Genomic DNA, 57,671 nt, shown 5'->3' on the forward strand with positions numbered 1-57,671 from the left:
CGCCGGCTCCATCACACCGCGCACCGTCCCGGCGGACCAGGAAGAACGACAGGAAGAACGTCAACTGCCTACGCCGCCGCGAACGTCACCAGGGACGGCTGTGCAGTGCCACGTGCACGGTGTCCACTGCCTGCACCAGCGCGGCCCGGGCGGTGCTGGTGGGACAGACCGCGTCGAGGAGGAGGAAGCCGTGCACGGCGCCCTGGTACCGCGTCGACACCACCTGGACACCCGCCTCCCGGAGCCGGGCCGCATAGGCCTCGCCCTCGTCCCGCAGCACGTCGGCCTCCGCGGTGACCACCAATGCCGGTGGGAGCCCGGCCAGCTGGTCGAGCGTGGCCCGCAACGGCGCGGCGGTGGCCTCCAGGCGCAGCCGCTCGTCGGGCAGGTACTGGTCCCAGAACCGGCGCATGTGGTCGCGTTGGAGGAAGTACCCCGTCGCGAAGCGGTGGTAGGACGGGGTGTCGAAGTCCGCATCCGTCACCGGGCACAGCAGCACCTGGTGCACCAGCCGGACGTCCCCTCGCTGCTGCGCGAGCAAGGTCAGCGCCGCCACCAGGTTGCCCCCGGCGGAGTCCCCCACGGCCGCGATCCGCTCCCCGGCCAGGCCGATCTCGTGGCCGTGCGCATGGATCCAGCGGGCCGCGGCGTAGCACTGCTCGACGGCCGTCGGGTAGCGGGCCCCGGGCGCCCGGGCGTAGTCCACGTACACCACGGCCGCGTCGGTGCCCAGCGCGAACTCCCGGATCAGTCGCCCGTAGGAGGCGGTGCCACCGGACGCCCAGCCGAGGCCGGCCAGGAACAGCACCACGGGGGTCGGCTCGTCGGACCCGACGGGTCTGGTCACCCGGACGTGCACCCGTCCGGTCGGTCCGCAGGGCAGGGCGAGCCACTCCGTCGTGGTCCCGTAGGGATCGTCCGGCGCATCGGCATCCCACGCGTCCTCCGCGGCGCTCTCGAGGAAGGAGAGGTCGGGGAGATCCGTCTCCGCCCTGCCGGCCTGGGCTTCCAGGAACCGCTGGAGCCTCAGGTCGAGCACCGGTCGCGGACCGGGCGTGGGGGTGGTGTCGGACAACGCTTCGCTCCTGGCGTGATCGGAAGGGCACTGACGCGCGCCTGGTGTTCGCCGGCGCGACCGGGCGAAGAGCGCCTGCACGCGGTGGACAAGCCCGACCGTACTGTGGAGGGATCGGCCTCGGTGGTCTGACCGTGCACGGATCACGATATCGGCGGGCGACGTGGCGGTGAGTCAGTCGGCCGCGCTCTGAAGCACCCACCACTCACGCGGCGAAACCCCGTAGGCGGCCCGGAAGGCCCTGCTGAAGTGCGCCGGGTTGACGAAACCCCAGCGCTGGGCGACCGCCGACACCGTCGGCGCGGTGCGGCTGCGGCGGGCCAGTTCGCGAGCGCATTCGTCCAGTCGGCGCTGCTGGATGAGCCGGCTCACCGTCACCTCCTCGCCCTCGAAGAGCCGGTGCAGGTACCGGACGGAGATGTTGTGGGCCCGCGCGATCGTCTCGGGCGACATCTCCGGATCGCCCAGGTGCCGATCGATGTGCTCCCTCACCCGCCGGACCAGGTGGTCGCTCGGAGCGTGGAGGCCGTCGGCGGCGTCGGCCGCCCGCACCGCGGCCAGCTGCGCGACGAGCGTGCTGATCAGGTCGGCGACGCTGCCCGCCAGCCGGTCACCGACCGGAGTGGAGTACGCGTGCGCGGACGCGGCGACGGTTTCGAGGAAGGGCAGCAGCACAGCCCCGCACCCCTCGGTCGGGGCGACGGCCGTCGCCGCCACCTGCCGCAACTCCCGCTCCGGCACGCCGAGCAGCCGGCGCGGCAGGTGGAAGAGATGGGTGCGGAAGCGCTCCGGGAAGTCGACGGAGAACGGCCGGCCGGTGTCGTACAGGACGAGCTCGCCCTCGGACACCTCCGCCCGCCGCCCGTCCTGCGCCAGCACGGCCCGGCCGGACACCTGCACCCCGACCCCCACCTGGGGCTCGCTCCGCGGGGCGCGTGCGATCAGTCCCGCCGTGCGGGAGACCCGTGCCGCATCCGCCTCCAGCGTCGAGATCCGGACGTAGCCGAGCCGCTGGGACACCAGGCGTCCGTCGAACGGCGTCCCGGCGAGCGGGACCACCTCCACCGGCACCAGGGTCCGCGACATCGCGCCGCCCCAGAACGCCGCCTTCTCGTCGTCCGGAACCGCCGCGGTCGTCACCTGCAAAGCCACGTGTCTGCCCTCCTCCGAAGTCCTTCGACGAGCTTGCTCCGCGGATCGGCGGGCACGCATACGTCATCTGACTGGTGTGCGGCCGCTGTGCGCCGGCAGAACCGAGCCGGTGCACGCTGAGCACACCAGAGGGCTCGAGTCCTCGACGAGGACGTGGCCGGGCTCGGCCGGTCGAGCGGAGAGTGCGTCTTCCGTCCACCGGAGATCTCCACCGGCCCGGAGGAGGGACTGGCAGGTCAGCGGGAAGCCGGCGGGTTGACGCCTTGCTGGCCTCTTCCCGTGGTGCGGTCAGGGCTGAGCACCCGCATGGCCCGGGGTGGCGCTCGCGTCCTCCTGCACCGACGGCGTGCACTCCAGTGCACGCGCCTGCATGTCGTCGGCACGGGCGTTCCCGATCGCGCTCAGCAGCCCGGCGGCCCGCAGCCAGCTGTCACGTGCCGCCTGAGCGTCTCCCAGGTCCCGTTGGGCCCGGGCCAGGTGGTCGAGCACCTCCGCCTGGTTGTACCGGTCGAGGACTTCTTCGTACAGCCGCAGCGACATCTCGAAGTGCCGGACGGCTTCGGGCAGCTCGCCCAGCTGGTGAAGCGCGTAGCCGATGCTGTCCCAGGTCGCGGCCTCGCTGAAGCGGTTGCCCGACTCCTGGAGCAGGATCAGCGCCTCGCGACAGCAGGCCAGTGCCTCGCGGTGCCTGCCCAGGAGCGTCAGGTACCAGCCCACGGCGTTGAGCTCACGTGCGATCAGGTTGCGGTCCCTCAGGGTCCGGTAGATCGCCAGCGCGGCGCGGGCGTGGTCCACGGCTTCGCCGTACCGCCGCTGGCGGCCGCGCACCCACCCGATGCTGCGCCGTGCGTGGGCTCGGTGGAGCTCGGGAAGCCGGTGGAGCTGGCCCTCGATGTGACCGAGTGCGAGATCGGCCTCCTCGCTCTGCCCGGTTTCGGCGAGGGCACGGGCCAGGCTGCCGGCGACTTTCGAGATGCCCGACGGGTCGTCGAGCAGGAGCGCGGCATCCAGGGCCAGCCGGTGCATCGCGATCTCGTCGGCCCACTGCCCCTGGGCGGAGAGGTAGGGGGTCCAGTCGTGCGCGACGGCGACCCGGAAGTGGAGCAGCCTGGGGTCCTCCGCCTTCTGCAGGGCGGCCAGGACGGTGCGCTCTTCCCGCTGGAACCAGGCGACGGCCTGCTCGCGGTTGTCGAAGGCCAGCAGGACCGCCCCGGCCGCAGGAGCCTGGTCCAGTTCCTGGACGGGACGCGTCTCCAGAGCCCGGACCGCTCCCCGCGCGTTGTGGCGCAGGTAGTCGAGCACGCGCAGTTCGGCGGCGTACCGGTCGTCCTGCGCCCGGTCGAGGAGGTCGCCGGCGTACTCCCGGACGAGGTCGTGCAGGACGAAGTTGCCCTCCGCGTCGCGGGACAGGAGGCTGGCAGCGGCCAGTGAACGCAGCAGGCGGCGGGCCGTCGCCATCGGCTCGCCCGCGGTGGAGGCTGCTGCCTCGGTGGAGAACACCGGGCTGGGGAGCACGGCCAGATGGCGGAAGAAGCGGGCGGCGGACGGGTCGAGTGCCTGGTAGGACCAGGAGAAGACCGCGCGGACGTCCGTGTGGGGGTCGTCCGTGGCAAGGACGTCCAGGCGGGAGCGGGCCTCGGCCAGTTCGTCGACCGCGACCCGCAGCGCGAGGGCGGGCTCGGCGGCGACATGGGCGGCGAGGATGGCCACCGCCAGGGGCAGGTGCCCGCACATCCGCACCAGCTCGGCCGCGCTCACGGGGTCGGCAGGAACGCGTTCCGGGCCGATCCGTGCGGCGAGGGCGTCGAGCGCCTCCGCGGGCGTCCACAGGTCGAGGTCGATCAGGTGGGCCTCGTCGGTGGTGGCGAGCCCGGTCAGATGGGTGCGGGAGGTGATGACGGTCAAGCAGTTCGCCGACCTCGGCAGGAGCGGTCGCACCTGCTGGGAGTCGCGGGCGTTGTCCAGGACCACGATCATCCGGCGCAGCGACACCTGCTCGCGGAACAGGGCGCTGCGCTGCTCGGCACCGTCGGGGATCGACGCGCCCGGAACGCCGAGCGCGGTGAGGAACCCGCCCAGGGCGTCGGCCGGATCCAGGCAGCTGCCGGAGGGGTCGAAGCCGCGCAGGTTCACGTAGAGCTGGCCGTCCGGGAACCGGTCCGCGACCCGGTGGGCCCAGTGGACGGCCAGGCTGGTCTTCCCGACCCCGGCCAGCCCGCCCACCGCGACGACCGGAGCGTGCCCGTCCGGTGCGGCGAGGCCGTCGGTGAGCCGCTGGATGTCGGCCATCACCTCCGCCCGCCCGCGGAACGCACGCAGGTCCGGCGGCAGCTGCCGAGGGACCTGCCGGGCAGCGCCCGAACCGTCGTGGCGTCCCTTGCGCTGGGCAGCACCCACCAGCGCCTGGCGCTCGGACTCGTCGAGGGCCAGGGCGTCCAGCAACTCGTTGAGCGTGCTCTGCCGGGGCGTGCTGCGGCCGCGCTCCAGGTCGCCGATGGCGCGCGCGCTGACGCCCGACGCCTGGGCCAGGCCCTCGAGCGTGAGCCCGGCGCGCTCACGCACCTCACGCAGCACCGCGCCGAACCGCTGTTCCACTCGCACTCCCTGAACCCCGACCACTCCATGATGATCATCGCATCGACGCGAAGCCGCTGCCGTGTCGCCCCGGACGCCCGCACATCACGCGGGGCGGCGGGGCGACTGCGGGAGGCGATGATGGCCAGGTACCCCTCGTTTGGCAGAGAAAGGCCCGGCAACTGCCGGCCGGGCCGCCCCGATCAGCGGTGCTTGAACCAACTCATGACGCTGGTAGGCAGGTTGTTGTAGTCGAACATCGCCTGGTTCTCCCAGGCGTCGCCGGAGGTGGGATCGGTCGGGTCCCAGCCGTTGCCGGCGACGGCCGTCCAGGTCGGCTCCCAGTAGAAGGCTCCGAGGCCGCGGCCGTTCGGGACCGCCTCCACGACGTTCAGCACATCGCGGAAGTTGGCCGCCTGCCCGGCCTGGGTGGCGGGGTAGCCGGCCATCAGCTGGGAACTGGTGGCGATGTTGTTGGTCAGTGCGTCGTTGTTGGCCAGCGTGAAGGGGTAGGCCGTCTCGGCGACGAAGACCGGCTTGCCGTAGCGGGCCGCCAGGTCGTCGAGGGTGGTCTGCAGATCGCTCAGCGGGCCGTGCCAGTAGCCGTAGTAGGAGAGACCGATCAGGTCGAACGGCACGCCGTTCGCCACCGCGTTGTCGAAGAAGGTCCGAGCCCCGGCGTCGTCACCGCCTTTGGCGAGGTGCAGCGCGACCCGGGTCGAACTGCTCACGTCCTTGGCCGCCCTGGCGCCCTGGCCGAGCAGGCCGCTCAGGTTCGACCAGTTGCTGGTGGACCCCTCGGACCAGAGGATGCCGGCGTTGATCTCGTTGCCGATCTGCACCATGTCGGCCGTGGTGCCCTGCTGCTTCAGGGAATTGAGGACGTCGTAGGTGTGGCTGTAGACGGCGGAGTCCAGCTGGGCCAGCGTGTAGCCGGACCAGGCGGCGGGCTTGGTCTGCTTGCCGGGGTCGGCCCAGGAGTCGGAGTAGTGGAAGTCGACCAGCAGGCCCATACCGAGCGCCTTCACCCGCTTGGCCATCGCCAGCACCTGGGGCTTGTTGTTGTAGCCGTCGGCCGGGTTGACCCAGACCTTGAGCCGCACGTAGTTCATCCCTGCCGAGTTGAGGATGGTCAGCGCGTCTCCCGTGCTGCCGCTGGGGGTGCGGTAGACGCCACCCTTGTCCTCGCTCTTCTTGAGCGAGGAGACGTCGGCGCCGCGGATCGAGAGCCCGGTGCTGCCGGCGGTGAAGGAGAGGTCGTCGATGTTCAGCCAGTTCCCGGCGTTGGCGTCGGAGTCGATGCTGATGGTGCACTGGTTGTTGGTCACCGCTATGGAGGTGACCAGCCGTATCCAGGCGCCGTTCGGCGTCGGCGGCAGGTCGGTGCGCTGTTCGGCGCTGCCGCAGTTGCGCAGCGCGAGGTAGGCGGAGTTCTGCCCACCGCTGGAGCGGACCCAGGCGGTGAGCGTGTAGTTTCCGTTGCTGAGGCCCGGGAGGTACTGGTAGGTCTCGACCTTGTACGCGGCGGCGGCCCACTGGGTCAGCCGGTACGAACCGGTGTGCCCGCCCGCCTCGGTGAAGGAGGCGCTGTTCTGGCCGGCGGCGGAGTAGGTGCTCCAACCGGTGGGGGTGGCGGTGCCCTTGCCGTCGGATTCGAAGCCGGGGTTGGTCAGGGTGCCGGCGGCCTGGGCTTGCGACGCGGGCAGGGCTACGGCCGCGGCCGTGCCGAGCAGCATCGCGACGGCCAGGGCGAGCGGGCGGGGGAACCTGTGGACGTGCTGCATCTTCGTCATCGTCGTCCTTGACAATGCGTAGGGGTGGGGGAAGGCCTTACAGGGGAAGCGCAGCGGGTGGGACGCCTCTCGACGGGGGCAGTGGCGTCCCACCCGGCCGACCAGGTCCGACCCTCGGCGGGCCCGGTCGGAACCCGTCGCCCTGCGGCGACGGGTGGTCCATGGGGGGTGAGGGCACTCAGCGCGGCAGCTGAACGACCCGGGTACTGTTCGCCGGGACCGTGACGCTGCCGTCGGTCGGCACACCGGTGAGCAGTTCGGCGCCCGGGCCCGCGAGCGGGAGCACGGCGTCGGCGCTGGTGTGGTTGATCGCGAAGAGGTACCGGCCGTGCTCGCCGACCCGCTCCACCACCTCGACATCACAAGGGATCTGACGCTCCGCCAGCCCGGCATCGGCGCAGGCGCGGGCCAGCACGGGGTCGAGCTGGGCACCGGTCAGGCGACTGGAGACGTACCAGGCGGCGCCGTCGCCGAGCGAGTGCCGGGTGACGGCCGGGTGCCCGGCGGCCGGGCCGTCGAGGTAGGACCAGACCGGCTCCGCGCCGGCCGGGACGACGAACTCCGACCAGACGTCACCGGTCAGTTCGCAGCCCCCGCCGTCCCTCAGTCGGACCGTCTCGCCGGCCCGCAGCGGGGCGAACTCCTCGACCGTCAGGCCGAGTACGTCCCGCAGCGCGCCGGGGTGCGGCCCGGCCGGGACGGTGTCGTTCTCATCGACGATGCCGGAGAAGTAGGAGACGGCCAGCGTGCCGCCGCCCGCCACGTACTCACGCAGGTTGCGCGAGGCGGCCTCGGTCATCAGGTAGAGCGCGGGGACGACCACCAGCGGGTAGCCGGAGAGGTCGGCCTCCGGGTGGGCGAAGTCGACGGTGAGATGGCGGTCGTAGAGCGCGGCGTACCAGGAGTCGGCCCGCTCGCGCGCGTCGTGGTCCATCGTGGGGCGCCACTCCAGTTTCTGCGCCCACCAGGACTGCCAGTCCCACAGGACGGCCGCGTCGGCGACGACTCGGCTGCCGCGCACGGCCCGCAGTGAGCCGAGATCGGCGCCGAGAGCGACCACCTCGCGCCAGATCCGGCTCTCGGTGCCCGCGTGCGGCAGCATCGTGGAGTGGAACTTCTCCGCGCCGTAGCGCGAGGCGCGCCACTGGAAGAACATCGCGCCCTCCGAACCGCGGGCCACGTGCGCGAGACTGTTGCGGGCGAGCTCGCCGGGGACCTTGGCGATGTTGCGCGGCTGCCAGTTGACCGCGCCGGTGGAGTGCTCCAGCAGCAGCCAGGGCCGCCCGCCGGCCACCGAGCGGGTGAGGTCGGCGGACATCGCCAGGTTGATGTGGTTCCGGTCCGCCTCGGCGATCAGGTAGTGGTCGTTGGTGACCAGGTCCACCTCGCGTCCCCAGGCCCAGTAGTCCAGCGACTCGCACTGGCTGAGAGCGGTCATGAAGTTGGTGGTGACCGGGACGCCTGGCGAGAGCCGGTGCAGCAGGTCGCGTTCGCGCTTGAAGTTCTCCAGGATCGCGTCGCTGGTGAACCGCGCGAAGTCCAGCTGCTGAGCGGGGTTGCAGGCGGTCGGGGTGGCCCGGGGCGGCTGGATGTCGCCCCAGCGGTTGTACCGCTGGCCCCAGAACGTCGTCCCCCAGGCCTCGTTGAGCTCCTTGACGGTGCCGTAGCGGTCGGCCAGCCAGCGTCGGAAGTGCTCGGCGGAGGCGTCGCAGTAGCACGCGCTGACCGGCACGCCGTACTCGTTGTGCACGTGCCAGAGCGCGACGGCCGGGTGTCGGCCGTAGCGGCGGCCGAGCTGCTCGGTGATGCTCGCGGCGGCCTGCTGGTAGGCGGGAGAGCTGTGGCAGATCGCGCCGCGTCCGCCGAACTCGTAGCGCACGCCCTCGCGGGAGACCGGCAGGGCCTCGGGGTGCTCGCGGTAGAACCAGGCCGGTGGGACGACGGTGGGAGTGCCGAGGTCGACCCGGATGCCGTTCTCGTGCAGCAGGTCCAGCAGCCGGTCCAGCCAGCCGAAGTCGTACTCGCCGCGCTCGGTCTCCAGCAGGGCCCAGGAGAAGATTCCGACGCTGACCATGCTGACCCCGGCCTCGCGCATCAGCCGGACGTCCTGCTCCCAGATCTCCTCCGGCCACTGCTCGGGGTTGTAGTCCCCGCCGTACGCGAGCCGGTCCAACCCGAGCGGCCAGGACGCCGGCGTGGGGCTGTCTTCGCTGCTCAGCGGGTGCTCCATTGATGCTCCATCGGCTATGTGCTGTGAACGTGCACAGCCGTCGGGCTCGTGCATCTCGCCCAGATAACCTTATGGTCGCGGTGATTGACAAGTGTCGCGTGCGTTTCCGTACTGTGAACGTGCACAGCCGAGCCAGGGGGCAGGCCGGTGCACTCCCTCGCCTGCTTGACCGCTTCTCCCACCCGCTCGACCTGATGATCCCCGGGAGGATCAATGCACCGCCGTATCGCCATGGCCGCCTCCGCCGCACTGGCCGCAGCCCTCGCCCTGACCGCCTGCAGCAGCTCCGGCTCCGCCGCCCCCAAGGCCGCCGCGGGACCGGTGAACCTGACCTTCTGGTCCTGGACCCCCAACATGGACAAGGTCGCCGCCCTCTGGAACGCGGCCCACCCCGACATCCAGGTCAGCGTGCAGAAGCAGGCCTCCGGCGACGACCTGGTCACCAAGACCATCACCGCCGCCAAGGCCGGCAACGCCCCCGACCTGGTGCAGGCCGAGTACCAGGCGCTGCCCACCCTGGTCAGCAACGACGTGCTGGCCGACATCTCCAAGCAGACCGTCGACGCGAAGAGCAAGTTCGCCGCCGGCGTCTGGCAGCAGGTGACCCTCGGCTCGGCCGCGACGTACGCGGTTCCGGAGGACACCGCCCCGCTCGCCCTCTACTACCGCGCCGACCTCTTCCAGCAGTACGGCCTCACCGTGCCCACCACGTGGGACGAGTTCGCCGCCGACGCCCGCCTGCTCAAGCAGAAGGACCCGAGCAAGGCGCTGACCACCTTCTCCTCCAACGACTCCGGCCTCTTCGCCGGCCTCGCCCAGCAGGCCGGCGCCAAGTGGTGGACCAGCTCCGGCGACACCTGGAAGGTCGGCATCGCGGACACCGCCACCAAGAAGGTCGCGGACTTCTGGGGCGGCCTGGTCAAGGAGGGCGCGATCGACAACCAGCCGATGTACACCCCGGCCTGGGCCAAGGCGTTGAACGACGGCACCCAGATCGCCTGGGTCAGCGCCGTCTGGGCGCCCGGCGTCTTCACCAGCTCCGCGCCGGACACCAAGGGCAAGTGGCAGATGGCCGCCCTCCCGCAGTGGAACGCCGGCGACAACACCACCGGCAGCTGGGGCGGCTCGGCCACCGGCGTCACCACCGGCGCGCAGAAGGCCGGGCACGCGGACGCCGCCGCGCAGTTCGCCACCTGGCTGAACACCGACCCGGCGGCCGTGGCCGCGCTGGTCAAGGAGGCCAACATCTACCCCGCGGCGACCTCCGCCCAGACCGGCGGCGCGCTGGCCACCGCCCCGGACTTCTTCGCCAACCAGCCGGACTTCTACACCAAGGCCGCCGAGATCGCGCAGAACACCGCCCCCGCCGCCTGGGGTCCGAACGTCAACGTCGCGTACTCCACCTTCAAGGACGCCTTCGGCAAGGCCGCGCAGGACAAGAGCGACTTCTCGGCCGCGCTGACGGCGATGCAGGACGCCACCCTCGCGGACCTGAAGAAGAACGGCTTCAAGGCCGAGGGCTGAGCCACTCCCGTGCCCACCCCCGGGGGCCGCGCCATCCGGCCCCCGGGACCCCTCGACCAGAAATGAGCACCGTCACATGGCCGCGACGACGCCTCCCCCGCGCAGGTCGCCCGCCCGCCTCGCCCCCTACGGGTTCCTGGCGCCCGCCATCGTCCTGTTCGTCCTCTTCTTCGCGCTCCCGATCGGCTACGCGATCTTCCTGAGCCTGCGCAAGGTGCACATCACGGGCCTGGGGCTGGGCCCGCACGCCCGCACCGAGGTCTGGGCGGGGCTGGCGAACTACAGCTCCGCGCTGGGCGATCCGGAGCTGCTCGCGAGTGCGGGCCGGACCTTGGTCTACGGCGCCCTGCTGGTACCCGCCATGCTCGGCGCGGCGCTGCTCTTCGCGCTCCTGCTGGACACCCCGCGGGTGCGCCTCGGCACCTTCTCCAAGCTGGCGATCTTCCTCCCCTACGCCGTCCCCGGCATCATCGCCTCACTGCTCTGGGGCTTCCTCTACCTGCCGATCGTCAGCCCTGGCTACTTCCTGCTCACCAAGGCGGGGATGTCCGGGCCCGACCTGCTGCACGGCAACGGGCTCTTCCTCGCGCTGGCCAACATCGCGGTCTGGGGCGGCACCGGGTTCAACATGATCGTCATCTACACCTCCCTGCGTGCGATCCCCGCCGAGCTCTACGAGGCCGCGCGCATCGACGGCTGCTCGGAGCTGCAGATCGCGCTGCGGATCAAACTCCCCATGGTGGCGCCCTCGCTGGTACTGACCTTCTTCTTCTCGATGATCGCCACCCTGCAGGTGTTCAGCGAGCCGATGACCATCAAGCCGCTGACCAACTCCATGAGCTTCAGCTGGAGTCCGATGATGAAGGTCTACCGGGACGCTTTCGTGCAGGGAAACCTCTACTCCGCCTCCGCCACCTCGGTGGTGATCGCCGCTGCGACCCTCGTCCTGTCCTTCGGCTTCCTGAAGCTGGTCAACAAGCGCGCCAACGGAGGCGACTGATGAGCACCGCCCTGACCACCCGGTCCGCTCCCCCCGCCACCCGGCCCGGCGGGGCGGCCAAGGCGGCCAAACCTCGTACCAGCGGCTGGATCCCGACCCTGATCCTGCTGCTCGGCGCCGTCTACTGCCTGATCCCGGTGCTCTGGGTGCTGATGGCCTCCACCAAGAGCGGCTCGGAACTCTTCTCCACCTTCACCTTCTCCCCCGGCACCGGCTTCCTGCAGAACCTCGAGGACCTGTCCGCCTACCGCGGCGGGGTCTTCTGGCAGTGGCTGGCCAACTCGGCGCTGTACGCGGGCGTCGGCGCGCTGCTCTCGGCCTCGCTCTCCGGACTGACCGGCTACGCGCTCGCCAAGTTCCGCTTCCGGGGCCGCACCGCGCTCTTCAACATCCTGCTCGCCGGCGTGCTGATGCCGCCGATCACCCTCGCCGTCCCGCAGTACCTGCTGATGGCCAAGGCCGGGCTGGCCGACAGCTACTGGTCGGTGCTGCTGCCCAGCATCGTCAGCCCGTACGGGATCTACCTGTCCCGGATCTACGCGGCCGCCGCCATCCCGGACGAGGTGGTCGAGGCCGGACGGCTCGACGGGGCCCGCGAGTTCCGGCTCTTCCGCAGCATCGCGCTACCCATGATGGTGCCCGGACTGGTCACGGTCTTCCTCTTCCAGTTCGTGGCGATCTGGAACAACTTCCTGCTGCCCTACATCATGCTGGGCGACGACAAGAAGTTCCCGGTCACCGTGGGGTTGTACTCGCTGCTCGCGCAGGGCGCCAACCAGCCCGCCCTCTACACCCTGGTGATCACCGGCGCGCTGCTGTCGGTCCTGCCGCTGATCGCGTTGTTCCTGGGACTCCAGCGCTACTGGCGCGTCGATCTGCTCTCCGGAGCCGTAAAGTCCTGACCGACCAGTCGTCATGCACCGCCGACCCTTCGATTGAGGAACGACCCACCCGATGACGGAACCCGAGCCCCGCTCAAGGCCGGCCGGAAAGGCGAAGCGACCGCCGACCATCCACGACGTCGCCGCGCGGGCCGGCGTGTCCCGCGGCACCGTGTCGCGCGTGCTGCAGGGCGGACACAACGTCAGCCCGGCCGCGCTGGAGGCCGTGAACAGCGCCATCCAGAAGCTCGGCTATGTCGTCAACCGCCACGCCCGCAGCCTGGTCACCCAGCGCTCGGACTCGGTCGCCTTCCTGCTGTCCGAGCCTCAGGAGCGCTTCTTCGAGGACCCGAACTTCATCACGCTGCTGCGCGGCTGCACCGCGGCGCTGGCCGAGCACGACATCCCGCTGCTGCTGATGACCGCCGGCACCGAGCCCGAACGGCGCCGTGTCACCCGCTATCTGGCGTCCGGTCACGTGGACGGCGTGCTGCTGGTCTCCTCGCACGCCGGCAATCCGATGCTGGACCACCTGCGCGAGGCCGGGCTGCCGGTGGTCTCCTGCGGCAAGCCGCCCGGCTACCGCGGCCCGCTGGCCTACGTCGCGGCCGATGACCGCGAAGGCGCCCGGGAGATGGTCCGCCACCTGATCGACTCCGGTCGACGCACCGTCGCCACCATCGCCGGCCCGCAGGACACACCCGGCGGCGTGGAGCGGCTGGCGGGCTACCGTGAGGTGCTGGCCGAGTACGGACTCCCCTACCAGGAACGGCTGGTGACGGTGGGTGACTACAGCCGGGCGAGCGGGGAGGCGGCCATCACGCGGCTGCTGGCACAGGCCCCGGAGCTGGACGCGGTCTTCGTCGCCTCCGACCTGATGGCCGACGGTGCCCTGACCGCCCTCGAACAGGCCGGGCGCACGGTGCCCGGCGACGTCGCGATCGGCGGCTTCGACGACTCCGCGATCGCCAGCACCGCCCGGACCCCGCTGACGACGATAAGGCAGCCGTGGGACCGGATCAGCGAGGAGATGGTCCGCCTGCTGCTCGCGCAGATCGCGGGCGCCGAGCCGGCCACGGTGATCCTGCCGACCGAGCTGATCACGCGTGCGTCGGGCTGAGCCGATGACCACCACCGACACCGGACGCGGCCCGGCGCTCCTCACCCGGCAGCGCCGGGACCACATCCTGGCCGACCTGCGCGCGCACGGCGCCGTGCGCACCGGCGAGTTGAGCCGGCGCTGGGTGGTCTCCCCGATGACGATCCGGCGCGACCTGGCCGTCCTGGAGGCGGGCGGCGGCGCCGTCCGGGTGCACGGCGGGGCGGTCAGTGCGCTCGGGCCCGAGCCCGGGGCCGGGGCCGGGGCCGGGGCCGGGGCCGACGGCGCCGTTCCCGGGGACGCCGCCGTACGTGCGCTCGCCGCCGCTGCAGCCCGCACTGTCCAGCCCGGCGCGGCGATCGGCCTCTCGGGCGGCCGGGCCGTCGAAGCGCTCGCCGAGGAGCTGACGCAGCACGAGAACCTCACCGTGGTGACCAACTCGCTCCGGGTCGCCGCCATCCTTGACGGCACCGCGCGCAGGTCGCCGACCGTCATCCTGACGGGCGGTCACCTGAGCCACAGCGGCCTGCTGGTCGGGCCGCTCGCGGTGGCCTCGCTGCGCACCATGCGGGTGAACCTCGCCTTCGTCGACTGCGAGGGTGCGGACCTCACCGGCGGCCTGACCGTCGGCGACCTGGCCGACGCCGAACTGCGCGCCCGCATGCTCCACACCGCCACTCGGCGAATCCTGCTTGCCGAGCCGACCGTCTTCGGCGCCCGCGCACTCGCGCCGTTCGCCACCCTGCGCGAGATCGACACCGTCCTCACCGCCCCGTCGCCGGACGGCAGCGGCAGCGCGGCCCGCGAGGAGGTCCTGCGCGCGATCAGGGGGCCGCTGGCAGAAGCACTGCCCGAGGGGCGGTAATCCGTCAGTTCGCCCAGAAGCTCCGAGGCCGAGCCCCGGCACGCTCGGAATCGACTCGGCGACTGTAGCGGCCTCGGCTCTGCCGTCGGTCAGCACCGCGAAGAGCCGACCGCGGCGAGCCGGAGCTGGCCGGCCCCTTGCTGTCCGGGGCCGGCCATGCGGGTGCGGGGTGGGTCAGTGGGGTGCGTCGTGTGCGGGTGCGTGGCCGACGGCCGGGGTGGGGGCGGCGGCTGCCGCGCTGCCCGCGGTGGTGCAGGTGGTGCCGTTGAGGGTGAAGGTGCTGGGGGCTGTGTTGGTGCCGGAGTAGGAGCCGTTGAAGCCGATCGTGGTGGAAGCCCCGGAGGGCAGCGACGCGTTCCAGCCGGCGTCCTTGACGGTGACCGCGGCGCCGGTTTGCGACCAGGAGCCGCTCCAGCCCTGGGTGACCTGCTGGTTGCCGGCGAAGGTGAATCCGAGGTTCCAGCCGTTGACCGGTGCCGCCTGGTTGGTGATCGTCACGCTCGCGGTGAAACCGACGCCCCAGTCACTGCTGAGCCGGTAGGCGACGGTGCAGCCGCTCGTGGCGGCCGGACCGGTGGTGACCTGCAGCGGAGCCGACGGGGGCGAGCTGCGGCCCGCAGTGTCGGTGGCCACCACACGGAAGGTGTAGGCGGTGGCCGGGGTCAGGCCGGTGACGGTGGCTGTGGTGGTCGAGGCGGGGACGGTGGCCAGCGGCGCGGTGGTGGCCGGGTCGCCGGCGTATACGCGGTAGTCCGCCAGGGGCGAGGTCCCGGGTGTGGCGGCCGGCCAGGTCAGCGTCACGCGGTCGGCGCCCGTCGCGGAGGCCGTGGGAGCGCCGGGCGCCGAGGGCGGGGTGACCTGGGCCGAGCCGGCGGGAATGACGTACTCGGTGATGGAGTACGCCGGGAAGGTCGCGGTGAAGGAGCCGCCGCCCAGCGGCTGGTCGGCCGGGTGCTGGATCGCGGTGGAGTCGGCCTGACCGTAGCGGTAGACCTGCGCCGCCGCCGGGAGCGCGGTGCCGCCGGTCACGGAGACGGGTGCGGTCAGGTCGCCGGTGGTCTTGTTGATCACCATCACCGTGGTGGCATGGTCGCTGCTGCGCTCGGCCGCGTACACCGACAGCTTGTCCTGGTCGGCACTCGCGGCCCGGACGGAGGTGTCGCCGAAGGTGCCGCCCTGACCGTCGTAGTTCAGGAACATGCGGAAGGCGTACGCTCCGGGGTCGGTCGCTTTCGGCGGTGACCACAAGGTGGCCAGGTCCAGCCCCTCACGTCCGAAGATCCCCAGCACGTCGGCCTCGGCCAGGCCGCCGTCGACGTGGTCCAGCGCGCCCCAATTGTACTCGGAGACGGCCAGCTTCGTCCCCGGGTAGTTCTGGTCGACCAGCGAGCGCATCCGGGGGACGAACTGGATCGGCTGGTTGATCCAGCTCTCGTCGACGTAGGAGGGGTCCCACAACTGCCGGGTGGAACGCAGTCGCAGGGCCTGCGTGGCCGCGTCGTCCGCACCGCCGGACACACCGGACTGCTGCGGGTAGAGGTGCTCGTCGAAGTAGTCCAGGATTCGGCGCCCGTGCGCCTGCTCGTACGCCTTCATCTGCTGCAGGTACCACGGGGCGAACTGCACGCCGCCGTGCGCGGCGGCGTCCGGCGGGTTCGACCAGCAACTGCCCCCCTGCTGGCCGCACACCTGCTGGTCCAGGCCGGAGTAGATCAGCGAGTTGAAGCCCCAGCCGACCGGGCCGAGGGTCTGCGCGGCCGGGTCGGCCGCCTTGACCGCCGCGGCGGTGGCGTAGGTGCTGTCGCGCATCTCGTCGTAACCCGCACCGGTCGGGTGGACGTCGCGGTGCGTGCTGGACCACAGGTCCGGTTCGTTGTCCAGGTCGTAGAAACCCACCCCGCCACTGCCCGCGGTGCCGTACGTGCTGTCGAGGTACTGCACCCAGCCCTTGACGAAGTCCGGGCCCGCGGGCGTGCTGGTCTCGGCAGGGTCGTTGCCCGTGATCAGGGTGCCGTCCGGCTTCTTGCCGTTGCCGCAGTCCGGCCGCCACTGTGCGTCGGTGTCCTGCTGGGGACCGTACTTGGCGACGCTGAACCCGCAGCCGGCGTCGCGGCCGGCCGCCGTCCAGCCGATCATCGGCACGGTCATCAGCGTGTCCGTGCCCGTCCGGTGGTTCTGGTCGACGAACTTGTCGGCCTGCGATCCGGCGGGCAGGGCCGCGGTGTCGTTGCTGTAGTGCAGGTCCTCGAAGTACCAGTCGGCCCCGGCGTTGTAGGAGTCGAGCATGTAGTTGTAACGGCTGGTGGCGTTGCCGCCCCAGCGGCCGATCGGTAGGCGCAAGTCCTTGGCCAGTGCCTCGTCGGGGAAGTTCATGCCGTAGATGTGGGGGTCGATGGCGTGCCGCCCGCTGGTGGCGTCCACGGTGATCGCCGGGCCCGCGGTGGCATCGGCCGCCCGCGCCGATCGCGCGGGCCCGGTGCCGGCGGCCTGCGCCGCCCCGGCGCCGGCCAGCAACACCGCGACCGCCGCCACGGCGACCGCCTTGTGTGTCGTACGCATGGTCTCCTTCTCAACGGCCGGCAGCACGGGCGGGACGGCCCGCCACGCACGGAGCGGGCGATCGGCACGTACCGTCAGCAGCGCCGCGGCCTCGGGGTGGGGGATGGAAACGACCGCGCTGCGGGAACCCGCCTCCCACCGGCCCGTCGGTCGGTGGGAGGCAGGACGACGCGGCCGGCGATGGCGTTGCCCGGCCGACGGCGCTACTCCTCAACTCGCCTTGAACCAAGGCGAGTCCAGAGTGGGAGCGCTCCCACTTGGGAGTGTGGAGCGCCCGGACCGGAGTGTCAACAGCCCGAACGCCGCCACGCCGTACCCAGCCGCGACCCACCACGCGCAGTCCGCAGGAGCTGCGCCGGATCCTGCACCTGAGAGCCGGCAGACCATCCGCCGGCCCCGCAGCTCCTCGGCCCGGCGGGTCGGAACGCACCACTGTTGTTAGCGTTCACACGGCTGCTGTTCATGTGCCCCACGCGGTCCCGTCACGGGTCTGCCGCAGACTCCGATCGCCCAGCGCGGCACGCTCCCGTGCCGCGCTCCTCTGTCACGGTCGACTGGCGCGGAGAGACGAACATGGATACGCAGCTGAACAGCATGCCCCGGCGCGGTTTCCTCCGGAGCGCGACCGGCGCCACGGTCGGTGCGCTCGCCTTCGGCGTGCTGACGGAGCCTCAGCAGGCTGCCGCGGCAGACGGAGCGCCCGCGTTCGTCGACTCCTACGCGACCAACAGCATGGCCGACCTCACCCCGCAGGGCAACGCGGCCGTGCGCATCCTCTCGGGGATGGGGAAGATCTGGAAGACCGGACCGGACTGGAACACCGGCTCGCCGCTGATGGCCGACATCCTGCGCGCCAACATGCGCTACTGCGCGCGCGTCACCGGGCAGCGGACCGACGCGCAGGCCCGTGAGGCCTTCATCTACGACCGGCAGGACCAGAGCTACGCCATGATCGCCGGGCTGGGTCCGCTCGCCGACCTGTACCGGACCGGCGCCAAGGCCGTCACGGGCATCACCTCCGCGCCCGACGGCACTCCGCCCGCGCCCGTCAGCGACACCGTCCCGCCCGGTGCGCCGGCCGGTTCCGCGCTCGGCGCCGGGGCCGTCGACTCCGCGCTCGGCCAGGTGGTCACCCTGGTCAACACGCTGCGCGGCCCGCACGCCTCGGGCAACCCCAGCAAGTTCGCCTACGAGTACCCGCGCCCCTGGCGGATGACCGAGGAGAGCACGGTCGTCGACACCGGGACCACGGACGGCCTCGGCTACCCCGTCTACAGGTCCGACGTGGTCGTCGCTCCGCAGCTGCTGCGCCAGCGCAGCACCACCCCCGCCAGTGACGGCGGATTCCCCAGCGGGCACACCAACGCCTTCCACCTGGCCGGGCTCGCGCTCGCCTACGCCGTCCCCGAGCGGTTCCAGGAGCTGGTGACGCGGGCGATGGAGCTCAGCCACACCAGGATCCTCGCCGGCATGCACTCGCCCGTCGACGTCATCGGCGGCCGCATCCTGGCGACCGCGCTGGCCGCCGCCGCCCTGGCCGACCCGGCGAACGCCGCGATCAAGGCCGCCGCGCGCGCCCAGGCCGCCGCCTACTTCCAGGCACAGACCGGCAGTTCGGCGGATTCGCTGAACGCCTTCGCGCACTCGGCGGGGCCCGGCACCGACCCGTACGCCGACCGCGAGGCCAACGCGGCTCTCGTCACCCCGCGGTTGACCTACGTGCTGCAGCGGCACGGCCGCTGCCTCGACATGACCGTGCCCAAGGGTGCCGAGGTGCTGCTGGAGACCCGGCTGCCGTACCTGGACGCGGCCCAGCGGCGCGAGGTGCTGCGGACCACCGCGCTGCCCTCGGGGTACGTCCTGCTGGACGGCGACGAGCAGTGGGGGCGGCTGAACCTGTTCGCGGCGGCCGACGGGTTCGGGCGCTTCGACACGGACGTCCGGGTCGTCATGAACGCCGCCGACGGCGGCTTCAGCGCGGCCGACGCCTGGCGGGGCGACATCGACGGCTGCGGCGGCCTGACGAAGCAGGGCTCCGGCACGCTGACGCTGTCGGGCCACAACCGCTACAGCGGGGGCACCACCGTGGCGGCGGGCACGCTGGTCGCGGCCTCCCGCGAGGCCCTCGGCCACGGCGGCGTCCGGCTGACCGGCGGCATCCTGCGGCTGGACCCGGCCGGCGGCAGCGCCAGGTGCCAGGGCGACTACACGCAGAGCGCCGGCGCCACGCTGGAGGTGGTGCTCCGGCACGGCGCCACCCCGGGGCTCGACGTCGCCGGACGCGTGGTGCTCGACCGCGACAGCGTGCTCGTGCTGCGGCCCGACGGCACCGAGCGGCTGCACCACCTCACCGTTCCGGTCCTGCGGGCCCGTTCCCTGCAGGGCCAGTTCGGCACGATCAGGGTCGACGCGGACGGCTACCAGGCCGTCCCCGTCTACACGCACGATGGTCTCTCGGTCCGTCTCACCCTGCGCTGATTCCCCCGCTCGAATCCCGAAGGAGTCCGGCATGCCCCTGTCCGCCACGCACCGACCGCTCCGCCCCGCCGTCCTCGCGCTGTCCGCGCTCGCGCTGGCCTTCGCCGCGCCGGCCGCACCGGTCCACGCCGACGGCCTCGACTCGCAGACCCTGGCCGGCGCCACCTCGGTCGGCCTGCACAACACCTACAACGACAAGGCGCAGTACACCTACCTCGCCAACGCGCTCGACAGCGGGGCCTCGCTGATCGAACTGGACGCCTGGGCCAACGTCTTCACCCACAAGTGGAACGTCAGCCACAGCAACCCGATCGGCAGCGACAACAACTGCGTGCAGGCCGCCGGCCCCGCCGACCTCTACACCGGCAACCGCAACCAGAACCTGGACAGTTGCCTGGACGACATCCGGATCTGGATGCAGGCCCACCCCGCGCACGGCCCGATCATGGTCAAGCTGGAGCTGAAGAACGGCTTCAACTCCTCGATCGGCCTGGACGCCACCGAGTTGGACGGCTACGTCAAGGCGCACCTGGGCGACCTCGTCTACACCCCGGCCGACCTGCTCACCAAGCCGGACGGCAGCCGCTACCCCGACCTGGACACCGCGGCCCGGGCGAACAACTGGGCCACCCGCTCCGCGCTCGCCGGCAAGGTGGTCGTCGAGGCCATCCCCGGCACCGTCGAGCAGGCCGTCAGCCCCGCCTCCGGCTGGACGGACGCGGTCGAGGCCGCCCACCTCGAGAGCCTGGCGGCGGGCGGGAACATCGCCGACGCGCAGATCTTCCCGAGCGTCCTCGGCGCGCAGGGCGGCGACCCGCGCAGCCGCTACGGGGACGCCTCGCTGCGCCCGTGGTTCGTGGTCTTCGACGGCGACGCCGGGGCCTGGGTGGGTGACGGCGGTACCGAGTGGTACAACGCCAACCACTACCTCACCGTGGTCACCGACGCCTACGACGTCGCGCCCGCGCTCAGCTCCACGGCGCCGAGCCTCGCCGACGCGCAGGCCCGGATCGCGCTGCTCGCCGCCGACGGGGCGTCGTTCGTCTCGACGGACTGGTACTCCTCGCCCGCCGACGCGGTGCTGGGCGAGGTGCTCCCCCGTGGCTGACCTCCGGGTGGTACGACTGTTGACCGCCGCCGTCCTCGGCTTCTCGCTGGCGGCGCTGCCCGCGCACGCCGCCACCGCCGCTCCCGCCGCTCCCGCCGCCGGCGCGGTGGCGGACCCGGCCGCGCTGGTGAACCCCTTCGTCGGCACGGCGTCCAACAGCGACTTCAGCGCGGGCAACACCTTCCCCGGCGCCGATGTCCCGCACGGGATGCTGCAGTGGAGCCCTGACACCTCGTCACGGCCGAACGGCGGCGGCTACGGGTACGGCGACTCCGGCATCTCCGGCTTCAGCCTCACGCACGTCTCCGGCGTGGGCTGCTCGGCGGCCGGGGACGTGCCGTTCATGCCCGTGAGCGGCGCGGTCGGCTCCTCGCCGGACTCGACCACGGCGTCCTTCTCGCACTCGGCCGAGACGGCCTCGCCGGGCCTCTACTCGGTGACCCTGGACAACGGGATCAGCACCGCGCTGACCACGACCACCCGGGCGGGCATCGCCCGGTTCGGCTACCCGGCCGGTGCGCCGGCCAACCTGGTCCTCAAGCTCGATCACAGCCAGAACCCGTATGCCGGGTCGACGGTGAGCGTCAACGGCAGCAACGAGGTCACCGGCTCGACGACCAGCACCGGCTTCTGCGAGGCCGGCAACCCGTTCACGCTCTACTTCGCGGTCTCCTTCGACCACCCGATCACGGCCGCCGGCAGCTACGCCACCACCGCGGCCGGGCCCGGCGGGGAGTACCTCACCTTCGACGGCGGCAGCACCATCGAGGCCCGGGTCGGCGTCTCCTACACCTCGGTCGCCGAGGCGAGGGCGAATCGCGACGCCGAGGTCACCGGGAAGACCTTCGCCGCCGTGGCGGCGGCAGCCCGCTCGGCGTGGAACAGCCAGCTCGGCCGGATCGCGATCAGCGGCGGCACCGCCACCCAACAGGCCACCTTCTACACGGCGTTGTACCACTCCTCGCTCTTCCCGAGCGTGCTCAGCGACGCGGACGGCTCCTACCGGGGCTACGACGGCGCGGTGCACGCCGTGGGCAGCGGGCACTCGGCGCAGTACACCGACTTCTCCAACTGGGACATCTACCGCTCCCAGGCCCAGCTCACGGCCTTGCTGGACCCTGCCGCCGCCTCGGACATGGCGCAGTCGATCGTCGACGACTACACCCAGGGCGGCACGCTGACCAAGTGGGGGATGGCCACCGGAGAGACCTACATCATGGTGGGAGACTCGGCGGTGCCCGTGCTGGCGGACTACCACGCCTTCGGCGCAACGGGGTTCGACACCGCCACCGCCCTGTCGGCCATGGTGCGGGAGCAGACCACCGACACCGACGTCACACCGGGCGTGACCTACCTGGACAGCTTCGGCTACCTGCCGACCAACTCGATCTACGGCTGCTGCCACCAGTACGCCACCACATCCACCCAACTGGAGTACGACACCGACGACTTCGCGCTCTCCGCGTTCGCCGCCGCGCTCGGCGACAGCGCGAACGCGACCCGCTTCCGGAACCGGGCGCAGGACTGGGAGAACATCTTCAACACCTCCAGCGGCTACATCCAGCCGCTGCACTCCAACGGGAGGTGGATGGACGGCTTCAACCCCAAGCTGCTCACCGGCACTTCCAGCAACGACTTCGCCGAGGGCGACGCGTTCACCTACACCCCGATGATCCCCTTCAACATCGCGCGGCTCGCCTCGCTGGAGGGCGGCGCCCCGGCTCTGGCGAGCTACCTGGACAGCGTGCTGTCCGGGTTCCAGGGGCTCGGCAGCGTGATCGGCACCCAGTCCAACATGGGCAACGAGCCGAGCAGCGAACTCCCCTGGGAGTACGACTGGGTGGGACAGCCGTACAAGACCCAGAGCACGGTCCGGGCCGTCCAGGACCAACTCTGGGCCGACACACCCGGCGGGCTTCCCGGCAACGACGACCTCGGGGAGATGAGCGCCTGGTACGTCTGGTCGGCGCTCGGCCTCTACCCCGAGACGCCCGGCACCGCCGACCTGGCCATCGGCAGCCCGCTGTTCCCGCAGGCGGTCGTCTCGATCGGCGGCACCGGCAGGACGCTCACGGTGAACGCTCCCGCGGCCTCCGACGGCTCCCCGTACGTCCAGAGCCTGGCCGTCAACGGCAGCGCGTGGTCGAAGGCGTACCTCCCGGCGGCGGCCTCCGCCTCGGGCGCCGTGCTGGACTTCACCCTGGGCTCGTCGCCGAACACCTCCTGGGCCTCGGCCCCGGCGGACGCCCCGCCGTCCTACGACGGCACCCCGAACGGCACCGTACCCGAGCCGACCGGCGCGATCACCGAGACGGCGACCGGCAAGTGCGTCGACGACGCCCGCTCCGGCACCTCCAACGGGACGCACATCCAGATCTACACCTGCAACGGCACCGGCGCCCAGACCTGGAAGCTGGTCCCCGACCACACCCTCCAGGTCCTCAACGACTGCATGGACGTCACCGGCGGCGCCACGGCCGCCGGCACGGGGGTCCAGCTCCACACCTGCAACGGCACCGCCGCCCAGCAGTGGCAGCCGGACCCCTCGGGCGAGTTGGTCAACCCGGTCTCGGGCCTGTGCCTGACGGACAGCAGTTCGGGCACCGGCGACGGCACCCAGCTGACCATCGCCGCCTGCACCTCCGCCACCGGCCAGCGCTGGACGGTACCGGCGGCCGGCTGACCACCGGGCCCTCCGTCGGGCAGAGACGGTAGGCCCACGGGTTGCGGGAAAGGGCCGGTCGGGATCCTCTCGACCGGCCCTTTCTGCGTTCCCGAGCCCGGCCCGCTCTCAGTCCTGCGAGGCGCGGCGGCGGTGCCGGACCAGGAGTGCCGCGCCGGCGCCGAGCGCGGCGAGCAGAGCGGCGGTGGTGCCGACCGCCCAGGGGTTCACGCCCGAGGTCGAGGCAGCGGCGGTCTTGGTGAGCGGCACGGCGGTCGGACCGACCGAGGCCGAGGATGACGGCGAGGGCGAGGGCGAGGGCGACGGCGCCGCGGTGGTCGGGCTCGCGGGCGGGGCGGACGGGGTGGGGACCGGCGGCGCTTCGGAGGCCGGCGGGGCGGCGGGGGTCGCGAGCGCGACCGGCGCCGCCGAGGTGGGCGACGGGGTCGGCGTGCGGGAGTGGGTGGGCGCCGCCGTGGGCGGCCGGGTGTGGGTCGGGGTCGGCGTGGGCGCGGCGGCCGACGGGTGGGGGTGTGTCGGCGAGGGCGAGGGCGTCGCCGGTGCGGGAGCAGCGGCGGAGCCGTAGCGGAAGGTGGTCTGCGGCAGGTTGTAGTTGTCGAGGGCCGTGTCGACGGTGCTGCCGTCCGGCTTCAGCAGCGAGTACCCGCTGATGCCGTTGGTCATGAAGCGCCAACTGCCGCGCGCCGCGCCGTCGTCCATGCTGACCCTCACGTGGTAGGTCAGGGTGCTGTTCGGCTGGACGACCACCTTGCCCAGCTCGATGAGGCCGTAGCCCCCGTTGAAGGCGTTCACCTGGTCGGAGGCCCGCCAGGCGCCGGTCGCCGGGTCCTGCCACTGGACGCTGACGCCGGCGGTCGGCGCGGCTCCGGACTGGACCGGGTAGGTGCTGACGTAGAGGTCGTCGACGGAGATCCGGTAGGGCGAGGTGGAGACGACGGAGATCGTCGCCTCGAAGCCCCCGCCCACCGGCAGCGATCCGGGCACCCCGCTGATGGAGGCCGTGGCCGTGCCGTTCCCGGCTGCCTGCGCGGACGGGCCCGCGGCGGCGGTCGCCGCCAGCAGACCGGTGGAAATGGCCATGACGAGACCGAGCCGACGCGCCATCCGGTGTTCCCCCTGGGGTAGGCCTCCGTGTTCCGAGACCGAGCAGCGCAGTGTAGCAATGGCCTTGGCCCAGGGTACGGCCCGCCTAGCGAGGCCCGTTGTTCACCGAGCCCAGGTTGCCCCCGATCTGGAACACCGTGCCGTGGATGTCCCCCGTGGACTGGTTGTTCACCACCGTGACCACCTGCTGCGCCGCGCCCGACGGGCTCAGCAGGGCCAGCAGCTCGCGCAACTCCGCCACGGCCGCCGGGTCGTGCGCCAGCTGGTCGCGCAGGCGGGCCTCCCAGTCCGCGCGGATGCGGGTGACCACGGTCTCGTCGCCCGACTCTCCGGCGGCCTCGAGTTCCGCCTGAGCGAGCTCCAGGCGGGCCTGGTCGACGCGGTCGGCGTGGTTGCGGGTGAGCAGGCGGCCGGCCCGGTCCCTGATCTGGGCCCACATGTCGGTGGCGGCGGCGGTGACCAGGGCCGTCGCTCCGCTCGCCGCCAGCTCCACCAGTTCGGCTCCCATGGCAGTCCCCTCCTCGGTCGCGTGACACACCGTCGACCGAGTCTAGAACCGGCATCGCTCGGCGCCGTAGCCTGTGGAACGACCGGCAGCACCCGAGGCCCGGGGCGGATGCCGAGGAGAGGGAGAGATGTCGGAGAGCGCGGCGCAGGACGGCGGGAACCGGTCGGTCAGCAACGGGGTGACCGGCGATGTCCACGGCACGGCCGTCCAGAGCAGCCACATCGAGAACCTCACCATCCACGCCGCCGCGCCCCGCCGGGTGCCGCGTCAGATCCGCCCGTCGTTCAGCAACTTCGTCAACCGGACGGCCGAGCTGGCCGCGCTCACCGAGGCGCTCGAGGCGGTGCGCGGCGGGGCCGGGCCGGTGGTCGCGGTGCTCACGGGGCTCGGCGGGGTCGGCAAGACCGAGCTGGTGGCGCAGTGGGCCAGGCTCCAGCGGGCGGCCTTCCCGCACGGCGAGTTGTACGTCGACCTCGGGGCGCACCGGCGCGACGGCGGGGTGGATCTCGGGGCGGTGCTCGGCAGCTTCCTCCGCGCGCTCGGGGTGGAGAAGGAGCACGTGCCCGACTCGGTGGCGGAGCGGACCGGCCTGTACCTGACCGTCACCGCCGGCCTGCGCCTGCTGGTCTTCCTGGACAACGTGGAGCACGCCGCCGAGGTCCGGGGCCTGCTGCCCTCGGACGGGCTGGTGGTCGTGGCGACCCGCAAGGAGCTGAGCACGCTGGCCATCGGCGGCGCCGTGGTCCACCGGGTCGCGCCGCTGAGCACCGAGGCGGGCAGCGAGCTGATCCACAGCTGGGTCGGCGGCACCCGCGGCAGCGACGAGGACGTGACGGCGCTGGTGCGGTTCTGCAGCGGCCTGCCGCTGGCGCTGAACGCCGTGGGCGGGCAGCTGCTCTCCCGTCGCAGCATGACGATCCGCCAGGTCGTCGCCGAGCTGGCGGACCGGAGGGAGAACGCCGTGGACGAGACCTTCGACGCCGTCTACGCCTCGCTGTCGGCGCCGGCCCGGGAGCTGTACCGGCTCGTCGGCATCCACCCGGGTCACACCTTCACGCTCGAACTCGCCCTGGCCGCGGGCTGCGAACAGGCGGCGGAGGCGATCGACGAACTGCGCAACGCCCATCTGGTCGACCCGAGCGGCGAAGGCGGCGACCGCTTCGGGGCGCACGACGTGGTGCGCGGGCACGCGCGCCGGCGTGCCCGCGCCGAGCTGACGGAGGAGCAGCGGCAGGCCGTCCTGCGCCCGGTGGTGGAGTACTACCGGACGGCCGCCGCCCTGGCCGACCGGCACATCCTCGGCGACCGCCTCCGGCTCCAGGAGCCTCCCGCCGCGCCCGCGGACCCCGGCCTGGTGCACGACCTGGACTGGCTGGAGCAGGAGAGCGGCAACTTCGCGGCCGTGCTGCGGGCCGCCGCCGCGCACGGCTGGCACGGTTCGGTGTGGCGCCTCTGCGAGTCGCTGTGGCCGCTGTACCACGGCCGCAAGCTCTACGACGACTGGGCCGAGGGCAGCCGGCTCGGCATCGAGGCGGCCCACTGGGACGGCCGTCCGGACGCGGCGGTCAGGATGCACAACACCCTGGCCCGTGCCCAGTACGAGCTCGGGGAGTACCGCGAGGCCGCCGAGCAGCTCGACCGAGCCCGGGCGCTGCTCTCCCCGGGCAGCGACCCGAGGCTGGCCGGCATGGTGCTGGAGACCCGCGGCCTGCTGCTGCTGAGGCAGGACCGGGCGGCGGACGCCGTCGCGCTCTTCACCGAGGCCCGCCGCGCCAACCAGGGCGACCCGCACGGCGTCGTGGTGCAGAGCTACAACCTGGCGCAGGCCCTGCTCGCGGCGGGCCGGCCGCAGGAGGCCCTGGAGACGGTGGCCGAGACCGCCCGGCTGGCCGAGCAGGGCGGCGAGGCGGTGATGGCGATGCGGCTGGGCATCCTGCGCGGCCGCGTCCACGACAGCCTCGGCGACCTGGATCAGGCCCGCCGCGACCTCGCCGACGCCGCCCGCCAGGCGGCCGAACTGCGGCAGCGGGTCAAGGAGTTGCAGGCGCTGGAGCTGCTCGCGGAGCTGGCCACGCGGGCCGGCGATCCGGCGGCCGCGCAGGCGGCGCACGAGCGGGCGCTGCTGCTGCGCCGGGCCGCGGGGATGCGGCCGGACTGAGCCGGCAGCCGGCCGGACCGAGCCGCTACCCCGCTGCCCCCGCCGGCCGGGCGGTGAACCGGACCCGCCGGACCGCCCCCGCACGGATCACCAGGTCCGCCGAGGTGAGGTCCTCGCCCGGTCGCGCCGCCAGCCGGACGGCGACGGCCGAGCCGAGCAGCACCGCATCCGGCGCGGCCGGCGCGGCGCCCCACTCCGCCACCGCCCGGGCCTCCAGCACCGTGCCGGACCGCAGCCGCACCAGGTGCCGCCCCTCCCCCAGCGCCGCCACCGCGACGGCGAGGCCGGGCAGCCGGGCGGCGGCCTGCTCCAGCCAGGCGAGCGGTTCGAGCTCGCCGCCGGGCTCGGTGCGGGCGATCACCTCGGCGCTGTGCTTGCGCCCGAGCCTGCTCTCCGCGTCCGTGACGGCGTAGAAGCCCAGCGCCTCCTCGTGGTCCGGCCCGACCGGGTGGCGGCGCAGCCGCACCTCCCCGCCGGTCAGCTCGCCGACCACGTCGTACGCGGTCACCGGGCCCGCGTCCACGGGCTGCGGCGGGGCGTACGGCTCCACCCAGGGCTCCTCGGCGGGCTCCTCGACGCCGTCCAGGAAGGAGTACAGCAGCCCTCGCAGGATCCTCGCCGACTGCCCGCGCGCGCCGAGCGACCGGGCGGTGAGCTCGGCCAGTCCGCTGGAGCCGTGGGTCTCGGCGGCCTTCAGCAGCTGCGGTTCCAGGGGACCACCGGGGTCGAGCGCGGGTGCGCCCCGTCCGAAGGCGTACGCGGGCGAGTCCGGGTCCAGCTCCTGCTCGCCGGTGGCGGCCAGCAGGGTGGTGCGGTCCAGCGCCGCGCCGTAGAACGAGACGGAGCCGTGGTCGCCGATCACCCAGTCGGCGGCGACCAGCGCCGCCTGCCAGCCGCCCTGCGGCGGGATCACCAGCAGTCCGGCCTGTTCCGCCTCGCGCAGCAGGCCGAGCGGGTTGTGCCGGGCCCAGATGTTGGGGTGCAGCACCACGGCGACGGCGTACTCGTCCACCGGCAGCTCCCGCACCAGCCGCAGCGGCAGGTCGGGGAAGCGGCCGAGCGCCGAGTGGGTGTTCCAGGTGGAGCTGACCACCACCAGCTTGCGGCCGCCGCCGACCCCGAGCCGGGCCCGGTAGCGGTCCCGTTCGGCCAGGCTGCGCTCCAGCCGGTCGAAGCACGGGTCGCCGACCACCCGGGCCCGCGGCAGCGCCTCCGGGCAGGCCAGTCGCAGCCGCTCCAGCTGTTCCTCGTGGGAGAGCCCGATGACGGCGGGCACCGGCTTCCCGCGCCAGGTCAGCTCCCGGCGGGACAGTCCGGCGGGCGCCCGGCCGCCGCCGGTGGTGAGCGGGACCAGCCGGTTGTAGCCGGCGCCGTGCGGCAGCACCACCAGCGGGGCGCGCAGCCGGCGCATCGAGCGGTTGACGGTGCAGGCCACCGCGAGGTCGAACGGGCGCCCGACGGCCTGTTCCCAGCTCAGCACGGTGATGCCCGGCAGCGAGTCGAGGAAGTCGGCCAGACCGGCGGCGAAGGCCGAGCCGGGGTTGACGGTGGCGTACAGCTCGATGCCGTCCCGCGGGCGCAGCACGGGCAGCACGTCGAGCACTCGGGTGGCGGAGGTGAGGGTGCGTGTCACGGCGAGGACGTGCGCCCTCGGGGTCCAGGTGTTCCACCGCTCGTCGTCGGCGGTCCTGGCGGACAGCAGCTGAGACAGGAGCCCGAACAGTGTCCCATCTCCCAAACGTCCGCCTGGTGGTCGCCGCCGATCCTACTGAACCTCCGGCGCCCGGCGGGAGCCCGACACCGCTCAGTACTCGCCCTTGATCACGAAGAACGAACCGCGGATCTCGCCTGCCAGCGCGGACTTCTGACGGGCGAACTTGAACTTCTCCGCCAGTTCCTCGGGCACCTCCATGCCCTGCGAGAGCTTGAAGCCGACCGCCCGCTTTGCGCCATCCTCGATGCCGTACATGACGTTGACCGCCAGGCCCGACTCGTAGAAGACGTAGGCCATCTTGTAGCCGCCGGCCTCGAAGGCGGTGACCTCCAGCGGGCGGGCGGCGAAGGCGAGGCCGCGCTCCTCGGAGAGGACCCGGTTCACGTACGCCAGCACCTCGGGCGCCTCCTCGGCGGTCTGGACGGTGAAGACGTGGTCGTACTTGTTCTTGTAGTAGCGGGCCTCGTTGGCGCGCAGGCCGGCGAGCGCGTCCGCGACGGGGGACGACTCCAGGCCGGTGGTGGAGACGTTCTTGAAGTCGACGGTGTAAGGCACTGTTCCTCCTGGGAGCGGCGGGGCCGGGGTTCCCGGCGACGTGTTTCACGCTACGTGGCCCGGCGCGGGGCGGCTTCTCGTTTCCTGATCGGTTCGGCCTCCGCCCGCCGTCACCGCCGGCGCCGGTGCCTGCGCCACCGGGCGAGCAGGTACAGCCCCGAAACGGCGACCAGCAGCACCGCGGCGGCGATCAGGTGGCTGGCGGCGATCCGCAGGTCGGCGGCGATGGCGGTCAGCACCACCCCGGCGATGACCAGCACCGAGACCACCGACCGCAGCGCGACCAGCAGCGCCCCCGGCCGCAGCGCCCAGCGCCGCTCCCCGCCGGGCGTCCGGGCGCCGGCACCGGCCGGGGCGTAGTAGGCGACGGTGCGCGCCGCCAGCCGGGTGGTGGCGCGGCGGTACATCTCGGCGCTCGCCGGGATCCAGACCAGCGGCGCCACGAATCCCAGCAGCACCACGGCGGTGACCCCGAGCCAGATCCCGGCCCGGCGCAGCCGGCCCGCCGTCGGGTCCGCCGCGGTCAGCAGTCCGGTCAGGCGGGCCAGCCGGCGGAGCACCGTCCACCAGCCGGGCCGCTCCCCGGGCTCCCCAGGCTCCCCGGGCACCCCGTGCTCCCCCGCCGCCGGCCGGGCTGCGGCCAGCGCCTCGCGCGCCGCCCCGGCGGACGGGCTGACGCCCTGGAGCACCAGCAGGTCCTCGGTCAGCGCCGCCGGATCGCGGTCGGGGTCGAACAGCGCGGCCAGCTCCAGCACCATCCGCAGCTGCGCCACCAGCGCGGCGACGAAGGCGGCCGGCCAGAGCACCATGAAGGGGCCGCCGAGGAAGGCCCCGTCGAGCACCGAGCCGCGCACCCCCCGCGCGGCCAGCCGCTCGCCGAGCCGCCCCGGCTCCTCCTCGGGGTGTTCGGCCCGCAGCCGGTCCGTGTGCGCCCGGGCGCCGGGCGTCAGCAGGCGCACGGCCTCGACGGCCATCGCCTCCGGCATGTGGCGGGGATCCGACCTGGCCGCGCGGAGCATCGTGCGCACGGGGCCCGGGTCCGGTGCCGCCCGACGGGCACTCACATCCGGAGGCTAACCCACGGCGCGGGCGGGGGCGTGGCGAGAAGCGGCGCCCGCCGGACGGCATCCCCACCTGGGCTCCAGTAGCGCGGGCTAAGATCCCCCACGTGTGAGGCACACGAACAACGCGTGAGGGTCAGTGGAACTGGGGGAGTGCACGGTTCCGGTTCACCGCCACGCGCTGCCGCGTGCCAGCCCGGGGCACGCGCGCTCGAGGAGGGGATGGGGATGTTGCACGACTACGCCCGACCAGGCAGTCCGGCCGTCACGGTGCAGGCGGAGGCCGACGTGCCGCCGGTCGAGCCGCTGCCGGTCGGACCGCCGCTGCCGGCTGCCGGACCCCGTCGGCCGTGGTGGCGGCGCGCCCGCTGGGAACTGCTGCTGCTGGTGTACGCGGCCTACGACGGCAGCCGGCTGCTCGTCAGCGGGAACCAGCTGCAGGCGCAGCACCACGGCCTCCGGCTGCTCTCCATCGAGCGGGCCCTGGGCATGAGCCCGGAGCACTGGCTCAACCGCGCCTTCGCCGCGCACGCCTGGCTGGGCGTGCCGGCCGACTTCCTCTACGCCACCCTGCACTACGTGGTGACCGCGGTGGTGCTGTTCTGGGTCTGGCGCTACCGCAGGGACCACTACGTCCGGGCCCGCACCTGGCTGCTGCTGATGACCACGCTGGGCCTGGTGGGCTTCGTCGCCTACCCGACCGCACCGCCGCGCCTGCTCGAGGACGCCTCGGGGTTCACCGACATCCTGGCCCTGCACGCCTCGATCGGCTGGTGGAGCGGTGGCGGCGGCGTGCCGAAGGGCCTGGCCACGGTCACCAACGAGTACGCGGCGATGCCGAGCCTGCACGTCGGCTGGGCGATCTGGTGCGGGGTGCTGCTCTTCCAGCTCACCCGCAGCCGGGTGCTGCGGGTGCTCGGCGTGCTCTACCCGCTGACCATCGCGGTCGTGGTGATGGGCACCGCCAACCACTACCTGCTGGACTGCGTGGCCGGCGCCGCGGTGGCCGTGCTCGGCCTCTACGCCACCGGCCTGACGGGCCGGCTGGGTGCCCGGATCACCGCCTGGCGGGCGGCCCGGCGCGCCTGACGCGGGAAACACGAAGGGTGTCCAGGTCCGCTCCGGCGGACTCGGACACCCTTCGTGTTTGCCTGCTACAGGGCCCCGGCGGCGGCTTCCTGGTCCAGGCCCCCGGCCTGCGCACCGTCACCGAGCTCGTGGTGAGGGTGGTGCGGGCGCGGCTTGGGCGGGCACGGCTTCGGCGGGCACGGCTTCGGCGGGCACGGCTTCGGCGGGCAGGGCTTCGGCGGGCACGTCTTGGTGTCCTTGACGGTGATCGCCTCGCTCGGGCAGTCCTTGGTCAGCTCGACCGTGGTCACCGAGGCGTCGGGCAGGTCGTAGCCCTCGGGGGCCGAGACCTCCTGCCAGTAGTACGTACCCAGCGGCAGCCCGTCGGCCGAGCACACCCCGCCGGCCGGCGTGGTGCACGGGGCGCCGACCTCGGTGTCCGGCGTGGCGCCGGAGCTCTGCAGCCCGGGGACGCCGTTGGTCTCGCGCCACAGCTGGAACACCGCACCCGCCAGCGGCGCGCCGGTCGCCGAGTCCACCTTGGTCACGCTGGTGGAGCCGGTCCCCGGGGGCGGGGTCGGGGTCGCGGTGTCCTTGACCGTGACCGGGACGTGCTGCCCGTTGGCGTCGAGCACCACGGTGAAGACCGCGGGGTCCGGGAGCTCGTAGCCGCCGGGCGCCGCCGTCTCCTGCCAGTAGTAGGTGCCGAGGGCGAGATCGTCCGCGGAGCAGACACCGTCGGCCGGGGTGACGCACGGGGTGCCGACCTTGGTGTCCGGGTTCGCGCCGGCGGTCTGCAGCCCGGGCACGCCGTTGGTCTCGTGCCAGAGCTGGAAGACACCGCCGGCCAGCGGGGCGCCGGTCACGGCGTCCACCTTGGTCACCGAGGTCGAGCCGGTCGGTGTGACCGTCTTGGTGTCCTTCACCGTCACCGGGATGTTCTGCCCGTTGGTGTCGATGACCACGGTGGTCACGGCCGGGGTGGGCAGGTCATAGCCGTCGGGGGCGGAGACCTCCTGCCAGTAGTAGGTGCCCAGCGGCAGGCCGTCGGCCGAGCAGACACCGTTGGCCGGCGTGGTGCACGGCGAACCCACCGCCGTGTCCGGGTTCGCGCCCCCGGTCTGCAGGTCCGGGACACCATTGGTCTCGCGCCAGAGCTGGAACACGCCACCCGCCAGCGGAGCGCCGGTCGCGGCATCCGTCTTCGTCACCGAGGTCGAACCCGTCGGCGCGACGGTCCTGGCATCCGCCACCTTGACGTCCACGTGCTGACCGTTGCTGTCCAGCACCACCGTCGTCACGTTCAGGTCCGGCAGGTTGTACCCCACCGGGGCGGAGACCTCCTGCCAGTAGTAGGTGCCCAGCGGCAGGGCGTCGGCCGAGCAGACACCGTCGGCCGGCGTGGTGCACGGCTCACCCACCGCCGTGTCCGGATTCGCACCGCCCGTCTGCAAGCCCTCGACGCCGTTGGTCTCACGCCACAGCTGGAACACCGCACCGGCCAGCGGCGCACCGGTCGCGGCATCCGTCTTCGTCACCGAGGTCGAACCCGTCGGCGCGACGGTCCTGGCGTCCGCCACCTTGACGTCCGCGTGCTGACCGTTGGTGTCCAGCACCACCGTCGTCACGTTCTGCTCGGGCCGGTCATAGCCCGCGGGAGCACTCACCTCCTGCCAGTAGTACGTACCCAGCGGCAGGGCGTCGGCCGAGCAGACACCGTCGGCCGGCGTGGTGCACGGCGAACCGACCGCCGTGTCCGGGTTCGCGCCCCCGGTCTGCAGGTCCGGGACACCGTTGGTCTCGCGCCACAGCTGGAACACCGCACCGGCGAGCGGCTCGCCGGTCGCGGCGTCCGTCTTCGTCACGCTGGTCGACGCGGTCTCCACGACCGGGGTCCTGGTGTCCTTCGCGGTGACCGCGACGTTCTGCCCGTCGGTGTCCAGGACCACCTGCGTCACGGCGGGGTCGGGCAGGTCGTAGCCCGCCGGGGCGGAGACCTCCTGCCAGTAGTAGGTGCCCAGCGGCAGCCCGTCGGTCGAGCAGACGCCGTCGGCCTGCGTGGTGCAGGGCGGACCCACCTTGGTGTCCGGCGTCGTGCCGGTGGTCTGCAGCCCGGGGTCGCCGTTGGTCTCACGCCACAGCTGGAACTCCGCACCCGCCAGCGGCGCACCGGTCGCGGCATCCGTCTTGGTCACGCTGGTCGACGCGGTGGGGGCCGGCGGGTTGCCGCAGGCCGGGAGGTCGCCGTTGAACGGGTAGGCGTGGAACTCCGTGCCGCTGCCGCCGGTGCCGCCGGAGGTGTGGGTGAGCGAGCCGGTGGTGAAGAGGCGGCCGTTCACGCCGGGCAGGTTGACGGTGGCGGTGCTGGCGGGGTTGCCGACCAGCACGCTGCCCTGGAACTGCCCGGTACCGGTCAGCGTGACCGAGGAGGCGGTCGGGAAGTTCCACAGCATGTGGTCGCGCAGCTGGTTCCACGGGTCGCTGTCCTGCAGGCTGCCGCTGTAGGTGCTGATCGTGCGGGCGCCGCCGGTCAGGTTGATCAGCACCGTGGCGTTCGCGGGGATGTTCTCGAACACCACGCCCTGCTGGCTGCCGCCGTTCCCGACGATGTCGAAGTCGACGTTGAAGACCTGGAGTGCCGAGCTGCCGTCACCGGTGAAGAGCGTCTGGAAGCCCTGGTTGACGGCGGTTCCGGTGGCCGGGCGGGGCGTGCCGCCGCTCCCGGCGTAGCACTCGCTGGCCGTCTGCAGCTCGCCCCGCAGCGGGGCGTAGGCGGCGACGGCCTGGGAGTCCTGGACCACGGTCCCGGTGATGGTGCCGGTGGCGGTGCCCGCGTGGCGCACCACTCCGTCGTCCGCGAGCAGCCGCTGCCCGGCGGCCACCGTGACGTTGCCGCCGGTGGTGAGGAAGTCGGCGCCGTCGGGCGGCGGGACGCGGGAGCCGACGCCGACGATGCCGACGTTGTAGACGGCGCTCCCCTCGGTCGACTTGTTCACGTCGAAGTTGCCGAGGGTGACCACGTGCCCCTCGGCCTCCGCGGCCGTGCCGCGGACGTTGTAGTCGCCGCCGACGAAGATGTTGATGCCGGCGTCCCGGCCCGCGAAGGGGCCGTTGTTGACCGGTGGGAAGGTGGCGGGGCAGTCCGCGCCGAGGCACGGGCCGAGGCCGCCCGGCAGGGTGGCCGCCCGCGCGGCGGTGGGGGCGGCCATGGAGAGGCCGAAGGGGATGAGCGTGGCGGCCAGCGCGTAGCTCAAGGATCTGACGAACCGTTGTCGCCGGGGATGCTCCCCGAGCCGCTGGGGTGGTTTCACCGGAGGCCCTCTCGGGTGGTACGGGTACGGTGGACCGTCCGAGTCTCCACCGCCCGAAATGCAACGATTCGGCGACCCGCGCGCCGATTGGCCGATCGCCCGTCAGAGTCCACTCCATTGGCCCTGTCACCGGGGGCTGGCCCCACCCGATGGACGCCGGGTAGCCGGATCGTTCCCGCAGTCCCGCACAACCAGACTTCAGGGCATGGGAATTCACTCTCGCGCCACGCTGGCGCTGATCGCCGCCGGCACCGTCCTCGCACTCTCCGTCCCCGCGGCCCGCGCCGCCGACTCCGACACACCGTCACTCCGCTGGGGCCCCTGCGCCGGTGCGGCGGCCGATCCACGGCAGGAGTGCGCCACCCTGCGGGTGCCGCTGGACTACGCCCGGCCCGGCGGGGCGAGCATCGCGCTCGCGGTGTCGCGGATCCGGGCGGGCCGCCCGGACGAGCGGCGCGGTGTGCTGCTCACCATCCCCGGCGGGCCCGGGGGTTCGGGGCTGAACCGGCCGAGCGACGTGGTCGGGCGGCTGCCGCGGGCGGTCTCGGACCGGTACGACCTGGTGGGGTTCGACCCGCGCGGGGTCGGGCAGTCCACGCCGGTCAGCTGCGAGGTCTCGCACGCCGACCTGGCGACGGTGAACATGTACCCGTGGCCGGCCCCGGACGGCTCGATCGGCGGCAACCTGGCGCAGGAGAAGCGGCTGGCGGACGCCTGCTGGCGCAACGGCGGGCCGGTGCTGCGCAGCCTCGGCACCGCGAACGAGGCGCGTGACCTGGACAGCCTGCGGCGAGCGCTGGGCGAGCGGAAGGTCTCCGCCTGGGGCGTCTCCTACGGGACGTACGCCGGGGCGGTGTACGCCACGATGTTCCCGCAGCACACCGACCGGATCGTGCTGGACAGCAACGACGACCCGGACCCGCAGCGGGTGGGCCGCGGCTGGCTGGCCAACTACGCGGTGGGCGCGGAGGACCGGTTCCCGGACTTCGCGGCCTGGGCCTCCGCGCCCGGCAGCCCGGTGCGGCTGGCGCAGACGCCGGAGGCCGTGCGGGCCGACTTCCTGGCGCTGGCCGACCGGCTGGACCGGGAGCCGCTGCCCTGGCCGGGCGCCAACCCGGAACAGCTGGACGGCAACGGGCTGCGCAACCTGATGCTGCAGGCGCTCTACAGCGACTCCTCGTTCCCCTACCTGGCCCGGGTGGTGCTGGCGGCCGAGCAGCGGCAGCCGCTGCCCGCGCCGATGACGGTGCCCGACCAGGCCGCGCAGAACAGCCTCGCCGTCTCGGTCGGCACGCTCTGCGGCGACGTCGCCTGGCCGCGCTCCGCGGCCGACTACCAGCAGGCGGTGGCCGCCGACCGGGCGGCCCACCCGCTGACCGCCGGGATGCCGGTGAACGTGATGCCCTGCGCCTTCTGGCCGGCCGCGCCCGCCCAGCCGCCGGTGCGGGTGACGGACGACGGGCCGTCGAACGTGCTGCTGGTGCAGAACCTGCGCGACCCGGCCACCCCGTACGCGGGGGCGCTGAAGCTGCGCCAGGCGCTCGGCGGCCGGGCCCGGATGGTCTCGGTGGACTCCGGCGGCCACGACGCCTACGCGGCGAACGGCAACGCCTGCGGGGACGCCGTGGTGACCGGCTTCCTGGTCGGCGGCCACCGGCCCGCGCAGGACGTCCGCTGCCCGGCGGCGGGCTGAGGGCGGGTGAGGCGTTCCGCGGTCCCGGCCCTTCGCGCCGCCGCGTTGATCTAGAGTCTTCTGGTCAGGACCTGTCGGAACGAGGGTTGAGGGAGAACAACGGGACATGGCGACTGAGACGTTCGAGTTCCAGGTGGAAGCGCGGCAACTGCTGCAGATGGTGATCCATTCGATCTACTCGAACAAGGACGTGTTCCTGCGCGAGCTGATCTCCAACTCCTCGGACGCGCTGGACAAGCTGCGGCTCGCGGCGCTGCGCGGCGAGGTGGCCGGGGCCGACGTGTCGGACCTGCACATCGAGCTGGCGGCCGACCCGGAGGCCCGCACCCTGACGGTGCGGGACAACGGCATCGGCATGTCCCGCGAGGAGGTGGTGGAGCTGATCGGCACCATCGCCAACTCGGGCACCGCCAAGTTCGTCCGGGACCTGCAGAACGCCAAGGAGGGCGAGGAGGCGGGCACCGCGGCCGAGGGGCTGATCGGGCAGTTCGGCGTCGGCTTCTACTCCAGCTTCATGGTGGCCGACGAAGTGGTGCTGGTCACCCGCAAGGCGGGCGAGGAGTCCGGCACCCGCTGGGCCTCCAGCGGCGAGGGCAGCTACACCCTGGAGGCCGTCGAGGACGCGCCGCAGGGCACCGCCGTCACCCTGCACCTGCGCCCGGTGGACACCGAGGACCAGCTGCACGACTACACGGCCGCCTGGCAGATCCGGGAGATCGTCAAGCGCTACTCGGACTTCATCACCTGGCCGATCCGGATGGCCGGTGCCGAGGAGGGCGCCGAGCCGGACACCCTGAACTCCATGAAGGCGCTCTGGGCCCGCTCGCGCGAGGAGGTCTCCGAGGAGGAGTACCACGAGCTCTACAAGCACCTGAGCCACGACTGGACGGCCCCGCTGGAGACCATCCGGCTGCAGGCGGAGGGCACCTTCGAGTTCCAGGCGCTGCTCTTCGTGCCGGCCCGCGCCCCGCACGACCTCTACACCCAGGGCTACCAGCGCGGCATCCAGCTGTACGTCAAGCGGGTCTTCGTGATGGACGACTGCGAAGCCCTGATGCCGCCCTACCTGCGGTTCGTCAAGGGCGTGGTGGACGCGGCGGACCTGTCGCTGAACGTCTCCCGGGAGATCCTGCAGCAGGACCGGCAGATCCAGCTGATGCGCCGCCGGCTGGCGAAGAAGGTGCTCTCCACGGTCAAGGAGCTGCAGTCCGGCTCCCCGGAGAAGTACGCCACCTTCTGGCGGGAGTTCGGGCGGGTGCTCAAGGAGGGCCTGCTGAACGACACCGAGAACCGGGACACCATCCTCGCCGTCTCCTCCTTCGCCTCCACCCACGACCCGGCGGAGCCGACCACGCTCAAGCAGTACCTGGAGCGGATGCCGGAGGGCCAGGAGCACATCTACTACCTGACCGGCGAGTCCCGGCAGGCGATCGAGAACTCCCCGCACCTGGAGGCGTTCCGGGCCAAGGGCATCGAGGTGCTGCTGCTCACCGACCCGGTGGACGAGGTCTGGGTGGAGGCCGTGCCGGGCTTCGAGGGCAAGGAGCTGCGCTCGGTCGCCAAGGGCGAGCTCGACCTGGACGGCACCGGCGAGGAGTCCGAGGAGGCCGAGGGCGAGAAGGAGAAGCGGCAGCAGGAGTTCGCCGGCCTGCTGGGCTGGATGACCGAGCAGCTGGCCGAGGAGGTCAAGGAGGTCCGGCTCTCCACCCGGCTCACCGTCTCCCCCGCCGTGGTGGTCTCCGACACCCACGACGCCACCCCGGCGCTGGAGGCGATGTACCGCGCGATGGGCCAGGAACTGCCGCACGCCAAGCGGATCCTGGAGCTCAACCCGGCGCACCCGCTGGTCACCGGGCTGAACAAGGCGCACACCGAGCGGGCCGGGGACCCGGGTCTGCCGGAGACCGCCGAACTGCTCTACGGCATGGCGCTGCTGGCCGAGGGCGCGCAGCCGGGCGACCCGTCGCGGTTCATCCGGCTGGTCGCCGACCGGCTGGCCCGCACCCTGTAGTCCCCGCGCCCGGACCGGTCCCGACGAGCCGTCAGGACCGGTCCGGGCGCCGTTCCGGGCGCACCAGCGGCCGCCAGAGCGCCCAGCCGGCCATCAGCGCCGCGAAGACCAGCATCGCCAGGCCGGCCCAGAGGTTGACGTTCACCCCGCCGGCCTTGGCCCGGTCGGCGGCGCTGGTGGCGAAGGCGCCGAGCAGGGTCAGCACGGCGCCGTAGCAGCCGAACAGCAGGGTGATGATCCAGCGCAGGTCGAACAGCACGACTGCGGTACTCCGTTCGGGGATCGGGACAGGTCACCAGAAGACGACGCTCAGCGCGGTGGCCAGCGCCAGCGCCCCGCCGGCCAGCAGCGCGGGCGAGGTGTACCAGCCGCCGGACCTGTTGTGCAGCTCCGCGCGCGGGGTCAGCGACCAGACCAGGCCGCCCAGTTCGCTCTCCGGCCGGGGCCGGGTGAGCAGCGAGACCGGCACGCTGACCGCGATGTCCACCACGAAGGCCGCGCTGGCGGCCACGAAGCTCGGGCCCTGCCCGGACATGTGCAGCACGTGGTGCCGGTTCAGCTGGTCGATGGTCAGCGCGGCCGCCGTGCCGGCCAGCAGCCCCGTCCCGCCCGCCATCGGGCTGGCCCGCCGCCAGAACATGCCGAGCAGGAAGGTGGCGAACAGCGGCGCGTTGAAGAACGAGAACAGCGTCTGCAGGTAGTCCATGATGTTGTTGTAGTGACTGGCGATGAAGGCGGTGCCGACCGCGATCACGCAGCCCCCGACCGTCGCCAGCCGCCCGACCAGCAGGTAGTGCCGGTCGGACCGCCCGGGCATCACGTAGGCCTGCCACAGGTCGTAGGTGAAGACGGTGTTGAAGGAGCTGACGTTGGCCGCCATGCCGGCCATGAAGGCCGCCAGCAGCCCGGTGATCGCCACCCCGAGCATGCCGCTCGGCAACAGGTCGCGGATCAGCAGCTCGATCGCGTTGTTGTAGGTGACGCCGTTGTCCAGGGTGCCGCCGCTGGCCTTGAAGGCGGCGAGTTCGGGCGAGAGCACGGCGGCGGTCATCCCGGGGATCACGATCACCAGCACGATCAGCGCCTTGGGGTAGGCGCCGATCAGCGGGGTGCGGCGGGCCGCCGACATGTCCTTGGCCGCCAGTGCGCGCTGCACCTCGGCGAAGTTGGTGGTCCAGTAGCCGAAGGAGAGCACGAAGCCGAGGCCGAAGACGATGCCCAGCACCGAGAGGGTGGCGTTGGCGATGCCGGTCAGGTTGGTGCCGGGCCAGGAGTGCAGCTGCAGGTGGGCGTCGGCGTTGGCGGCGGTGACCGCCCGGCGCAGCCCGTCCCAGCCGCCCACCCGGTGCAGCCCGACCAGGGTGAGCGGCACCAGCATCGCGACGATCACGAAGAACTGCAGCACCTCGTTGTAGACCGCGGCCGAGAGCCCGCCGATCGTGGTGTACGCCAGCACGATCGCGGCCGCGGCCAGCACCGAGGTCCACAGCGGCCAGCCCAGCAGCACGTTGACCACGGTGGCCAGCGCGTAGAGGTTGACCCCGGCGATCAGCACCTGGGCCAGCGCGAAGCTGAGCCCGTTCACCAGGTGGGCGAACCGGCCGTAGCGGCGCAGCAGGAACTCGGGCACGCTGCGCACCTGGGAGCCGTAGTAGAACGGCATCATCACCAGGCCGAGGAAGGCCATCGCGGGGATCGCGCCGATCCAGTAGTAGTGCACGGTCGGGATGCCGAACTCGGCGCCGTTGGCGGTCATCCCGAAGATCTCCACGGCACCGAGGTTGGCCGAGATGAAGGCCAGGCCGGTGACCCAGGCGGGCAGGGCCCGGCCGGAGAGGAAGAAGTCCAGGCTGGAGGAGACCTGGCGGCGGGCCAGCGTGCCGATGCCGAGCACCAGGGCGAAGTAGAGGGCCAGCAGCAGGTAGTCGACCGGACGGGCGTCCAGCCGCAGCGCGGCGGCGAGTTGGACGGGGGTGGCGGTGCTCACGGCAGGTTCCTCACCTCGGTGGCGAGCGCGACCGGGTCGCCGGCCGGCTCGGTGGGGTAGGCCGCGGTGCGGTGCGCCCAGGCGTCGTCCAGGGCGAACCAGTCGACCGGGGCCGGGTCGGCGCCGGTGGCCAGGGCGGTGGCGAGGCTGTCGAACCAGGCGTCCCAGCGCGGCGCGTAGGCGTCGGCGACCAGGCCGGACCACTCGCGGTTGGCGTAGTCGTGCAGCGGGCCCCGCTCGCTGGGGCCGCGGCCTCCCCAGGTGGTGAGCAGCGAGCGGGCGTCGTACTCCAGCCGGTCCGCCTCGGCCGGGTCGGCGGCCCAGCGGCGGGCGGCGGCCGTCCAGGGGCCGAGCAGGAACCGGCGGTCGGTGGCCAGCAGCCGGTCCAGCAGGGCCTCCTGGCCGCGCCAGGAGGCGGTGAGGCCGGCCAGGGCGGCCGGGTCGCGGTGCTGGTAGGCGGCGGTGATCCTGGGCAGCAGCGCGCGGAACCGGTCGTCCAGTGCCTGGCGGGCCAGGTCCACCAGGTCGTAGCGGTAGGCGTCGGTGGCGCGCGCCCCGGGGGCGGCCGCCAGCAGTCGGGCCAGCGCCTGCCGGACGGTGTCGGGGTCGTAGCGGGCGCCGGTGGGGCTCCAGGCGGCGGCGGAGCGGGCGGTGAAGCCGGGGCGGGCGGCGAGCAGGCTGTCCTGCGGCTCGCTCCAGCGGCCCGAGGCGGTGCCGTAGGGGCCGCGCCGCAGCAGGTCCCAGGCGGCCCGGGCGGCCGGGTCGGGCCCGCCGTAGCGCCGGTCGGCGTACTGGGCGAACCAGGCGGCCGGGTCGATCTCCGCCGGCTCCCAGGCGAGTTCGGTGAAGAGCTCGAAGGCTGCCGGGTTGCCGCCGGTGCCCTCGGGCAGGTAGGCGAGGCCGGTCAGGGCGCTGTCCGGGCGGGCCCGCCAGGCGGCGAACCGGCTGGTCCACACCGCGGTGTTGGCGCCGATCGCGGTGTGGCCGCCGAAGTTCGGGATGCTGCCGAAGGCGTAGTGCGCGCCGCCCCACTGGTGTTCGCGGTCCAGGCCGTCGTAGCGGTCGGAGACCCCGTCCAGCACCAGCAGCCGGGCCGGGTCGGCACCCGCCAGCTCCGCCGCGGTGGGATTGTCCTCCCAGCCGAGCAGCACCCAGCCGGCCGCCGGGTGAGCCGCGTTGAGCGCCTGTTGGACGGCGTGCGCGGCGCCGGCCAGGTCCACGGCGCCGGCCCGGCCGCCCTCGTGCAGCAGGTCCATCTTGTAGAGCGTGCTGTCGCCGAACCGGTCCTGCTGGGCCCGGTAGTAGGCGGCGGCCAGCCGGGCGAAGGCGGGGCTGGTGGGGTCCAGCCAGTCGGGGCGGTCGAAGCCCACCCAGTCGCCCTGCGGCACGGTGGCGGCGTCCGGGTTGCGGTCGGCGAAGCCGGGCGGCACGGTGCCGAAGTAGCCGGGCAGCACCGGGACCATGCCCAGCTCGCGCAGCCGGTCGGCGATCCGGCGGCCCAACACGGCACGGGCGTCGATCAGTTGCTCGCTGACCGGGCCGCCGAAGCCGGCCAGGTTCTGCAGCAGCCACCAGGGCTGGTGCCCGGGTGCCGGAATCCAGTCCCGCAACTCCTCCGGCCGGTAGCCGAATTGCTGCAGCGCCCGGTAGTAGGGGTACTCGGCGCCGACGGTCAGGTAGACCTCGTCCACGCCGTGCAGGGCCAGCAGGTCGATCTCGTGCTGGTAGTCGGCGAAGTCGCGGTAGGGGCCGGAGTAGCCGGCGTCGGTGTCGTTGAGCGCGTAGCGGTGCGGCACGGTGGCGGTGCGGGCGACGTGGCCGCCGGGCACCGCGGGCAGCACGGCCGGCAGCCGGTCCAGGCTGTCGCCGGGCAGGCCGAGGTCGACGCCGGCCACGTGCTCCAGGTACCAGCCGGCACCGGCCAGCAGGGTGGCGGGCCGGTCGGCCCGCACCGTGATCGCCCCGGCGCCGCCGGAGAGCGTGAAGCCGTCCTGCTCCGGGCCGGGCAGCAGGGTGAACTGCTCGGCCTGCGCGGCGGGCAGCAGCCGGGCCAGCGCGGCGACGGCCGGCCCGGGGTCGAAGGCCGGGGCCTCGGCCCGGGCCGCCCCCGGGCAGAGCGCCGCGAGCAGCACCGCGCAGCACCCGGCGAAACCGAGCCGCACACCAGCCACCGAACCCCCCGAAACACCGTCCGACCTGCTCAGGAGCGGCCCACCGTAGCCCGCTGACGCACCGTCGGCGGCGAGGCGCGCACACCGCACGGCCGAACGGGCGCCGCCCCGGCGCGCCTCTTTGTGCCGCTCGTCCGGGCCCGCGCAGGCTGGCCGACGAGGTGTCACCACGGCGGCCAGGGAAGGACGGGAGTGCCGGAGAGCGAGCGGGCCGAGCAGCCCGATCCCTGCTGCGCCCACACCCGCCCCGGACTGCTGCGGCGGCGCGACGAGTGGCGCGCCCGGCTGGTCACCGGCGGGGTCGGGCGCACCCGCGCGGCCCGGGCCCGGCTGGCCGACTGGCAGCGGGGCTCCGGCTGGCGGCTGCTGCCCGCGGCCGCGGGCGCGCTGGCCTGCCGCTGCGCCGCGGGCGCCTGCCGCGCGGCGGGCTGGCTGCTCTCCTGGGCGCTGACCGCCGCCGCCTGGCTGCTGCGCCGGCTGCGCCCCGGGTCCGCGCGGCCCGAGCCGCGGGTGCCGGGTGCGCCGCCGATCCGGCACGTCTTCGTGCTGGTGCTGGAGAACCGCTCCTTCGACCACATGCTGGGCGTGTCCACCGGCACCGTCGATCCGGACGGCACCCTGCACCCGGGCATCGGCGTGGACCCGGTGACCGGCGCCGCCACCACCGTGGACGGCCCCGGCGGGCAGCTGAACAGCCACCTGGGCACCGACTACCGGGTGCGGGCCGGCGCGCCGTTCGTCATGCCGGTCGACCCGCCGCACGAGTTCTGCGACGTCCAGCTGCAGTTGGCCGGCACCCCGATCGCCGGCCGGCCGCACGACGACCGCTGCGCCTACTCCGGCGAGTACCCGCCGATCACCCTGGGCGGGTTCGTCAGCAACTACGCCAACGAGGCGGCGGTCAAGGGCACCGCGGTCGACCTGGGTGCGGTGCTGGCCTGCTTCACCGACCGCCAGGTGCCGGTACTGGCCACGCTGGCCCGGGAGTTCGCGCTCTGCGACCGCTGGTTCTCGGCGCTGCCCGGCCCGACCTGGCCGAACCGCTTCTTCCTGCACGCCGCCAGCTCGGCCGGCCTGGACCGCAGCCCGGGCCCGCTGGCCACCGCCGCGTCCAAGCTGGACGGCTACCACTTCGAGCACGGCACCCTCTACGAGTCGCTGGACGCCCAGGGCCTGCCCTGGCGGGTCTACGCGGGCGACGCGCTGCCGCAGGTCTCCGCGCTGGCGGGGATGGACCTGCCGACCCTGCTGACCCGCTACCACCACGTGGACGACCTGGCCGCCCACCTGAGCCACCCGCACTACGACGCCGCCTACACCTTCATCGAGCCCTCCTACGGCCATGTGCTCACCCACGGCGCCGACTTCCAGGGCGGGAGCAGCCAGCACCCGCTGGACGACGTGACCCGCGGCGAGGCGCTGGTCAAGCAGGTCTACGAGGCCGTCCGGCGCTCCCCGCACTGGGACTCCAGCCTGCTGCTGATCACCTACGACGAGCACGGCGGCTTCTACGACCACGTGCCGCCGCCGACCGCCGTGCCGCCCGGCGACCGGACCGACCCGGAGCAGAACAGGCACGGCTTCCGGTTCGACCGCCAGGGCGTGCGGGTGCCGGCCGTGGTGGTCTCGCCCTGGGTGCCGGACCTGCGCTCGCCCGGGGTGCCGGGGCAGAACTGCAACGTGGTGGACCACACCCAGTACGACCACGGCTCGCTGCTCGCCACCGTGCAGCAGCTCTTCGGCCTGGAGCCGCTCACCCAGCGGGACCGGCACGCCAACCCCTTCACCCACCTGCTCCGCGCCCCCGCGCCCCGCCCGTCGCCGCGCACCCTGCCGCGGCCGGCCGACTCGGGGTTCGTGCTGGACGACGACGCGCTCGACCCCGTCGCGGCCGCCGGGCCGGTGGGCCCGGCGGGGCGCGGGTTCGTCCGCACCGCCGCGATCCTGCACACCCGGCTGCAGCCCGAGCGGCGGGCCGAGATCGAGCAGCGGGTGGCCGGCATCGGCACGGTGGGCGAGGCCGGGGCCTACCTCGCCGAGGTGCGCGGCCACCTGGCCCGGCACGGCGTGCGCCCGGCGGGGCCGCCGCCGCCCGACCCCGAGGAGCGCCGATGAGCACCCCGCCGACCCAGCCCTGGACCCGGCCGCGCGCCCTCGCCTCGGTGCTGCTGGTGGCGGCCTACGCGCTGCTGATGGTCTTCCTGGTGCTGTTCGCGATGGACCGCGACAGCCGGCTGCCGAACCTGAACTTCGTGCTGCCCGCGCTGGTCTCCGGCCTGCTCGGCCTGGTCACCAACCCGGGCAGCCAGACGGCTCCGTGGCTCTGGACCCTGATGGCCCTGGAGGCCGGCACGGCGGCCCTGCTGGCCGGCGTCCAGGTACTGCTCCACCCGGCCAACGTGGGCGCGCTGCCCGCGATGGTGGCGGCGGTGGCGGCTTTCGGAAGCCTCTTCCTGGACTCCACCACCGTGACCCACCGGATGACCGGAAGGAACTGACTGGCCGTCAGATCTTGAGCGCCACCGCCAGCCGCCGCAGTCCCTCGCGGATCTCCTCGGGCGTGTGGGTGACGAAGGAGAGCCGCATGGTGGCCGGGTCGCCGGGGCCGGCGAAGAACGGGGTGCCGGGGACGTACGCCACGTCGTGCTCGACGGCGGTGCGCAGCAGCTCGGTGGCGTCCAGGCCCTCCGGCAGCCTGGCCCAGACGAACATGCCGCCGTCCGGCCGGTTCCACGCGCTGCCGGCCGGCAGCGCCTCGGGCAGGCCGGCCAGCAGCGCGTCGCGGCGCTCGCGGTAGGCGGCGGTGACCTTCGCCAGGTGGGCGTCCAGGTCGCGGTCGGCCAGGTAGCGGGCGGCGGCGGCCTGGTCGACCGTCGAGGTGTGCAGGTCGCCGGCCTGCTTGGCGATCACGCAGGCCCGGCGCAGCGCCTCCGGCGCCCGCAGCCAGCCGAGCCGCAGCCCGGGGGCCAGCACCTTGGAGAAGCTGCCGACCAGCACGGTGCGGTCGGCGGCCGCCGGCAGGCCGGCCAGCCAGGGCTGCGGCTCACCGCTGTAGCGCAGCTCGCCGTAGGGGTCGTCCTCGACCAGCCACAGGCCCTCGCGCGCGGCGACCTCGGCGACGGCGCGGCGGCGCTCGGCGGGCATGGTCCGGCCGGTCGGGTTCTGGAAGTTCGGCACCAGGTAGAGCAGCTTGGGGCGCTCGGCGCGGACCAGCTCGGCCAGCGCCGCCGGGTCCACCCCGTCCTCGTCGGTGGGCACCGCCAGCACCCGGGCGCCGGCCAGCCCGAAGCACTGCAGCGCGGCCAGGTAGCTGGGGTCCTCGACCAGCACGGTGTCGCCGGGCTCCAGCAGGGTGGTGGCGAGCAGGCCGATCGCCTGCTGCGAGCCGGTGGTGACCAGCAGCTCCTCGGGGCCGGTGGCCAGGCCGCGGGCGGTCAGCCGGGCGGCGACCGCGGCGCGCAGCGCGGGGTCGCCCTCGGTGATGGTGTACTGCAGCGCCTGCTGCGGGCGCTCGGTGAGCACCCGGTCGTAGGCGGCGCGCAGGCCCTCGGCGTCGAACAGTTCGGGCGCGGGCAGGCCGCCCGCGAAGGAGATCACCTCCGGCCGGGCGGTCAGCGCCAGGATCTCGCGCACCGGCGAGGCGCCGACGGAGGCGGCGCGGGCGGCTAGGGCAGGGGCGTCGGCTCGGGTCGTCATGCCGGCCAGCCTGACAGAGACGATCACATGTCGGCAGTGAACGACCAGAGTTCGGTCAAGAACGACCGATAGTCAGTACACCAGGTACGCAGGCCGGTGCCCCTCGTCCTGGATCTCCCCCGCCGCCTGGGCCCGCAGCCGGCGCGACAGGTCGTCCAGCGCCCGCCAGGCGGCGACCTCCTCGCCGATCCTGGCCAGCGGCCGGTCCTCGGTGCTGCGGACCGCCTCGCCGTGGCCCTGCAGCTGCGGCGCCCTGGTCCCGACCAGGCGGGCGTCACAGACCGTGTTCACGCCGTCTTCCTCGAAGCTCAGCTCGATGTCCCATTGGTTCTGCATGGCAGACCTCCTCACACCCCACCAGCGTCACTCCCCCACCGCCCGCCCGCAAACGCCGCCCGGCCCTTGCCCGCCCCGGCCCGCCGGACCAGGATGTGACGGACCATCACCCCACTGGAGGCCCTGATGCCGATCCTGCCCGAGCCGCCCGAGCTCCCCGAGCCCCCGGAGCTGCCGGAGCTCCGCGACCTCCCGGACATCCCCCACCTCCCCGAGCCCGGCCCGCTCCCCGACATCCCGGACCTCCCGGACGTCACCCTCCCGGAACCCTCCGTCCTCCCCGAGCCGCCCCACCTGCCCGAGCCCCCGAACCTGCCGGACGGGCCCGACCTGCCGGAGTGACCGGGCCTGGGCCGCCGCCGCCCGGTGGCGGACCTGGGCGACCACGTCGCAGGTGGTGAAGGCCGCCGCGACCTGGAGCAGCCAGGCGGACTCGGCGTCCACGGTGGCGGCCACCTCCTCGGGGAGCCAGTCGGCGGGGCCGGGCTGGGGGCGGCCCCGGCGGCGGGCCTCCAGGGCGGCGGCCAGGGCGGCCGCCTCCAGGACGGCGGCGTGCGGGCAGGCCTCGCGGGCGCTGTCGGCGATCCACTGCGGGAGCTCGGCGGGCAGGTAGGAGCGCAGCGCGAGCTGGCCGTCGCGGATCTCGATGATCCGGCGGTAGAGCGCGAACTCGGCGGTCCGCAGCGGCGGCCGGCGCCGGGCCGCCGGCGCCAGGGCGATGCCGGGCAGGGCGGTGTGCAGGGCCGACCAGAGCGGTTCCAGCGCCCGGTACCGGCGGCGGGCCCGCAGCCAGCGCAGCGGGGCGGTCAGCCGGGCGCCCCAGCGGGTGGCGCCCCAGACCGTGACGGTCGCCCCGCCCACCGCCAGCGCGGCGCAGACCGCGGCCAGCAGGTTGGAGGGCGCGTCCTCGCCGCTGCTCTGGCTGCCGTGCAGCAGGATGTCGGCGATGTCGTCCAGCGCCCACAGGCTCCAGACCATGCCGACCCCCGCGGCCGCCGTCATCAGCCGCAGCCCGGTGCGGACCAGGCCGGCCCCGGACCGCCGGGTCTGCCGGGCCAGCGCCGTCCCGAGCACCGCCAGGCAGCAGACCAGGTAGGCGGCGAAGAGCGCGGTGTAGCCGGCCAGCGACCAGCGCCCGAGCACGGTGCGCACCACCAGCGTGCCGCCCCGGCTGACCGCGTGCGCCCCGTGCAGGCAGAGCGCCATCACGGCCGGCACCGCCAGCGCGGCGGCCAGCTGCCACCGGATCCGCCGGCGCAGCCCGGGCCGGACGGCGGGCTCGCCGCGGCTCCGCAGCACCAGGGCGATCAGCACCAGCAGGCTGACGGCCGTGGTCTTCAGCGCGTCGCCGAGCAGGATGGTGGAGTCCGGCCCGCCGCCGAGCCGGCGCAGCGCGGCCAGCGTGGCGGGCGCCAGCGCCACCAGTCCGCCGCCCATGCAGAACGCGAAACCGACCGCGTAGCGCTGCGCGTGGTCGCCGGGCTGGGCCCGCACGGGGCCCAGCCGCAGCACGGCGAAGAGCAGGAAGAGCGCGGCGGAGAGGTAGGCGGCCAGGTCGGCCGGGCCGAGCTCAGCCACCGCTGCCGCCGGGGCCGGGCCGCTCGGGCACCCCGAAGACCGAGTCCGCCCAGGAGAGCTGCCGGTCCGTCACCGGCGCGGGCGCGCCGCGGCGCTGCACCCGGTGCAGGATCATCGAGGCGACCAACTCGGCCTCCTGCTCCTGCGGTTCGGCGTAGACGGTGCGCCCGAGCACCCGCTGCACCAGCGCGCCGGACAGGTTGGGCAGCAGCGCCTCGGCCGCCGAGAGCCGGCTGCCGGGGTTCTCGTGGTGCCCGCACAGCAGGTGGGCCGCCTCGTGCAGCAGGATGTGCTGCTGGTGCAGCGGGGTGGTGTCGGCCAGGTAGAGGATGCAGTCGGCCCGGTCGGTGGTGACCAGCAGCCCGCAGGGCAGCTGTGGCCGGGCGGTGACCGGGATCAGCTCGATCGGCCGGCCGCGCCGCACGGCGAGCAGCCTGATGAACTCGGCGGCGTCGAACGGCTCGGGCAACTCCAGCTCGTCCACCCGCCGTCGGCACTGCTGCCAGAGCCTGCGCCGCTGCCGGCCGCGCCTGCGCTCGATCCAGCTCCGCACCGCTGCCCCTCCCGCCCCCGGGGCCGACCCGCCCTGCCCGGCGAGCGCGACCGCCGCTCCGTTCGCCTGCCGCCGCGCCGCACCGCGCCGGCCGCTCGGCGTCACTTCCCGCCGGCGCTCTCCCGGCGGGCGATCACGTCGATCAGATCGCTGATGGTACCGACACCCTCCGGCGAGAGGTTGACGGCGCGCAGCGCGACGCTGCGCACCCCGGCGTCCCGCAGCGCGCCGAGCAGCTCCAGCTCCTGCGCGATGGCCGCACCCTGCTCGTCGTCGAAGAAGTACGCCACCGGCACCTGGAAGAACTGGGCCAGTGCCTCCAGGTGGCGCTTGGTCGGATTGTCCCGCCGACCGGTGCGCAACTGCCAGAGGTAGGTGGCCGAGAAGCTCTCGCCGGTGGCTTCACGGCAGGCCTTGGCGACCTCCTCGTGGCTGTACTGCTCGCGATTGGCGCGGCGGACGACCCGGAACAGGCCGTCGATCTTCTCCGCCAGCGTCGTGGCCTCCGCTTCCGACATCCCACACCTCCAGGACCGCCCCCGTACCACTCCAGCACGCGCGGACGCAGCATTCGTTGCCGTTCATCCTAGTTCAGCCGGTGACTCGCTGTCAGTGCCGGACGCGCCCGGCCTGCGCCGCGCAGCCCTTGCCCTGGTCCGGGGATCGGAGTTGGATGGCCGGTACCGGACGATCCGCGCCGCTGGGCCCGCCGGCCCGGCCCGGCCGAGGAGTACCGCCATGATCACCGAACTGGCCTTGGAGCACGTCGAGTTCACCTGCGGCCACTGCTGGCACCAGTGGGCCGCGGACTACGAGGTCCTGCACTACCGGGACGAGGACGGCGCCGACTGGGAGAGCTTCTCCAAGGCGGGCATCCCGACCGGCTCCCCGTACGAGACGGCGGGGGCGCCGGCCTGCCCCCAGTGCCACCGGCACTGGGTCGGGCACCTGGCCGAGCGCCACCTGCTGCCGCTGCCGGAGCGGGCCGGCCGGGGCTGACCGACCGGGGCTGACCGGCCCCTCAGACCGCGACCGCCTCCGCCATCTCCTCCTCCCGATCGGCCGCGGCCTCCGCCGGCCGCCCGCGCCGCTCGTACCGGGCCGCGCCCGCCAGCAGCGCCACGCCGGCCGCCAGCCAGAGCACCAGCGAGAGCACCCGGCCGGCCAGGCCGGCGCCGCCGTCGAAGTAGAGGATCGACCGGGCGCCCTCGACGAACCCGGCGCCGTCGTAGAACCGGTGCAGCCAGCCGAACAGCGCGGGCTGCAGCTCGGGGCGGAAGACCCCGCCGGAGCTGGTGAAGTTGAGCATCACGAAGAGCACCATCAGGGCCAGCGTGGTCCACCGCTTGAGGAAGCTGTGCAGGGCGGTGCCGATCAGCAGGATGCCCGCCGAGTAGAGCCAGGCCAGCGCCCAGACTGCCGCCAGGTCGTGGTCCACCACGTGGAAGACCGGTCCGGCGGTGACGGTGCCGATCAGGCTGACCGCCAGCGAGACGCCCACCCCGATCGCCGCCCGGGCCCGCACCGACAGGGCCGCGCCCGCCGCGCCGATCACCGCGACGCTGCCGTAGGAGCCGATGCTCAGCGCCACCAGCAGGAAGAAGAGGCCCTGGCCGGTCGGGTCGCCGGGTGCGGTGGGCACCAGGTCGGCGGTCCGCAGCGGGGCGCCCTGGGCGGCCGCCACCTCGCCGAAGGCCTGCTGCGCGACGGTCGCGGAGGTGTCCGAGTCGGCGGTGGCGACCAGCAGTTCGGGGGCGTGCGGGTCGGGCAGGTAGGCGCCGACCAGCTGCCGCTGCTCGACCTGGTGCGCGGCGGCGGCCCGGTCCGCGACCACGGCGACGTCCAGCGCGCTGCCCGCCTTCTGCTGGATGCCCGCGGCCAGCGCGGTGGTCTGCGGTCCGCTGCCGACCACGGCGACCTTGAGGTGGTGCGGGGCCGGCTGGTGGAAGGCGCCCTGGTAGGCGAGCGCCATGCCCAGGCACATCAGCAGCGGGGTGAGCAGGTGGGTCAGCAGGTGGGTGAGGGTCTGCCGGGTGGCTGGAGCCATGATGCGGGCCTCCGGTTGGCAAGTACAACTGACATGGGTGGCTTTTACAACCTCTTCGGATGCACTATACAACCGTCAGCCCGAACGGCTCATTCCCGCCGCCCGCACGAACCCCGCCCTGGCCCCGGCCCCCCGCTACGGCACCACGGTCACCGGCCAGCGCCCCGCCCGCACCAGCCGCACCGCCAGCGAGCCCAGCAGCCGGTGCCCCAGCTTCTCCGAGGAGCCCACCAGCACCCCGTCCGCCCGCAGCTCGTCGGCCAGCGCCGCGATCTCGGTGAACGGATCCCCGGCCCGGCTGACGAAGCTCGCCGCCACCCCCCGGTCCCGGGCCCCCTGCTCGACCTGCCGGCGCAGCTCCTCCGCCGTCTCCTCCGACCCCTCGCGCAGCGCCTGCGCCGCATACGCGCTGGTCCCGGCCAGCGCGCCGACCGTCTGCACGTAGACCGCGACCAGCCGGCTGCCCTGCCGCCGGGCCAGCCCGCCCGCGTAGGCGGCGGCCCGCAGCGAGGTCACCGACCCGTCCACCGCCACCAGCAGGGTGCTCGGTCCGTCGGTCCCCAACTCGAAAGTCTCCCCGGTCTCCATGGCGCCAGTATCACCCGGCCGCCCGCCGCTCCCGCGGCCGGGCCGCCGCGAGTCGCCCGGCACCCTGCGGGTGGGAAAATGGGGCCTGTGCGGAGAGCCCGCTTCGAACGGTCGGTGGCCATGGACGCGGTCGGACAGGAGAGCGGCGACGACGCCCGGCGCTCGGCGGCGGACGTCCCTGCGGAGCGCTCCGACGGCCTGCTGCTGGTGCCGATCGCGACCGCGCTGATCCGCCAGGACGGCCGCATCCTGCACTGGAGCGCCGAGGCCGAGCAGCTGCTCGGCCACACGGCCGAGGAGGCGGTCGGCGCCCCCGCCGCCCGGCTGCTGGCCACCGACGAGCAGCGGCCCGAGGTGCTGGAGCTGTTCCAGCGGATCCTGGCCGGCGAGGCCTGGTCCGGCGTCCACCCGGTGCTGCACCGCTCCGGCCACCTGGTCCGCCTGGAGTTCCGCACCCATCCGGTGACCGGCCCGGACGGCGAGCCGCTGGTCCTCGCGGTCGCCTCCGACGTGACGGCGGTGCGCCGGATCCAGGCCGACCTCGCGGTGCTGGACGGCTTCTTCAGCCAGTCCCCGGTCGGCATGGCGGTCTACGACGAGGAGCTGCGGTTCGTCCGGCTGAACGACGCGCTGGCCGCCGTGAACGGCATGCCCGCGGCCGAGCACCAGGGCCGGCGGATCACCGAGCTGCTGCCCGGGATCAACGCCAGCGAGATCGAGGCGGTGATGCGCGAGGTGCTGGCCACCGGCCGTCCGGTGCTGGACGCCCGCTCGCTCGGCCGCACCCCCGGCGATCCGGCGCACGACCACGCCTGGTCCGCCTCCTACTTCCGGCTGGAGGACCCGCCCGGCCAGGTGCACGGGGTCTGCTCCACCGTCGTCGACGTGACCGACCGCTACCGGGCCGAGGCCCGGTTCGCCCGGGCCCAGGAGCGGCTCGCCATCCTGGTGGACGCCACCGCCTCGATCGGCACCACCCTGGACCTGCGCACCACCGCCCGGGAGCTGGCCGAGGCGATGGTGCCGCGGGTGGCCGACCTGAGCGGGGTCTTCGTGCTCGACCCGCTGGCCGGCGACACGAGGGCCGCCGCGGCACCGCCGGGCGCCGCGCTGAGCGTGCGCCGGCTGGCGCTGGCCGCCGCCGACTCCGCCTACCCGGTGGACCACCTGCCGCTGGACGAGGTCTACCAGGTGCCGCCCGGCTCCGCCTACGCCCGGGCGATGGCCGGCGGGCGCACCGTGGTCGTGCCGTCCTGGGAACTGCCGCCGCTGACCGGCGACCTGACGACGGTCCAGCTGCGCCAGTACCTGGGCCGGCGGTCCCGCTCGGTGCGGATCACCCCGCTGGTGGCCCGCGGCACGGTGCTCGGCATGGTGGTCTACTCGCGGCGCGGCGAGCGGGAGTCCTTCGCCGAGGCGGACATCACCCTGGGCGACGAGCTGGCCTCCCGGGCCGCCGTGGCGATCGACAACGCCCGGCTCTACACCCTGGAGCGGCAGGCCGCCGAGGACCGCCGGGAGGCGCTGGTGGAGACCCGGGCGGCGACCGGCCGGCTGGCCATGCTGAACGAGGCCTCCAGCCGGATCGGCACCACCCTGGACCTGGCCCGGACCGCCGAGGAGCTGGTCGAGGTGGTGCTCGGCCGGTTCGCCGACTTCGCCACGGTGGACCTGCTGGACGCGGTGCTGGAGGGCGACGAGTCCCCCGTGGTGCCGCCCTCCGGCTCGGCCACCATGCGGGCGGTGGCGGTCGGCGAGCTGAACCACGAGGGAGCGCTGACCGGCGCCGCAGACCCGGTGGGCGGCACCTCGCAGTCCGCCGCGCTGTACGCGCAGAGCCTGCGCACCGGCCGGTCGATCCTGGTCGCCGAGGTGGACGAGGAGAACCTGGCCACCATCGTGGCCTCCCCCGACCGGATCCAGCCGGCCCTGGAGGCCGGCATCCACTCCTACCTGATGGTCCCGCTGGTGGCCCGCGGCCGGGTGCTGGGCGGCGCCGAGTTCATGCGGCTGCGCAACCCCGAGCCGTTCACCGCCGAGGACGTGGCGCTGGCCGAGGAGCTGGCCGCCCGGGCCGCCGTCTGCATCGACAACGCCCGGCTCTACCGGCGCGAGCGGGACACCGCGCTGACCCTGCAGCGCAGCCTGCTGCCGCAGCTGGTGCCGGAGACACCGGGCCTGGAGATCGCCCACCGCTACCTGCCGGCCAGCCAGCTCAGCGAGGTCGGCGGCGACTGGTTCGACGTGGTGCCGCTGCCCTGCGGGCGGGTCGCCCTGGTGGTCGGCGACGTCACCGGGCACGGCCTGCGGGCGGCCGCCACCATGGGCCAGCTGCGCACCGTGGCCCGGACCCTGATCACCCTGGACATGGATCCGGCGCGGGTGCTGCGGCGGCTGGACGAGGCCGCGACCACCGCCACCGAGGGCGCCGGGCAGGGGCAGTACGCGACCTGCGTCTGCGTGGTGCTGGACCCGGTGGACCTGGTCGGCACGGCCGCCTGCGCCGGGCACGTGCCGCCCCTGGTGACCGGGCCGGACGGCGAGCCGCAGGTGCTGGAGCTGCCGCCGGGCGCGCCGCTCGGCGTGGGCGGGGTGCCGTTCGAGAGCGTGGAGTTCAGCCTGCCGCCGAACGGCCTGATGGTGCTCTGCACCGACGGGCTGATCGAACGCCGCAACCGCGACCTGGACGAGGGCCTGGAACTGCTCCGGCGCACCGTGGCCGAGCAGCACGGCGACCTGGAGCAGGGCTGCGACGCGCTGCTGGCCCGGCTGGTCACCAGTGAACGGGAGGACGACATCGCGGTGATCATGGCCCGGGCCCAGGAGATCGGCCCGGACCGGATGGCCACCCTGTCACTGCGCGGCGACCGGGCGCTGGTCGGCCACGCCCGCCGGTTCGCCCGCCTGGTGCTGGCCGGCTGGGGCCTGTCCGCGCTCAGCGACCAGACCGAGCTGCTGACCAGCGAGCTGATCACCAACGCCCTGGTGCACGCCGGCGCGCCGACCCAGCTGCGGATCTTCCGCCACCAGGTGCTCACCGTGGAGGTCTCCGACGTGGACACCCAGGTGCCCAAGCTGCGCCGGGCGCTGGAGGACGACGAGGGCGGCCGGGGCATGCACCTGGTGAACGAGATGGCGCACCGCTGGGGCAGCCGCGGCACCCGGGACGGCAAGGTGGTCTGGTTCGAGCTGGAGCTGCCGCCCGGGCACGATGCCTGACGGCCCGTCAGAATGCCTCCGGCGAGCCGGTCAGCCGCTCCCGCAGGGCGCGCTTGAGCACCTTGCCGGAGGCGTTCTTCGGCAGCTCCGGCACGAAGTGCACCTCCTTGGGCGTCTTGTGCGCGGGCAGCCGCTCGCGCAGCCAGGCGATCAGCTCCGGGCCGCCGACCGGCTCCCGGGCCACCACCACGGCGGTGACCGCCTCGATCCAGTGCGGGTGCGGGATGCCGATCACGGCCGCCTCGGCGACCGCCGGGTGGGCGAAGAGCACGTCCTCCACCTCGCGGGAGGCGACCAGCACGCCGCCGGTGTTGATCACGTCCTTGATCCGGTCCACCACGTAGAGGTAGCCCTCGGCGTCGCGCCGGACCAGGTCGCCGGAGCGGAACCACTCGCCGTCGAAGGCGGCCGCGGTCTCGGCCGGCTTGTCCCAGTAGCCGGTGCACAGCTGCGGTGAGCGGTAGAGCAGTTCGCCGGGCTCGCCGGGCGGCAGGTCGCGGCCGTCCGGGCCGACCACCCGGGCCTCGACGAAGAGCACGGTGCGGCCGGCCGAGCCGGGCCGGTCCGGGTGCTCCTCGGGACGCAGCACGCTGGCCAGCGGGGCGATCTCGGACTGGCCGAAGGCGTTGTAGAAGCCGGTGCCGGGCAGCGCCGCGCGCAGCCGCTCCAGCACGGGGGCGGGCATGATCGAGGCGCCGTAGTAGGCCTTGCGGAGCGCGCCCAGGTCGGCGGCCGGGAACCCGGGGTGGGCGGCCAGCGCGGTCCAGACGGTGGGCGGGGCGAAGAAGGAGGTCAGCCGCTCGCGCTGGAGCAGGTCCAGCACCTCGGCCGGATCCGGGGTGCGGATCAGGTGGTTCTCGCAGCCGAGCAGCAGGCCGGGCAGCAGGAAGACGTGCAGCTGGCCGGAGTGGTAGAGCGGCATGGCGTGCAGCGGGCGGTCCTGCTCGCGCAGGTCCAGCGCGAGGGCGGCGGAGAGGTACTGGTGCAGCAGGGCCCGGTGGGTCATCATCGCGCCCTTGGGCGCGGCGGTGGTGCCGGAGGTGTAGAGCAGCTGGGCCAGGTCGGTGTCCCGGACCGGCACGCCCGTCTCCTCGGCCGGTCCGTGCTGAGCCCGCGTCAGCAGCTCCTCCAGGGTGAGCCGGTGGCGCGGGCCGCCGTCGGCCGGGAGGGTGGCGGCCAGCTCGGCGAAGTCCGCGTCGTGCAGCAGCGCGGCGCTGCCGGACTGCTCGGTGAAGTAGCGCAGCTCGGCGGCGGTGGAGTTGTAGTTGACCGGCACGTGGACCAGGCCGGCCCGGCCGCAGGCGAGGAAGAGCAGCAGGTAGGCGTCGGAGTTGCGGCCGAGCGCGGCCACCCGGTCGCCGGGGCGCAGGCCGAGGGCGAGCAGCCGGCCGGCCGCCCGGGTGACGGCCAGGTCCAGCTCGCGGTAGCTCCAGGAGCGGTCGGTGCCGGGCGCGGTGAAGCGCAGCGCCCGCCGCTCGGGGGTGCGGGCGGCGGAGCGGCGGAGCAGGTCGGGAACGGTGCTGGGGTGGGCGAGGTTCATCTCGGGATCCATGGTGGGGATATTTCCGGACAGCCAAACGGCTATGTTGCGATCTTCATAAAAAGCTCACGGCGTGCCGATCCGGGTTGACCCGTCTGACGTGCGATTGTCCGTCTATCGGACGGTCAACTCCGCTCCCGCTGACGTCCGGTGCACCTGACCCCCTTGTCCGAAAGGGCATGGACACGATGGAATGCGGAGGCTTGTCGGGACGGGCGTTCCAGAGGCACGCGTGCGTCCGACCCCGGTACGCGCGCTCTGAGCACGCCTCCTGACGTCTTATCAGACGAAAGGATGTTCATGATCGGCTGGCGCAAACCGCAGCTAGCAGCCATCACCCTCACCGCAGCCTCGCTGGTCCTGGCTTTCGGGACCTCCGCGAACGGCGCCCCGGCCGCCCCAGCCCCGAGCGCCCAGGCGGCGTCGGAGAGCGGCGCCCCGACCCCGGTGATCGTGATCCTGAAGGACCAGCTCACCAGCGCCCCGGCGGACGCCGGCCACCTGGACACCCGCAAGAAGGAGGCGAACCAGGCGCAGGCTCCGCTGCTGGCCAAGGTCCGCGCGGGGGGCGGCACCAACGTCAAGAGCTTCGTGGTGGGCAACGCCTTCTCCGCCACCGTCAGCCCGGCCCTGCGGGCCCAGCTGGCCGCCGACCCGTCCGTCGCCCAGGTGATCGCGGACGAGACCGTCCGGGTGACCCCGCCGGCCCCGGCCAAGAGCGGCACCGACCGCAGCGACGCGGGCAGCAGCTCGCGCTCGCCGAAGGCCGCCACCGCGCCCTCGGTCGCCAAGGGCGACGCCCAGGACCCGAACGCGGTCTGCCCCAGCGACCCGGCCAAGCCGCTGCTGGAGCCCGAGGCGCTCTTCTCGACGCACACCGAGTCCAGCCCGGGCGCCCCCGGCGCGCACGAGATCGCCGACGGCACCGGCGTCAAGGTCGCCTACATCGCGGACGGCCTCGACCCGAACAACCCGGACTTCATCCGGCCCGACGGCTCGCACGCCGTGGTGGACTACCAGGACTTCTCCGGCCAGGGGTTCTTCACCCCGGCGGGTGACGCCGAGGCGTTCGGGGACGCCTCCGCGATGATCGCCCAGGGCCGGCAGAGCTACGACCTGTCGCAGTTCGTCAACCCGAGCCACCCGCTGCCCGCGGGCTGCAACATCCGGGTCGAGGGCATCTCGCCGGGCGCCTCGCTGGTCGCGCTCAAGGCCGGCGGCGACACCTTCCCGAACTCGGCGATCCTGCAGTCGATCGACTACGCCGTCACGGTCGCCCACGTGGACGTCCTGAACGAGTCCTTCGGCAGCAACGTGACGCCGGACAGCGGCGCCCACGACACCATCTCGCTCTTCAACGACATGGCCGTCAAGGCCGGTGTCACGGTCACCGTCTCCAGCGGCGACGCCGGCATCAACGGCACCGTGGGCACCCCGTCGACCGACCCCAACGTGATCTCCACCGGGGCCTCGACCGACAACCAGTCGTACGCCCAGACCGGCTACGCGGCCTTCCAGTTCTCCAACGGGACCTGGGCCGACAACCGGATCTCGGCGCTCTCCTCGGGCGGCGTCACCCAGGCCGGGCGCACCCCCGACCTGGTCGCCCCCGGTGAGGCGGACTGGGCGCTCTGCTCGCCCGACATCTCGATCTACACCGAGTGCACCAACTTCAACGGCCAGGGCAGCGGCATCCAGCCGTTCGGCGGCACCAGCCAGGCCGCGCCGCTGACCGCCGGCGCCGCCGCCGTG

General features: G+C 73.5%; 40 protein-coding genes (1 of these 40 only partly in view). 17 read left to right on the forward strand and 23 right to left on the reverse strand.

From position 1 onward, the window contains the following. Positions 1 to 85: 85 nt before the first annotated feature. The 5 genes from ACFYNO_RS00765 to ACFYNO_RS00785 form a co-directional block, all read right to left on the reverse strand. A complete protein-coding gene (locus ACFYNO_RS00765; RefSeq protein ID WP_388002936.1) occupies positions 86 to 1,075 on the reverse strand; it encodes an alpha/beta hydrolase in 990 nt (329 codons plus the stop codon). 174 nt (positions 1,076 to 1,249) lie between these two features. Beyond that, a complete protein-coding gene (locus ACFYNO_RS00770; RefSeq protein WP_388002939.1) occupies positions 1,250 to 2,227 on the reverse strand; it encodes a helix-turn-helix domain-containing protein in 978 nt (325 codons plus the stop codon). A gap of 288 nt (positions 2,228 to 2,515) precedes the next feature. Further along, on the reverse strand, positions 2,516 to 4,822 hold the full coding sequence (locus ACFYNO_RS00775; protein ID WP_388002942.1) for an ATP-binding protein: 2,307 nt from the start codon (positions 4,820 to 4,822) through the stop codon (positions 2,516 to 2,518). 182 nt (positions 4,823 to 5,004) lie between these two features. Beyond that, positions 5,005 to 6,585, reverse strand: a complete 1,581-nt coding sequence (locus tag ACFYNO_RS00780) for an arabinogalactan endo-beta-1,4-galactanase (protein WP_388004287.1) — start codon at positions 6,583 to 6,585, stop codon at positions 5,005 to 5,007. Between the two features lie 187 nt (positions 6,586 to 6,772). After that, the gene (locus tag ACFYNO_RS00785; RefSeq protein ID WP_388002945.1) at positions 6,773 to 8,824 is read right to left on the reverse strand and encodes a beta-galactosidase; all 2,052 of its coding nucleotides are present in this window, start codon (positions 8,822 to 8,824) and stop codon (positions 6,773 to 6,775) included. Positions 8,825 to 9,037: 213 nt separating this feature from the next. Between ACFYNO_RS00785 and ACFYNO_RS00790 the strand changes: the two genes are divergently transcribed. The 5 genes from ACFYNO_RS00790 to ACFYNO_RS00810 all read left to right on the forward strand — a co-directional run bounded on the left by ACFYNO_RS00790 (position 9,038) and on the right by ACFYNO_RS00810 (position 14,193). Beyond that, positions 9,038 to 10,348, forward strand: coding sequence for an extracellular solute-binding protein (locus ACFYNO_RS00790; protein ID WP_388002948.1), 1,311 nt, complete (start codon positions 9,038 to 9,040; stop codon positions 10,346 to 10,348). A gap of 76 nt (positions 10,349 to 10,424) precedes the next feature. After that, positions 10,425 to 11,348, forward strand: a complete 924-nt coding sequence (locus ACFYNO_RS00795; protein ID WP_388002951.1) for a carbohydrate ABC transporter permease — start codon at positions 10,425 to 10,427, stop codon at positions 11,346 to 11,348. Next, positions 11,348 to 12,250: a carbohydrate ABC transporter permease gene (locus ACFYNO_RS00800; protein ID WP_388002954.1), complete on the forward strand. Its 903-nt coding sequence runs from the start codon at positions 11,348 to 11,350 to the stop codon at positions 12,248 to 12,250. Before ACFYNO_RS00795 ends, ACFYNO_RS00800 begins: the two co-directional genes overlap by 1 nt. Positions 12,251 to 12,302: 52 nt before the next feature. Next, the gene (locus ACFYNO_RS00805) at positions 12,303 to 13,349 is read left to right on the forward strand and encodes a LacI family DNA-binding transcriptional regulator (protein WP_388002956.1); all 1,047 of its coding nucleotides are present in this window, start codon (positions 12,303 to 12,305) and stop codon (positions 13,347 to 13,349) included. 4 nt (positions 13,350 to 13,353) lie between these two features. After that, on the forward strand, positions 13,354 to 14,193 hold the full coding sequence (locus ACFYNO_RS00810; RefSeq protein WP_388002958.1) for a DeoR/GlpR family DNA-binding transcription regulator: 840 nt from the start codon (positions 13,354 to 13,356) through the stop codon (positions 14,191 to 14,193). A 174-nt stretch (positions 14,194 to 14,367) separates the two neighbouring features. Here the strand turns inward: ACFYNO_RS00810 and ACFYNO_RS00815 are convergent, their stop codons facing one another. Continuing rightward, a complete protein-coding gene (locus ACFYNO_RS00815; protein WP_388002961.1) occupies positions 14,368 to 16,752 on the reverse strand; it encodes a glycoside hydrolase family 44 protein in 2,385 nt (794 codons plus the stop codon). 573 nt (positions 16,753 to 17,325) lie between these two features. Here ACFYNO_RS00815 and ACFYNO_RS00820 point away from each other — a divergent pair. Genes ACFYNO_RS00820 through ACFYNO_RS00830 form a run of 3 tightly spaced genes read left to right on the forward strand, consistent with a single transcriptional unit; the run spans position 17,326 to position 23,021 of the window. Further along, entirely contained in the window at positions 17,326 to 19,230 is a 1,905-nt protein-coding gene (locus tag ACFYNO_RS00820; RefSeq protein WP_388002964.1) for a phosphatase PAP2 family protein, read from the forward strand. Positions 19,231 to 19,261: 31 nt separating this feature from the next. Then, positions 19,262 to 20,338 carry a Ca2+-dependent phosphoinositide-specific phospholipase C gene (locus ACFYNO_RS00825; protein WP_388002967.1) on the forward strand — a complete coding sequence of 359 codons (1,077 nt, stop codon included), beginning with the start codon at positions 19,262 to 19,264 and terminating at the stop codon, positions 20,336 to 20,338. Beyond that, on the forward strand, positions 20,331 to 23,021 hold the full coding sequence (locus ACFYNO_RS00830) for a lectin (RefSeq protein ID WP_388002970.1): 2,691 nt from the start codon (positions 20,331 to 20,333) through the stop codon (positions 23,019 to 23,021). Before ACFYNO_RS00825 ends, ACFYNO_RS00830 begins: the two co-directional genes overlap by 8 nt. Before the next feature lie 108 nt (positions 23,022 to 23,129). Here ACFYNO_RS00830 and ACFYNO_RS00835 read toward each other — a convergent pair whose 3' ends face one another. Together ACFYNO_RS00835 and ACFYNO_RS00840 are read right to left on the reverse strand one after the other, a co-directional pair. Continuing rightward, positions 23,130 to 24,101 carry a hypothetical protein gene (locus ACFYNO_RS00835; protein ID WP_388002973.1) on the reverse strand — a complete coding sequence of 324 codons (972 nt, stop codon included), beginning with the start codon at positions 24,099 to 24,101 and terminating at the stop codon, positions 23,130 to 23,132. Positions 24,102 to 24,210: 109 nt separating this feature from the next. Continuing rightward, on the reverse strand, positions 24,211 to 24,633 hold the full coding sequence (locus tag ACFYNO_RS00840) for a hypothetical protein (protein WP_388002976.1): 423 nt from the start codon (positions 24,631 to 24,633) through the stop codon (positions 24,211 to 24,213). A 127-nt stretch (positions 24,634 to 24,760) separates the two neighbouring features. Here ACFYNO_RS00840 and ACFYNO_RS00845 point away from each other — a divergent pair, with 127 nt between their 5' ends. Continuing rightward, a complete protein-coding gene (locus tag ACFYNO_RS00845; RefSeq protein ID WP_388002979.1) occupies positions 24,761 to 26,791 on the forward strand; it encodes an NB-ARC domain-containing protein in 2,031 nt (676 codons plus the stop codon). Between the two features lie 25 nt (positions 26,792 to 26,816). On the opposite strand, the gene ACFYNO_RS00850 is transcribed toward ACFYNO_RS00845, so the two are convergent. From ACFYNO_RS00850 to ACFYNO_RS00860, 3 genes are all read right to left on the reverse strand, one after another. After that, the gene (locus tag ACFYNO_RS00850) at positions 26,817 to 28,424 is read right to left on the reverse strand and encodes a hypothetical protein (RefSeq protein WP_388002982.1); all 1,608 of its coding nucleotides are present in this window, start codon (positions 28,422 to 28,424) and stop codon (positions 26,817 to 26,819) included. A 171-nt stretch (positions 28,425 to 28,595) separates the two neighbouring features. Beyond that, positions 28,596 to 29,060: a phage tail protein gene (locus ACFYNO_RS00855; RefSeq protein WP_388002985.1), complete on the reverse strand. Its 465-nt coding sequence runs from the start codon at positions 29,058 to 29,060 to the stop codon at positions 28,596 to 28,598. Between the two features lie 110 nt (positions 29,061 to 29,170). Further along, the gene (locus ACFYNO_RS00860; protein WP_388002987.1) at positions 29,171 to 30,046 is read right to left on the reverse strand and encodes a hypothetical protein; all 876 of its coding nucleotides are present in this window, start codon (positions 30,044 to 30,046) and stop codon (positions 29,171 to 29,173) included. Positions 30,047 to 30,349: 303 nt separating this feature from the next. Between ACFYNO_RS00860 and ACFYNO_RS00865 the strand changes: the two genes are divergently transcribed. Beyond that, positions 30,350 to 31,210 carry a phosphatase PAP2 family protein gene (locus tag ACFYNO_RS00865; protein ID WP_388002990.1) on the forward strand — a complete coding sequence of 287 codons (861 nt, stop codon included), beginning with the start codon at positions 30,350 to 30,352 and terminating at the stop codon, positions 31,208 to 31,210. Positions 31,211 to 31,275: 65 nt separating this feature from the next. On the opposite strand, the gene ACFYNO_RS00870 is transcribed toward ACFYNO_RS00865, so the two are convergent. Further along, a complete protein-coding gene (locus tag ACFYNO_RS00870) occupies positions 31,276 to 34,443 on the reverse strand; it encodes a SpaA isopeptide-forming pilin-related protein (RefSeq protein ID WP_388002993.1) in 3,168 nt (1,055 codons plus the stop codon). A 262-nt stretch (positions 34,444 to 34,705) separates the two neighbouring features. Here ACFYNO_RS00870 and ACFYNO_RS00875 point away from each other — a divergent pair, with 262 nt between their 5' ends. Both ACFYNO_RS00875 and htpG read left to right on the forward strand, forming a co-directional pair. After that, complete coding sequence (locus ACFYNO_RS00875) at positions 34,706 to 36,193, forward strand: alpha/beta hydrolase (protein WP_388002996.1); 1,488 nt, start codon at positions 34,706 to 34,708, stop codon at positions 36,191 to 36,193. Between the two features lie 106 nt (positions 36,194 to 36,299). Beyond that, entirely contained in the window at positions 36,300 to 38,204 is a 1,905-nt protein-coding gene (gene htpG / locus ACFYNO_RS00880) for a molecular chaperone HtpG (protein WP_388002999.1), read from the forward strand. 31 nt (positions 38,205 to 38,235) lie between these two features. Here the strand turns inward: htpG and ACFYNO_RS00885 are convergent, their stop codons facing one another. Genes ACFYNO_RS00885 through ACFYNO_RS00895 form a run of 3 tightly spaced genes read right to left on the reverse strand, consistent with a single transcriptional unit; the run spans position 38,236 to position 42,353 of the window. Then, entirely contained in the window at positions 38,236 to 38,463 is a 228-nt protein-coding gene (locus ACFYNO_RS00885; RefSeq protein WP_388003002.1) for a hypothetical protein, read from the reverse strand. A gap of 33 nt (positions 38,464 to 38,496) precedes the next feature. Then, positions 38,497 to 40,191 (reverse strand): sodium:solute symporter family protein, encoded by a 1,695-nt coding sequence (locus ACFYNO_RS00890; protein WP_388003005.1) that lies wholly within the window; start codon positions 40,189 to 40,191, stop codon positions 38,497 to 38,499. Then, entirely contained in the window at positions 40,188 to 42,353 is a 2,166-nt protein-coding gene (locus ACFYNO_RS00895) for an alpha-N-acetylglucosaminidase TIM-barrel domain-containing protein (protein ID WP_388003008.1), read from the reverse strand. The genes ACFYNO_RS00890 and ACFYNO_RS00895 overlap by 4 nt, the downstream gene beginning before the upstream one ends. Before the next feature lie 201 nt (positions 42,354 to 42,554). Between ACFYNO_RS00895 and ACFYNO_RS00900 the strand changes: the two genes are divergently transcribed. Both ACFYNO_RS00900 and ACFYNO_RS00905 read left to right on the forward strand, forming a co-directional pair. After that, positions 42,555 to 44,477 (forward strand): alkaline phosphatase family protein, encoded by a 1,923-nt coding sequence (locus tag ACFYNO_RS00900; RefSeq protein ID WP_388003011.1) that lies wholly within the window; start codon positions 42,555 to 42,557, stop codon positions 44,475 to 44,477. Then, complete coding sequence (locus ACFYNO_RS00905; protein WP_388003014.1) at positions 44,474 to 44,860, forward strand: hypothetical protein; 387 nt, start codon at positions 44,474 to 44,476, stop codon at positions 44,858 to 44,860. Before ACFYNO_RS00900 ends, ACFYNO_RS00905 begins: the two co-directional genes overlap by 4 nt. Before the next feature lie 7 nt (positions 44,861 to 44,867). On the opposite strand, the gene ACFYNO_RS00910 is transcribed toward ACFYNO_RS00905, so the two are convergent. From ACFYNO_RS00910 to ACFYNO_RS00930, 5 genes are all read right to left on the reverse strand, one after another. Then, complete coding sequence (locus tag ACFYNO_RS00910; RefSeq protein ID WP_388003017.1) at positions 44,868 to 46,058, reverse strand: PLP-dependent aminotransferase family protein; 1,191 nt, start codon at positions 46,056 to 46,058, stop codon at positions 44,868 to 44,870. Positions 46,059 to 46,130: 72 nt separating this feature from the next. Then, positions 46,131 to 46,394, reverse strand: a complete 264-nt coding sequence (locus tag ACFYNO_RS00915) for a dsRBD fold-containing protein (protein WP_388003020.1) — start codon at positions 46,392 to 46,394, stop codon at positions 46,131 to 46,133. Positions 46,395 to 46,421: 27 nt separating this feature from the next. After that, the gene (locus ACFYNO_RS00920) at positions 46,422 to 47,972 is read right to left on the reverse strand and encodes an MAB_1171c family putative transporter (RefSeq protein WP_388003023.1); all 1,551 of its coding nucleotides are present in this window, start codon (positions 47,970 to 47,972) and stop codon (positions 46,422 to 46,424) included. Next, entirely contained in the window at positions 47,965 to 48,525 is a 561-nt protein-coding gene (locus ACFYNO_RS00925) for a ParH-like protein (RefSeq protein ID WP_388003026.1), read from the reverse strand. The genes ACFYNO_RS00920 and ACFYNO_RS00925 overlap by 8 nt, the downstream gene beginning before the upstream one ends. Before the next feature lie 101 nt (positions 48,526 to 48,626). Beyond that, the gene (locus ACFYNO_RS00930) at positions 48,627 to 49,043 is read right to left on the reverse strand and encodes an XRE family transcriptional regulator (protein ID WP_388003029.1); all 417 of its coding nucleotides are present in this window, start codon (positions 49,041 to 49,043) and stop codon (positions 48,627 to 48,629) included. A gap of 220 nt (positions 49,044 to 49,263) precedes the next feature. Here ACFYNO_RS00930 and ACFYNO_RS00935 point away from each other — a divergent pair, with 220 nt between their 5' ends. Beyond that, positions 49,264 to 49,524 (forward strand): hypothetical protein, encoded by a 261-nt coding sequence (locus ACFYNO_RS00935; RefSeq protein ID WP_388003032.1) that lies wholly within the window; start codon positions 49,264 to 49,266, stop codon positions 49,522 to 49,524. A 22-nt stretch (positions 49,525 to 49,546) separates the two neighbouring features. Here the strand turns inward: ACFYNO_RS00935 and ACFYNO_RS00940 are convergent, their stop codons facing one another. Continuing rightward, entirely contained in the window at positions 49,547 to 50,572 is a 1,026-nt protein-coding gene (locus tag ACFYNO_RS00940; RefSeq protein ID WP_388003035.1) for a hypothetical protein, read from the reverse strand. Positions 50,573 to 50,707: 135 nt separating this feature from the next. Continuing rightward, the gene (locus tag ACFYNO_RS00945) at positions 50,708 to 51,160 is read right to left on the reverse strand and encodes a universal stress protein (RefSeq protein ID WP_388003038.1); all 453 of its coding nucleotides are present in this window, start codon (positions 51,158 to 51,160) and stop codon (positions 50,708 to 50,710) included. A 120-nt stretch (positions 51,161 to 51,280) separates the two neighbouring features. Between ACFYNO_RS00945 and ACFYNO_RS00950 the strand changes: the two genes are divergently transcribed. Further along, on the forward strand, positions 51,281 to 54,379 hold the full coding sequence (locus tag ACFYNO_RS00950) for a SpoIIE family protein phosphatase (RefSeq protein ID WP_388003041.1): 3,099 nt from the start codon (positions 51,281 to 51,283) through the stop codon (positions 54,377 to 54,379). A gap of 7 nt (positions 54,380 to 54,386) precedes the next feature. Here ACFYNO_RS00950 and ACFYNO_RS00955 read toward each other — a convergent pair whose 3' ends face one another. Beyond that, a complete protein-coding gene (locus ACFYNO_RS00955; protein ID WP_388003044.1) occupies positions 54,387 to 55,931 on the reverse strand; it encodes a fatty acyl-CoA synthetase in 1,545 nt (514 codons plus the stop codon). A gap of 288 nt (positions 55,932 to 56,219) precedes the next feature. Here ACFYNO_RS00955 and ACFYNO_RS00960 point away from each other — a divergent pair, with 288 nt between their 5' ends. After that, positions 56,220 to 57,671, forward strand: the start of a protein-coding gene (locus ACFYNO_RS00960; RefSeq protein ID WP_388003047.1) for a S8 family serine peptidase. Its footprint extends 2,034 nt past the window's final position; only the first 1,452 of its 3,486 coding nucleotides appear in the window; its start codon is at positions 56,220 to 56,222; the stop codon falls past the right edge of the window.

The sequence above is a fragment of the Kitasatospora sp. NPDC006697 genome (assembly GCF_042869935.1).
In the GTDB taxonomy this organism is placed as follows: domain Bacteria; phylum Actinomycetota; class Actinomycetes; order Streptomycetales; family Streptomycetaceae; genus Kitasatospora.

What these genes read in the sequence shown, in the direction of transcription:
- ACFYNO_RS00780 (WP_388004287.1), bottom strand. Translation starts at nt 6,585, where the DNA reads ATGCAGCACGTCCACAGGTTCCCCCGCCCGCTCGCCCTGGCCGTCGCG.
- ACFYNO_RS00785 (WP_388002945.1), bottom strand. Translation starts at nt 8,824, where the DNA reads ATGGAGCACCCGCTGAGCAGCGAAGACAGCCCCACGCCGGCGTCCTGG.
- ACFYNO_RS00790 (WP_388002948.1), top strand. Translation starts at nt 9,038, where the DNA reads ATGCACCGCCGTATCGCCATGGCCGCCTCCGCCGCACTGGCCGCAGCC.
- ACFYNO_RS00795 (WP_388002951.1), top strand. Translation starts at nt 10,425, where the DNA reads ATGGCCGCGACGACGCCTCCCCCGCGCAGGTCGCCCGCCCGCCTCGCC.
- ACFYNO_RS00800 (WP_388002954.1), top strand. Translation starts at nt 11,348, where the DNA reads ATGAGCACCGCCCTGACCACCCGGTCCGCTCCCCCCGCCACCCGGCCC.
- ACFYNO_RS00805 (WP_388002956.1), top strand. Translation starts at nt 12,303, where the DNA reads ATGACGGAACCCGAGCCCCGCTCAAGGCCGGCCGGAAAGGCGAAGCGA.
- ACFYNO_RS00810 (WP_388002958.1), top strand. Translation starts at nt 13,354, where the DNA reads ATGACCACCACCGACACCGGACGCGGCCCGGCGCTCCTCACCCGGCAG.
- ACFYNO_RS00815 (WP_388002961.1), bottom strand. Translation starts at nt 16,752, where the DNA reads ATGCGTACGACACACAAGGCGGTCGCCGTGGCGGCGGTCGCGGTGTTG.
- ACFYNO_RS00820 (WP_388002964.1), top strand. Translation starts at nt 17,326, where the DNA reads ATGGATACGCAGCTGAACAGCATGCCCCGGCGCGGTTTCCTCCGGAGC.
- ACFYNO_RS00825 (WP_388002967.1), top strand. Translation starts at nt 19,262, where the DNA reads ATGCCCCTGTCCGCCACGCACCGACCGCTCCGCCCCGCCGTCCTCGCG.
- ACFYNO_RS00835 (WP_388002973.1), bottom strand. Translation starts at nt 24,101, where the DNA reads ATGGCCATTTCCACCGGTCTGCTGGCGGCGACCGCCGCCGCGGGCCCG.
- ACFYNO_RS00840 (WP_388002976.1), bottom strand. Translation starts at nt 24,633, where the DNA reads ATGGGAGCCGAACTGGTGGAGCTGGCGGCGAGCGGAGCGACGGCCCTG.
- ACFYNO_RS00845 (WP_388002979.1), top strand. Translation starts at nt 24,761, where the DNA reads ATGTCGGAGAGCGCGGCGCAGGACGGCGGGAACCGGTCGGTCAGCAAC.
- ACFYNO_RS00860 (WP_388002987.1), bottom strand. Translation starts at nt 30,046, where the DNA reads ATGCCGGAGGCGATGGCCGTCGAGGCCGTGCGCCTGCTGACGCCCGGC.
- ACFYNO_RS00865 (WP_388002990.1), top strand. Translation starts at nt 30,350, where the DNA reads ATGTTGCACGACTACGCCCGACCAGGCAGTCCGGCCGTCACGGTGCAG.
- ACFYNO_RS00875 (WP_388002996.1), top strand. Translation starts at nt 34,706, where the DNA reads ATGGGAATTCACTCTCGCGCCACGCTGGCGCTGATCGCCGCCGGCACC.
- htpG (WP_388002999.1), top strand. Translation starts at nt 36,300, where the DNA reads ATGGCGACTGAGACGTTCGAGTTCCAGGTGGAAGCGCGGCAACTGCTG.
- ACFYNO_RS00905 (WP_388003014.1), top strand. Translation starts at nt 44,474, where the DNA reads ATGAGCACCCCGCCGACCCAGCCCTGGACCCGGCCGCGCGCCCTCGCC.
- ACFYNO_RS00910 (WP_388003017.1), bottom strand. Translation starts at nt 46,058, where the DNA reads ATGACGACCCGAGCCGACGCCCCTGCCCTAGCCGCCCGCGCCGCCTCC.
- ACFYNO_RS00915 (WP_388003020.1), bottom strand. Translation starts at nt 46,394, where the DNA reads ATGCAGAACCAATGGGACATCGAGCTGAGCTTCGAGGAAGACGGCGTG.
- ACFYNO_RS00930 (WP_388003029.1), bottom strand. Translation starts at nt 49,043, where the DNA reads ATGTCGGAAGCGGAGGCCACGACGCTGGCGGAGAAGATCGACGGCCTG.
- ACFYNO_RS00935 (WP_388003032.1), top strand. Translation starts at nt 49,264, where the DNA reads ATGATCACCGAACTGGCCTTGGAGCACGTCGAGTTCACCTGCGGCCAC.
- ACFYNO_RS00940 (WP_388003035.1), bottom strand. Translation starts at nt 50,572, where the DNA reads ATGGCTCCAGCCACCCGGCAGACCCTCACCCACCTGCTGACCCACCTG.
- ACFYNO_RS00945 (WP_388003038.1), bottom strand. Translation starts at nt 51,160, where the DNA reads ATGGAGACCGGGGAGACTTTCGAGTTGGGGACCGACGGACCGAGCACC.
- ACFYNO_RS00950 (WP_388003041.1), top strand. Translation starts at nt 51,281, where the DNA reads ATGGACGCGGTCGGACAGGAGAGCGGCGACGACGCCCGGCGCTCGGCG.
- ACFYNO_RS00955 (WP_388003044.1), bottom strand. Translation starts at nt 55,931, where the DNA reads ATGGATCCCGAGATGAACCTCGCCCACCCCAGCACCGTTCCCGACCTG.